We start from the raw sequence: 56,254 nt of genomic DNA on the forward strand, positions 1-56,254 counted from the left end.
GTGTTCTTGCCAATGGCCGACGGCGGGCGAACGAGGTCAACGCGGGGCAACTTCGAGGCGCGGTGGAAGAGCGCGTCGGCGGCGATGCCGATGCCGGGCGCGATGGCGCCGCCGAGATAATCGCCGTCCGCCGAGACGGCGTCAAAGGTGGTGGCCGTGCCAAAATCCACGATGCAGGCCGGGCCGCCGTAGAGTTTGTGGGCGGCGGCCACGTCCACAATCCGGTCGGCGCCCGCTTGCCTGGGTTCGTCAATCAGAATCTTCACCCCGGTTTTCACCCCGGCGCCCACCACCAGCGGTTCACGCTTGAGATACGTCTGGCACATTTGCACCCACGTTCCGGTGAGGGGCGGAACCACAGAGGCCATCGCCACAGCGGTCACATCGTCGAGTTTCAGTCCGGCGTGATCAAACAGGCCGACGAGTTGCAGGCCGTATTCGTCCGGCATCCGTTCATGAACGGTGGACAGCCGCCAGCGCGGGCCGAGCGTGTCGCCTTCATAGAGGCCGAGGGTGATGTTGGTGTTGCCGATGTCAATTGCCAGAAACATATGATTTTGCTCCCGTTACGAACCACACGTCCATCTCGCCCTTGCCCTTCACGTTCACCGTGCCGCGCGGCTCGCAGGCGAAGTCGTCTTTGATGAGATCGTAGGTGGCGCGCGTGATTTGAATCGCGCCGCCGGCCCCGTGCGACTCCATCCGGCTGGCGGTGTTGACGGCGTCGCCCCACAAATCGTAGATGAATTTTTTGCGGCCAATCACCCCGGCCAGCACCGACCCGGAGTTGAGGCCTATGCGAAAGTCCACCGGGCGGCTGGCCTTGAACGTCTGGCTTTTGATGAAGTCGCGCATCTCCAGAGCCAGGCGCGCCAGAGCCTGGGCATGATCCGGGCGCGGGCGGGGCACACCGGCGGCCACCATGTAGCAATCGCCGACGGTCTTGATTTTCTCCAGGTTGTATTTCTCGACCAGGCCATCGAAGTGCGAGAAGATTTCGTTGAGCAGTTCCACCATCTCCACCGGGGTCATCTCGGCTGACATGGGCGTGAAGTTCACCATGTCGGCAAACAGGATACTGGCCCCGTCGTAATGATCGGCGATGGTGCGGTTCTCGTTTTTGAGGATGGCGGCGATTTCTTTGGGCAGGATATTCAACAACAGATTTTCCGACTTTTCCTGTTCGATGCGCAGAAGGCCAAGCGCCATGTTCTTTTGGCCGACGAACAAGTAGAGCAAAACGAAAGCCACGGTGGAGACGGCGGCGATATTGGCGACGAAGAAGAACAGCACCAACAGCGGCGGCAGGTTGTTGACCACGCGCACGTAAGGTTGAAGAAATCCGCTCAGAACGACGAGGCCGAGATAGGCCATAAACCAGCGCGGGGCGCGGCCCGGCTCGTCAAAGATCAGCGCGCCGAACGGGCAAATAAGCGACCATAAAATGACGGCGCTGGAGTTCACAAATCCGCCCAGGGCCGCCATGAGCAAAAACGGGAGCAAGAGGATCAGCAAAAGCTGGCTGAAACGAAAAAAGCGATATCGGCGCGTCAAGCCAAAGATGATCAGACTCAAAAAGGAGACGATGGCATAGCCCAGCGGAATTGAACCGGCGAGCGGCTCTCCAAAAAAGATGTACATCAGCCCCCACAGCGCCCCGGCGGCGATGAACATGATCGAACCGCCGACGAGCAGGGCTTTTTGCAAACGAAGATCGTCGCCGTCGTCCGGGTCTGCGCCGACGCGGCTCAACAACCCAAGAAATTTTCTCAGAACGTTTTGCATTGCTCCATCTGCGCCTCCGAGCCGGTTACCGGCCAATCACCGTGATCGCCCGTAGTATATCCCGAAAAACTGCCGAAGGAATTGCCTGGTGATTACCCACAAGTTCAGGCGCAGTTGGACTGCCGCCTGCTCCCGCAGTCCAACTGCGGGAGAAACAGACTTGTAGGTAATCACCGAAAATTGCCTCTTGACTCTCCCCTTGCAGGAGGTTGTATAACAGGATCAATCCGCGGAGACAAAACACATGCTCAAAATTGGAGACTTTTCTAAACTCAGCCGGGTGACGGTGAAGACGTTGCGCTATTACGACGAAGTGGGCTTGCTCACACCCGTTCAGGTGGACGACTTCACCGGCTACCGCTACTACTCGGCCAGCCAACTGCCACGCCTCAACCGCATTCTGGCGCTCAAAGAGTTGGGCTTCTCGCTGGAGCAGATCGGACAGGTGCTGAACGAGAATCTGTCCATCGAGCAATTACGCGGGATGCTCAGGCTGAAACGGGCCGAGGCCGAACAGAAGTTGGGAGAAGAGCAGGAACGGCTGGCGCGAATAGAAGCGCGGCTGAGACAAATCGAACAGGAGAATACCATGTCCAACTACGAAGTTGTCATCAAGAAAGTTGAAACCATTCAGGTAGCGGCCATTCGGGACATCGTCCCCGCCTATAACCAGCAGGGCGGTCTGTGGAATGAACTATACGGGCAGATCCATCCGCACCAGGCCCAGTACGCCGGGCCATGCCTGAGCCTTTATTACGACGAAGGGTACAAAGAGCGCGACGTGGACATCGAGGTGTGCCAGCCCGTGCGCGGCGCCATCCCCGTTGCCGGGCGCGTCAAGGCGCACGACCTGGCGGGAGCCAATATGGCCTCCGTGATTCACCACGGGCCGTTCACGACTATCGGCGAAGCCTACACCGCGCTCAGCCGGTGGGTCGAGGCCAACGGCTATCGCATCGTCGGCCCGGGCCGGGAGATCAACCTACAGCCGCCCGCTCAGGCCGGCCTTCAGACCGACCCCAACACTGTGACCGAGATTCAGTTCCCGGTGGAGAAGGCGTGACCCCTAACCTCGTCGGCCTTCCCCGTTTGAATTGCGAACGGGGAAGGCCGAAGCGGGAACCGAAGTTCGAACTGGCGGTTCCAGCGCAAAAAGGGCTCTACCAGATTTAACGTGAAAAAAGTTTTGGGACGCAGACGCTCTGCGCGCTGATTTTCGCTGATAAAAAACAAAATCTGCGTTCATCTGCGCGCTTTGCGTCTGCGTCCCAATTCACGCTCAAGCCGGGAGACCCGCAAAAAGTTTAGCGTTCAAACTTTCGACGAGCAGATAAACGTGGAAACGGATGCGGCACACTCGCGTCCGTTTCTACGTTTAAGCATCTGCTAAAAATCAACTGTCTCGTTTTTTAAGAGCGCAATTTTCCGCCAGTGCTATAATCATCGCCGTATTCCCTCACTGAAAATTTTTATTTGCTCAACAACATCATCCGTATAATCCGTTCAATCCGTTGACCCTTTAACGCGCATGTCTTTCGTTCATCTGCACAACCACTCTGAATACTCACTGCTCGACGGCCTGAGCAAAGTCAAAAACATGGTGGCCCAGGCCAAAGCGTTCGGCATGCCGGCCCTGGCCCTCACCGATCACGGCGCCATGTTCGGAGCGATTGAATTCTACAAAGCCTGCCGGGAGGAAGAGATCAAGCCCATCATCGGCCTCGAGGCCTACATGGCCCCGCGCGGCATGAACGACCGCGACTCGCAGAAAGACCGCAAAGCTTTCCATCTCCTCCTGCTGGCCGAGAACGAAACCGGCTATCGTAACCTGCTCCAGATCGCCACCGACTCGCAACTCAAAGGCTTCTACTATTACCCGCGCATTGATCACGATTACCTGGCCGCGCACGCCGAAGGCCTGATCTGCACCACCGGCTGTCTGGCCGCCGAGATTCCGCGCGCCCTGGTCGAAGGCCGCCACGACGAAGCCCGCAAGTGGATTGACTGGCACTACGACGTTTTCGGCAAAGACAATTTCTTCTTTGAACTGCAAGACCACGACATCGGCGAACTGCGGCAGTTGAACAAAACCCTGCTGGAGATCGCGCCGCGCTACAACGCCAACTTCGTCGCCACCAACGACGTTCACTACGTCAAGCCCGAAGATCACACTCTGCAAGACATTCTGCTCTGCATCCAAACCGGCGCGCTGGTGGCCGAAGAAAAACGGATGCGGATGACCGACCCTTCTTATTATTTGCGTTCAGCCGACGAGATGCGCCAACTCTTCGGCCACATCCCCGGCGCGGTGGAAAACACTCTGCTCATCGCCGAGCGGTGCAATGTTGACCTCGGCTTCAAGGGCTACCACCTGCCCAACTTTGAAGTGCCCGAAGGCTTCACTGCCGACAGCTACCTGCGCCACTTGTGTGAAGACGGCCTGCATAAACGCTACGGCTCGCGCGCCGACGATGCCAACATTCGCGAGCGGCTCGAATATGAACTTGGCGTGATTCACAAGATGGGGTTCGACACGTACTTTTTGATCGTGTGGGATCTCTGCCAATTCTCCGCCGCCAGCGGCATCTGGTACAACGCCCGGGGTTCAGCCGCCGGCTCCATCGTCGCCTACTGCCTGGAAATCACCCTCGTCGAACCCATCGCCTTCGACCTGATCTTCGAGCGCTTCCTCAACCCCAGCCGCATCTCCATGCCCGACATTGACCTGGACTTCCAGGACGACCGGCGGCACGAACTACTGCAATACACCGCTCGCAAATACGGCGCGGATAAAGTGGCGCAGATCATCACCTTCGGCACCCTCAAAGCCCGCGCCGCCATCCGCGACGTGGGCCGGGTGTTGAACGTGGACTTGAATCAAAAGGTTGACCCGGTCGCCAAACTCATCCCGGCCATCCCCGGCAAAGACGTGAGCATCGCTCAGGCGCTCGAAGAAGTGCCGGAGTTCAAAGCGCGATACGACGACGACCCCGAAGTCAGGCAAATGGTGGACTTCGCGCAAGGCCTGGAAGGGGTGGCCCGCAACGCGGGAACCCACGCCGCCGGCGTGGTCATCACCGACAAGCCCATCACCGAATATCTGCCCCTGCACCGCCCCACCAAAGGCGCGGGCGAGGACTCGCCCATCAGCGCCGTCACCCAGTTCGAGATGGATATCCTCGACGGCCTGGGCCTGCTCAAGGTGGACTTCCTCGGCCTGCGCACGCTGACGATCATGGCCCGCGCTTGCGAGTTCATCAAAGCGCGGCACGGCAAAGACTACAACATCAACAACATCCCCACCGACGACCCGGCCATCTACGACCTGCTCGGTCGGGGCGACGTGGCCGGCGTGTTTCAGGTGGAAGGCTCGGGCATGAGGCGCTTTTTGGTGGACATGAAACCCACCAACCTGTCGCATATCATCGCCATGGTCTCGCTTTATCGCCCCGGCCCCATTGACTTCATCCCGTCCTTCATCCGGCGCATGCACGGCGAAGAGCCGGTGGACTATCGCCACCCACTGCTCGAACCGATCCTGAACGAGACCTACGGCATCACCGTCTATCAGGAACAGATCATGCGGGCGGTGATGAACCTGGCCGGTTACACCGCCGCCGAAGCCGACAGCTTCCGCAAAGTCGTCGCCAAGAAAAAAGGCGAGGAGATGGTGAAACAGCGCGCCAAGTTTGTGGCCGGCGCGGTGCAGAACGGCATCTCCAAAGAAACGGCGGACCAGATTTTTGACGACTGGGAAACATTTGCCCGCTACGGATTCAACAAAAGCCACGCCGCCGATTACGCCGTCATCTGCGCCCAGACCGCTTTCCTGAAGGCGTACTACCCGGTTGAATACATGACCGCCCTGCTCACAGCAGAAAAGGGCGACACCGACAAGGTGGCGATGTATGCCGCCGACACCCGCCGGATGGGCATTGAAGTGAAACCGCCGGACGTGAACTACAGCGGCCTCGACTTCACGATTCAAGATCAGCCGGGCGGCAAGTCTGCTATTCGTTTTGGGCTGGGCGCGGTGAAGAACGTAGGCGAAGGGCCGGTGGCCGAGATCATGCAAGCCCGAAGCAAAGGCGGTCTGTTCAAGTCGCTGGACGATGTTTGCCGCCGGGTGGATTTGCGGGCGGTGGGCAAGCGGGCGCTGGAATGCCTGATCAAAGTGGGCGCGCTCGACTCGCTGGGCAAGCGCTCACAACTGCTGGCCGGGCTGGACAACATCGTGGCCGTGAGCAGTTCGGCCCACAAGGCCGACGAAGTCGGCCAGTTCGACTTGTTCGGCGGCGCGGGCGGCAGTCCGAGCACGGCTGTCACCCTGCCCAAAAACGTGCCCGACGCTTTGCTCAAGGACATGCGAACCTGGGAAAAGGAGTTGATGGGCGTGTACGTTTCCGACCATCCGCTCACGGCCCACCTGGCCGATATGCAGAATATCGTCACCCACTACAGCGGCGAGTTGGACGAGGCCTTGCAGAATCGTTCGGTGACGCTGGCCGGGCAGATCACCCACATCCGCCCGCACATCTCGGCTAAGAGCAACAAGCCTATGGCCTTTGTCACCATGGAAGATTTGCAAGGCTCGGTTGACCTCGTCATCTTCCCTAACACCTGGAAGGAAGTGGGCGGCTGGCTGGCTGTTGATCAGGTTGTGGTGCTGACCGGCAAAGTGGACGCCAAAGGCAAGGATGCCAAGATTTTAGTGGATTCGATTTCGCGTGAGGTGAAGGTGACGGCGGCAAGGCAGAAGTCGGAAGGCAGAAATCAGAAGGCAGAAGACAATCAAAAATCCCAAATCCCAAGTCCCAAATCCCAAGTAAGCGAGTCGCGGGCGGCTTACAATGTGGCGACGCCATCCTACAGCGACGACGATCCGTTTGCCGGCGAGGCGTTTGACCCGACCGGCGAAATTGACTCTGGCCCCGGGCCGAGGGCGAATTTGGGTGGGAACGGAAACGGAGGCGGGGAGGCGGTGACGGTTTCCCCGGCGATGACGGTGGAGGCCGCCGCCGCCGTCCCCGGAAACGGCCACGGGCCGGTCGCCGGATTTGAAATGATGATGTGGGAAGATCGCCCGTCTCTGCGAAGCAACGGCAAATCCGCGACGCGGCTGTTGGAAAGGGTCGCTCAGCCCAAAAACTCGAACGTCGAATCAGTCAACTTGACCGACGAAAGGCCGAAACGGATCGTGGTAACATTGTTCCCGACGGGCGAAGTTGAGAAGGATAGACTGCGCGTCAAGCGGGTGTACGACACCTTTGTGAGCCACCCCGGGCGCGACCGGTTTGTGCTGGTGGTGTACGAGCCGGACGGACGGCACTTTGAACTGGAGTTCTACGACGTTTCGACTCACTTCTGCGACGAACTGCAAAGGCGGCTCTATCTCTTTGTCACCCCGGACGTGATTGACGTTCAACTGCTCGCCTGAAATTTTCCGGCAGGATTACGATATGAATTGCATTGGGATTCTAACAAGCGGCGGCGATGCGCCGGGCATGAACGCTTGCGTGCGGGCCGTGGTGCGCACGGCCATGGCCCATCATTTGCAGGTCAAGGCGGTAATGCAGGGCTTCGACGGCGTGGTGCACTGTAACTTTCAGGACATGCGCGCCCGCGATGTAGGCGGCATCATCCAGAAGGGCGGCACAATTTTGCAGACGGCGCGGTGCAAGGAGTTTTACACGCCCGAGGGCCAGGACATGGGCCTGAAGAATCTGCGCTACGGCGGCATTGACGGCCTGATCGTGATCGGCGGCGACGGTTCGATGCGCGGGGCGATGGCTCTGCACGAGCGCGGCTTTCCGGTGATGGGCGTCCCGGCCAGCATTGACAACGACATTTGGGGCACGAACATGGCGATTGGCGTGGACACGGCCCTGAACACGATTGTGGAAGCGATTGACAAACTGCGCGATACGGCCTCCAGCCACAAGCGCGCCTTTCTGGTGGAGACGATGGGCCGCCACTGCGGCTACCTGGCCCTGATGAGCGGCGTGATCGGCGGGGCGGAGATGGTGATGATCCCCGAAGTGGATACACCGATGGAAGATGTGGCCGACACCATTACCGAAGCTTACGTGCGCGGCAAGAGCCACGCCATCATCCTGGTGGCCGAGGGCGCGAGCCACAATGCGTCGCAAGTTGCCGCCTACCTGGCCGAACACGCCCCGCTCCTGCAAACGCGGGTGACGATCCTGGGCCACATTCAGCGCGGCGGGCGGCCCACCGCCTTTGATCGTCTATTAGCGGCGCGGTTCGGCGTGCTGGCCGTCGAGTCGCTCATCAAAGGCGAGGGCGGCAACATGGTGGCTCTGGACGGGCGCGAGATTTCGCTCGTGCCGCTGGGCGAAGTGACTTCCCGCAAACGCGGGGCCAATTTGGATTATTATAGGATGGCGAAGATGTTAGCGAAGTAAACAAAGCCGCCTGCTATAATTCCCCCACCTCATTAGCCCCTTCAATGCCAAGAACTGAAAGGCGTGAACATGGCTAAAAGACACTCGTCAGGAACTTCGCCATGCAGATCGCCAAACACAAAGTCGTCACCATCAACTACACCCTGACCGATGATGAAGGCAAGGTCATTGACAGTTCAAAAGGTGGCGAGCCGCTGGCCTACATTCAAGGCATTGGCAATCTCATCCCCGGCCTGGAGGCGGCGCTCGAAGGCAGGTCTTCGGGCGACACGCTGGCTGTCTCGATCTCGCCCGAAGACGGTTATGGCCTGCGCGACGAGGCCATGATGCAAGTCGTCGCCCGCGACACGTTCAACAGCGCAGATGAGTTGGAGATTGGGATGCGGTTCCGGGCGCAGTTGGAAGGCGGGACTCACGTCTTCACCGTCGTCGGTGTTGACGGCGACGAGGTGACGATTGACGGCAACCACCCGCTGGCCGGCATGACGCTCAACTTCGACGTGGCGGTGGTGGACGTTCGTGAAGCCACTGCTGAAGAGTTGAGCCACGGCCACGCGCACGGGCCGGACGGCCACGGGCATTAAAGGTCATCCTCATGCAAGCCAAAACCAAACTCGGCCCTCACCTTCTCCTGCAAGGCAACTCCGACGCCACGTTCTGGATTCAAAACGCCCGGCCCTCGGTCGTCAAGCTGGTGGACACCGGCATCCCTGGCGAGTTCATCAATCAGGCTGATCAAACGATCTGGATCGGGCGAAAAGCGGAAACCGTCTTCGACCCCAACCACCCGGCCGGCGGCGGGTTCTCGAACGATCCCGTCGAGGCGGCGGGGCAATACGTCACCCGCTTTCTTGATCGGGCCATCCGCGCCGAGCCATTGATTCAGTGTTGGGAGTTGAACAACGAGCCGGTCATCACCGACCCGACTCGCATGGCCTGGTTCGCCCGCTTCCTGGCTCGCGGCGCGCAAATCCTGCGCGAGACTTACAACAAAACGGCGGTGCTGGGCTGTTGGTCGGTGGGCAACCCCGACTTTCCGCTGTGGGCGCAATACGGCCCTGCGCTCGAGGCCGCTCGAACTTACGGCGCATTGCTTGGCCGCCACGCTTACGCCGGGCCGGATCAATCCACCTGGAGCTTTTTGCTTCTGCGCCACCGCGAAGACAATGCCCGCTTTGCGGCGCTGGGCTTCCCGAACATGCCGCTGGTCATTACCGAGTGCGGAGCCGACGCCGTGCCGTTCGGCACTCCACAAGGCAAACCGTGGCGGGAATTGTACGGCGACGACGCTCGGCGGTACGCGAACGAAATTCTGATCCCGTTTGAAGCTGAACTCCTGCGCGACTCTTACGTGCTGGGGGCGACGGTCTTCACTTATGGCTTCAACTGGGAACGGCACACCTTGAACGGAGCGGACGCGGGCCGCCAGATCGCAACCCAAGTCGGCGGGCGAGCGCCGTTCACGGTGAACCTGCCGACTCCAGGCGGGACGCCGCCACCGCCTGACGAGCCGCCTCCAACCCCGGCCCCGACTGGCGACATGAAAATTCTCAATCTCAAGCAACTTCAAGCGTTAGTCATCCAGCTCGAGGAAAGCCTTCAAGCCCTGCAAGCCGGCCTCGACGACGTGAAACGCATCGTGCCGCTCTACGAAGCCGAAGCTCTGCGTGACCTGACTCTGCGCGACGAGAACGGGGCCGGCCAGGGAATCGTCAAAGCGGGTCAACGCGTTTTTGTGTATGCCGGGCCGCTCGACATCGGCGGCTTCACCCGCCGGGCCGCCATCGCGCCGCTCCAAAACCGCCCTTTGCTAAATGTGTGGCTGGGCGAGAGCGACGAGCCGGGCCAGGCGACGTTGAAGCGGCTTTGAGACGGTCATGCCCCTCACCCTCCGCCCGGCCACCCAGGACGACGAAAAGAAAATCAAAACCCTCATCCATCAAACCGGCATCAACCCGATGAATTTAGACTGGGAGCGGTTTATTGTGGCTGAAGACAGCGGCGAGTTTGTGGGGTGTGGTCAGCTCAAGCCGCATAAAGATGGGGCGCTAGAGCTGGCGTCACTGGCAGTGACACCAGAGCGACAGGGCGCGGGCATCGGCGCAACGCTGATCAAAGCGCTCATTGAAAGAGCGCCCGGCGAGCTATACCTCACCTGCCGGGATAAGCTTGTGACGTACTATCAACGTTTTGGGTTTGAAAAGATTGGGCTGGAGACCATGCCGCGCAGTTTCAAGGTCATCTACCGGGCAAGCCGGATTCTTTCAAAGATAGCGGGCGAAGGCATTAGTGTGATGCGCCGAGGCGGATAAAAGTTCGCGCCGAAGTTCAACTTCGGCGCGAATGGTATACGCTTAGAACGAAGCTATCGCTTCTGCTCCCCAACCGCATCCTTCGCGAAGCATCCCGGCGGGACGCGGTTGGCCCGAAGGGGCCTGCGAGGACACGGGCGAAGAGCAATTTTCAAACAAGCTCTTAGAACGAAGCCACCGCTTCACTCAGGTTATGGTGCACCTCAAGGAAAGTGTCGAACCCGGCCAGGCGCAGGGCTTCTGCGACTCGTGAGTTGGGGCCATTGAGCTTGAGGTTGGGCGATTTGTAGGAGCCGTCGCGCAGGCCCTGATTCATTTTGGCCGCTTCTTCCGGCGGCAGTTCATCGCGAAGCAGTTTGAAAATCTGGCTGATGGCGCGAAACCCGGCGGAACTGATGTAGGAAACATCGGTCAGGTCAATCAGCACGTTTCGCGCCCCGTCATGAAAAACCTTTTCGCCCGCCGCCTGAAAAGCGTCGTAAGTTGAAGCGTCCACGCTCCCTTTGACCCGAATCACGGTCACCGGCACCCGCCCCGTTTGCTGAAACACTTGAATGTCCATCTGGCCCTCCTGAACCGTCGTCGCCAACCGGCGCCGATTAGGGCTGATTATCGTCCGGAATCAGGAACGCGCAAGCGCCACGCTATTTGTATTCGTAGAATCCGCGCCCGGTCTTGCGGCCCAGGTAACCGGCGTCCACCATGCGGACGAGAAGCGGGCAAGGCCGGTATTTGTCGTCGCCCAAATCGCGGTGAAGGACTTGCATCACGTACAGCACCACGTCCAGGCCGATCAGGTCGCACAGGGTGAGCGGCCCCATCGGATGATTCATGCCCAGCTTCATCACCGCGTCAATCGCCTCGCGCGTGCCCACGCCTTCCATCAACGCATAAATCGCCTCGTTGATCATCGGGCACAAAATACGGTTAGAGATGAAGCCCGGCGAGTCGTTGGCTTCCACCGGCGTCTTGCCCAGCTTCTGGCTCAACTCAACCACCGCCGCCGTCGTCTCGTCCGACGTCCCCAGCCCGCGAATGATCTCGACCAGCGTCATCAGCGGCACCGGGTTCATAAAGTGCATGCCGATCACTTTGTCGGGCCGCCGGGTGGCCCCGCCGATTTTGGTGAGCGAGATGGACGACGTGTTGGAGGCCAGAATCGCTTCCGGGCGGGCCAGTGAATCAAGGTCGCGGAAAATTTTGAGTTTAAGTTCCGGGTTCTCGGTGGCCGCTTCAATGACGATGTCGGCCTCACGGGCCGCCTCCAGTTCCCCGGCAGTGGCGATGTCCCCCAGCGCCGACGCTTTTTGTTCAGCCGTCAACCGCCCCTTTTCCGTCAGCCTGCTCAACGACTTCTCAATCGTCGCCAACCCCTTTTCCAGCGCCGCCGGCAGAACGTCAATCATCGTCACTTTGTAGCCCGACGTGGCGCATACCTGGGTGATGCCGTTGCCCATCGTGCCTGCGCCAATAACGGCAATATGTTGAATGTTCATAATTTTGCTCAGACGATGGACGACAGACGAACGACGAACGCTTCGCACCTTCGTCCATCGTCTATCGTCCGTCGTCTATTCAAGCTCCACTGCCATCGCCACCGCTTCGCCGCCGCCCAGACACAGGCTGGCAATGCCGCGCTTGAGGCCGCGATCCTGCAAAGCGTTGATCAGAGTGATGAGCACCCGCGCCCCGCTCGCGCCGACGGGGTGGCCGAGAGCAATCGCCCCGCCGTTCACGTTCACCTTGCTCCAGTCCCAGCCCTTGTCGGCCAGGGCATAGCCGTCGGCCAGCACCTGCGCCGCAAAGGCTTCGTTGAGTTCGATCAGATCAACATCCTTCAGAGTCCAGCCGATCTTGTCGAGCAGTTTGGGAATGGCGTGAGCGGGCGCGATGAAGAGATACTTCGGGGCGACCGCCGCCTGAGCATAACCGACGATCCTGGCCAGTTGCTTCTTGCCATGCTTCTCGGCATACTCGCGGCTGGACACAATCACCGCCGCGCCGCCGTCATTCAGGCCGGGCGCGTTGCCGGCCGTCACCCGGCCATCCTTTTGAAAGGCCGGCTTGAGCTTCGCCAGCGCCTCGAGCGAGGTCTCGCGGCGCGGCGATTCGTCGGCATCGAAAATCGTCTGGCGGCCTTTGCTGTCGCTCATCGTCACCGGCGCAATCTCGGTTTTGAACTTGCCCGCGTCCTGGGCCGCCGCCGCCTTCTGATGACTCTCCAGAGCAAAACGATCCATCGCTTCGCGAGTGACTTCGTACTCGCCGGCGATGAACTCGGCGGCGTCGCCCATCATCCACTCTTCGAGCGAACACCACAGGCCGTCGTGGATCACGCTGTCGAGCGTTTGCTGGTGACCGTAGCGGAAGCCCTGCCGCGCCCGCAACAAATAAGGCGCGCCGCTCATGCTCTCCATGCCGCCGGCGGCCAGCAGGTGCGCGTCGCCGGCGCGGATGGCCTGGGCCGCCGTCATCACTGCCTTGAGGCCGGAGCCGCAGGCCTTGTTCAACGACGAGGCCCCTACTTCGTCCGGCAAACCGGCGTACTGAGCCGCCCGCCGGGCCGGCGACTGCCCCGACCCGGCGGCAATCACCTGCCCCATCAACACTTCTTCAATGTGAGCCGGATCGATCCCGGCGCGCTCGACGGCGGCCTTGAGGGCTACTGCGCCCAGGTGCGGCGCATCCACGTTGGCCAGCGCCCCGTTAAATTTGCCGATGGGCGTCCGCGCCCCGCTGAGGATCACGACATCTGTTGAATGTTTGTTGTTTCCATTGGTGGGCATAGGTTGATTTCCTTACATGAGTTTACGAACAGCGTGGGGCCAAACGCCCCGTGAGGAGTTGCTTGAAGATTAGCGCATGTAGGTTGCCGGCAGGTTACAAGGCCGCCTGCCACAACCGGCGCAATCGTTGATACGTTTGTGGAAGTTCCTCTGGAATGATTCGGGTGTTGGCCAGCGCCGACATGAAGTTGGTGTCGCCGGCCCAGCGCGGCACAATGTGCAGGTGAACATGCCCCGGCACGCCCGCTCCCGCCGCCGTGCCAATGTTGATGCCGACGTTGAAAGCCTGCGGGCTGTAGGCCTGCCGCAACAAGTTCAGGCACTTCTGGCTCAAGGTCATCATCTCCGTCAGCGCCTCAACCGGCAACTGCTCAATGCTCTCCGAGTGAGCAAAAGGCGCGATCATCAAATGCCCGTTGTTGTACGGATACAAATTCAGGATGATGAAACACTGCTGGCCGCGATGCAAAACGAGATTGCCTTCGTCATCATCCGACGTGGAAACAACGGCGCAAAAAATACAGCCGTCCGGTCTGGGTTGATCACTCTGCAAGTACGTCATGCGCCACGGCGTCCACAAATGTTCCATGTGTTTCGCGGGCATTGTACCAGATTTGATATACTGCTTGCGATGGTGGAACGTCACGTTTATCGCTATGACACGCTTGGCTCGACCAATGACGAAGCCAAACGCCTGGCCGCGCTCGGCGAACCCGACCGGGCGCTGGTGGTGGCCGACTCGCAAACCTCGGGCCGGGGCCGGGCCGGGCGGCGCTGGGCCACGCCGCCGGGCGGCGGCCTTGCCATGAGCCTGATCCTGCGCCCGTCCATCCCGACCTTTCGGCTTACACAAATCGCGCTTCTGGGCGGCCTGGCGGCGCTGGAGGGAATCGAACAAGCCACTGGGCTGGCGGCTCAACTCAAGTGGCCGAATGATGTCTTGATCGGGGACAAGAAAGTGGCCGGGGTTCTGGCCGAGGCGGCCTTCACCGGGGACAAGCTAGAGTCGGTGGTGTTGGGAATCGGGGTAAACGTCAACATCGGCCCACCCCCTGATCTTAAGTTGGACTATCCGGCCACCTGCCTGGCCGATGAAGCCGGCCAGCCGCTGGATCGCGAAGCCGTTCTCAACGCCATCCTCAACGCCTTCGATGCCCGTTACCCGCAACTTGGCACGCCGACTCTCAGGCAAGCCTGGGCTAAACATCTGGCGATGATGGGCAAAGCCGTCAGAGTCATCGGCCCAGGAGAAACCATCGTCGGCAAACTGGAGGGCGTGGACGACGAAGGCGCTATTCTGATCCGGATTGCGACCGGCGAAATACGAACCGTGCTGGCTGGCGACGTTCACTTGCGCGAAAGGTGACTTTCGCGGTTACGCTTGCATCATTTTCCTCACCGCAGTAAACTTACAGGCATCTACTAGCTCGCTGGAGGAACTACACCATGTTTGACGATCTGCGCTCCCGAAGCTCCTCACCTTTCGAGGACGACAACTTAGACGAAGACAACGCGCCCGAGGCGGCCACGGCCAAGCCCAAGCGCAAGAAAGCCGGCAAGCCGGGCGAGACGCCAATTTTAGGCCTCACCGCCGCTCAGCGGCTGGTGCTTTCGATCATGCTGTTTTTGAACATTGCCGTGCTGGGGTGCTTCTTGTTGCTGGCAATGGGCGCTGTCGTGCCAAAATTCTGAGCGGCCCAAAACAAAAAGCGGGGTTGGCTTTCAATCAGGCCAACCCCGCTTTTGATTCTACTGACCGTCAGTTGGATACAACAGGCAACCGCTTTGAGGCAAAGTACAAAATGCGGGCGACGGTCTGGGCGTAATCGAACCCGGCGGTGCGGGCCGAGCGGGCAAAGCCGCCTTCGAGGGTGATGTCCGGGTTAGAGTTCACGTCGAGGACATAGGGGATACCGTCGCGGACACGAATATCAATGCGGCCATAATCGCGCAGGCGCAAGGCCTTGTACGCCTCTTTGGCCGTCTTTTCGATCCTAGCCCTGAGTTCCGGGTCAATCGGGGCCGGGCAAACCACCGGGTTCAGGCGGAAGGCTTCGGTGTTCGGGTCCCATTTGGCGTCGTAAGAGACGATGCGTTCGTGGTAATCGTCGAAAGCCTGAAAGTCGAGCATGGCCAGCGGCAGAACCGAGAGGCGGCCATTGCCCCAGAGCGAGACGTTGAACTCGGGGCCGTCAATGAACTCTTCAACCAGGGCCGGCTGGTTCCAGGTGTCCAACACGTACTGCACCCGCTCTTCAAGTTGCTCCGGCGTGTCCACAATCGCGTCGGGCGTAATGCCGTGCGAGCAATGCTCCAGCGCCGGTTTGACGAGCGCCGGGTAGCAGTTCCAGCCGTCGCGGTCGGCGGCGGTGAACACTTTGGCCAACGGCGTAGAAACGTTATGCTTGAGCAAATAATCTTTAGTCACCGTCTTGTCGGTGGTGGCCATCAATGTCCAGGCGTCGGCCCCGGTGTAGGCAAAGCCCATCGTTTCCAACACCGGCGGGATCGCATCGTAGGCATTGGGTTGCCCATCGAGTCCTTCGCACCAGTTGAAGACGACGTGCTTCTTGGGGTCAAGGCCGACGAGGGGTTCGGCCACATCCGTGCGGACCGGGGCCAGCATTACTTCGTACCCCATTTCCATCAGCCCGCGCCGCATGCGCTTCATGGCCGTGTCCGACACTTCAGTGTCCCGGCTGTTCCAATCCGACATCAAGTTATGCAGAATGACGGCTTTGAAATCGGGCTGGTTAATTTTTATTGAACTTTCATCTTCGTTGTTCATCTCTCTGTTCCCTCAGAGCAACTGGATACGCGCTTCTGGGGGTGTCCTCCTCCTATGACTGCCATATCTTGAGATTGGCTTTTCAATAATCCCTGCACATAGTAGCAATTTTTTGATCGACAGTCAATAACTTAACCTTAAAATTGCCGGGCGGTGTTCTTCCAGACACGAGGCGCTTCGCAAGACATCCCGTGTCTAAATGAAGCTTCAAGAGTCAAAATCTGCGATCCGAAAGCTGAAGATGCACAAGTCATCGCCGGCGCGATAAAAATTTTTGATCTGCGCTTCGAGTTTGCAACCCATGCGCTCATAAAACTTGCGGGCGCGCTCGTAGTCGGGCGTGCTACTCGTCCAGATCATCAACAAACGCCCGTCGCCCTTCTTCACCTCACTCGCCACGCGCTCAAACAACGCCCGCCCCACACCCTGCCCGTGCGCCGAAGCCTCAGCGACGATCCAATACAAATCGAATGTGCCTTCTGTCAGCGCCGTCGGCCCGTAGCAGGCGTAGCCCACTACCTGATCATCACGTTTGGCCGAAAGAAAGTTGTAGCCGGAGACTTTTGGATCGCGAAGATAGCCGTCGAACAATTCCAGCGGCGTGGTCAACTCGTCGGCGTGGAAGTTGCCGGCGGCGTGCGTGATGCGTTCGATGTCGGCGCGTTCAGCGGGGAGGGAGGGGTAGATTTCGAACATATGGCTTGTAGGGGCAATTCATGAATTGCCCCTACATGATGCCGTGACGACGAATGGCCGCATCCAATATTCTGTTGACAAGCTCGGCGTGTTCAATCTTGATGGCGGCGGCTTCGATGACGAGATCGCTGATGCCGGGCGCGAGGCCGGGGAGCGGATTGATTTCGAGGATGTAAGGCTGATAGTTGTCGTTCTCGTCGAGGCGGAAGTCCACTCGCGAAACGTCGTAGCAACCGCACACCCGGAAGACGGCGGCAGTGAGCCAGTTCAGTTCTTCCACCTGCTTTGGCTCCAGCGGGGCCGGGCACATATAGTTGAGTTGATCGGCCAGGTCGGTCTTGAGGCGGTTGCTGTAGACCTCATCGGACTCTTTGAAGGGCGTGAGGTCCACTTCCATGGGCGGCAAAAAGAGCAGGCCGCCGGCGCGGATGTCGTCGAGGTCGCCCGGCGTGCGGCGGCTGGTTCCGTAAAGGCGTTGCGGCAGGCGGCGGGCGGCAAAGCCGGTGACGTTGCCCACCAGGCCGACGGTCACTTCCCGCCCGGCCACGTAGTGTTCCACCAGTGCCGTCTGCCGGTAAATCTCAAAAATAACCCTCAATTGCTCGCGCAGTTCTGCCTCGTTGTGGACAATGGACTGCGGCCCGATGCCAACGCTGGTGCCCTCACGCGACGGCTTCACAAACAGCGGGAAGCTCATGTCGTCGTCGAGCGGCTCGTCCATGCGCTCAAAAGTCTGAAAGGCCGGGGTGGGCAGTTCGTGCCAGTTCAGCAGGCGTTTGGTCATCGGCTTGTCGAGGCAGAGGGCCAGGGTGAGCACTTTGGAGCCAGTGTAAGGAATGCGCAACATCTCCAGCAGAGCCGGGACCTGCGCCTCACGCGAATCGCCAAAATGCGCCTCACAAATATTGAAGCAAATGTCGGGCCGATCCTCGCGCAACTTCTCCGGCAGGTTACTGTCGCCCTCGTAAAACACCGGGTCGTGGCCGCCCACGCGAATGGCGGCCAACAGGGCCTCGACGGTGGTTTCGGCGTCCAGGTCGTCCCAGTAATCGTCGCTCATCCCCGGAAATTTGGGCGCGTTCTTTTTGAGGTTAGCGAGCAGGGCTACTTTCAATCGTCGTGGCATGGCGGCCTCTTGCTACAGAAATGACGGACCGGACGGGTTTGCCATTCGCCCGCCCGGCATGTCCCAGGTGCAGGCGTTCGATGGCGGCGTCCATCACCGCCACAATTAAATCGGCGTGAGTCCAACCCTCGGCGTAAGCGCAAAGCGAAAGATCGGAGATGGGCGTGATACCGGGCAGGGCATTGATCTCCAGAATTTGCGGCTGGCGGGTGCGGCGGTCGAGGCGGAAGTCCACCCGGGCCATGTCCTGCGATTGGGTGAGGCGGAAGACTTCGAGCGTGAGGCGGCGAAGCTCGGCGGCGGTGTCTTCAGGGATCGGGGCCGGGCACAGGCAGTGATAGTCGTCGGCCAGTTCGATTTTGAGCTTGTTGCTGTACACCGGCTCAGTGCCGGGCGGATAGACGGTGTAGTCAACTTCGGAAATTGGGAAGAAGTGAACACCGGCGTAATCCACGCCGGTTTGGCCGTCTTTTGGAACCAGGGCCTTGATCGGAATGGGAGCGTTGAGCGCCCAGGGTTCCAGGTTGCCCACCAGGCCGCAGGTCAGGTCGCGGCCATCCACGTACTGCTCCACCAGCACCGACTGGTGATAGTGTTTGATCAGGTAATCCACATACTCACGCAGTTCGGCTTCGTCGTTAACGATGGACTTGCTGGTGATGCCCTTGCCCGTGCCTTCGCGGTTGGGCTTGAGGAAGAGCGGGAAGCGCAGCGTCGGGTCGAGCGGATCGTCCGGGGTGAGGAATTCCTGAAAGCGCGGCGTGGGCAGGCCGTGATGGGCCAGCACCCGCTTGGTCATGGCCTTGTCGAGCGTCAGGGCCAGGCCGAGCACGCGGGCGGCGGTGTAAGGCACGCCGAGCATTTCCAACAAAGCCGGAACCTGAGCCTCGCGCGAATCGCCGCGATAGCCTTCGCAGGTGTTGAAGCAGACGTCAATCTTGTTGCGCTTGAGTTTGGCCGGGAGCGAAGCATCGCCTTCCATGGGAAAGACGGTGTGGCCGGCGGCGCGAAGGGCGGCGGCGTAGGCCTTCACGTTCTTTTCGCTATCGAGTTCGTCGAGGGAGTCAGGCGGAGCGTTGGGATCGGAGGGAGCGTTTTCGGCGAGGTTGTAGAGGAGGGCGACGCGGAGGCCGCCCCCACCCCGGCCCTCCCCCGTCCCGTCTCGACGGGACAGGGGAGGGAGAATAGAAAGCGGGTCTGAACTGTCAGAAGTATTCACTACGAAGTTTCTCCATCAATGAGAGGCAGGGTGTGTTCGTTTGAGTCGCCTTCGATGAGATCAGGGTGCTGGCCGATGCCGAGCGGCTTCCACTTCTTATCGTCGGCCTTGAGGCGATGGACGCCGCCGCCGCGATCGTGAACGTCATCGAATGTCTTCGGTTTGATGAACATCTCGTGGCCCTCGATGAGGCCCAGCACGCCTTCCTGGCCCGGCTCGGGGCGAGGCAGGACTTTGGCTTCCAGCGGCGAGACGGCGTGCGGGTTGTAATCTTCCGGCTCGGTGTAGGTGGTGATGAAGCCTTCGTAGTTGCGAACGACTATCTTGCCGTGCCCTTGCGAGATCAGATAGTTGGGGCCGACCGGAATCTTGCCGCCGCCGCCGGGAGCGTCCACGATGAACTGCGGCACGGCGTAGCCCGAGGTGTGGCCGCGCAAGCCTTCGATGATCTCGATGCCTTTGGCCACGCTGGTGCGGAAATGTCCCGCCCCTTCAACCAGATCACACTGATACAAGTAGTAAGGCCGGACGCGCATCATCACTAGGTCGTGGACAAGTTTACGCTGGATGTGAACCGAGTCGTTGACTCCGGCCAGGAGAACCGATTGGTTGCCCAGTGGGACTCCGGCCCGGCTGAGGCGGTCGCAGGCGGCGGCCAGTTCCGGCGTGATCTCGTTGGGGTGGTTGACGTGGATGTTCATCCAGAACGGGTGATACTTCTGGATCATGTCACAAAATTCCGGGGTGATACGCATGGGCAGGAAGACCGGAACGCGGGAGCCGATGCGAATGATCTCGACGTGCGGGATGGCGCGGATGCGGCTGATGATCTCTTCCAGCAGTTTGGGGGCCAGCACCAGCGGGTCGCCGCAGGAGAGCAGAACGTCGCGCACCTGTTGCGTGCGTTCGAGATAATCAATCTGGGCCTCGAACTCTTTGCGCGAGAAGGTCTGGCTGGGGTCGCCGACGATGCGCGAGCGGGTGCAGTAGCGGCAGTAGGAGGCGCACTGGGTGGTGACGAGCATCAGCACCCGATCCGGGTAACGATGGACAAGGCCGGGGACGGGCGAGTGCCGGTCTTCGGCCAGCGAATCTTCCATCATTGACGTGAAGGGCACCATCTCGCGGTCGGTGGGGACGATCTGGCGGCGGATGGGATCGTAGGGATCGTTCGGGTCAATGAGCGAGGCAAAGTACGGCGTGACATCCACGCGAAAAAGGTTCTTGGCTTCGAGGGCTTTCTTCTCGCTCTCGTTGAGGTCGAGAACGTTGGCAAGTTCACCGACGGTGTTGAGGCGGTGGGACATCTGCCAGCGCCAGTCATTCCATTTTTCATCTGGCACATCGGCGTAAAACTTGGCGCGGCGGGAGGGGGTGGTCATGGGTCAGTCTCCTTATCAATCAGTAGTAATTAGAAATTAGTTATTGGTTATTAGAGATTGAAAGGAGGGTGGGTCGTGGTCGGTTCTGCTCCGCAAGAAGCCGGCGGTGGGCGCGTCGAGGCGTTCGCGAACACTGAGGCCAACAGAGGCAAGGCTGATTTCAAAACTCACGGCGAAGTTAAGCAACTTCATCGCTGGCGATTGTAACGCTGTTTGAGGGGCGATACAAGCGTTCAGCCTTAATTTTTTCGTTGGGAGGAAGGTCAGGGCTTGAGGATCACTTCGACCGATGACAGGTGAGTGAGGCCGCCGTCGCGGGCGCTGACGGCGAAGACAGAGATGCGGCCCGGCCCTTCAGCCGCCACTGTGAAAGAAACGTCCACCACAAACGGCCCGCGATGTCCGAGGTCGGCGGCGATCTGGGCCGGAGCGGTGGCAATGACTGCGCCGCTTTCGTCGGCGATTTGCACGACCAGAGATTGCTCAAAAGTTGGGTCGGCTTCCCCGGCGACGCGGACGGGTGAAGTGACAATCGCGCCGGAGCCGGGTTCAATGATGAAGATGGCTTCATCCTCGAAGATCGTGGCCGACGGTTCAGGGGTGAAGGCTGGAGTTGAAGTAGCCGGCGAGGCCTGGGCAGTTTCGGTTAGCCCCGCGCTGAGAAGCAGGGACAAGGCGGCTATATTGGTTTGCTCCATCGCCACTGTGGCCGGGTTGGGGGTTGGCGGAGGGACGCTGGCGCGGGTGCAGGCGAGGATCGGGAAGAGAAGCAGAGCAAGGAGGGCGGAGAGTTTGCGAGTCATGACAACGCTCCCCACACCTCCAGCTTCGTTCGCACCCGGCGAATGACTTCGTCAGTGAACTCTGCCGTGGTGGCGTGGCCGCTCAAGTCGGCGGTGCCGTGGCCTTCGTAGACGGCCTCGAAGACCGACTCGTAGATGGCCCGCGAGGCGTTGTCGGCGTCGGGCGACTTGAAGTAGGTGAGGAGCGCCGCCCCGGCCAGAATCATGGCCATGGGATTGGCGACGTTTTTGCCTTGCAGGCTGGGCGCGGTTCCGTGCGGCGCTTCAGCCATCACCGTCTTCACGGTTGTGGCGCTCTCGTCGAAGCCCAGCACCAGCGACTCGGAACCGGCAATCGAGCCAAACATTTGCAGAACCATGTCCGAGATGCAGTCGCCGTCGCGGTTGAGAGTCGGGATGACAAGCGCTTCGCCGTCGTTCCTTAGCAGGAGGGCGTAAGTGGCGTCAATCAACTGCGGGTCGTAGCGCACCGCCGGGTGACGCTTGGCGGCGGCGTCCATCTCTTCCTTGAACATGCCTTCGTACACCGGGCTGACGGTGTACTTGGGGCCACCGAACACTTTGGCGCCGTTCCTCCCGGCGTATTGAAACGCAAATTCGGCTACGGCCCGGCAGGTGGCGCGGCTGATGTGCTCGGTGCGGTAGGCCACCTCGTCGCCATTGATCGTCTCGCGCCACTCTTTCGCGCCGTAAGCGTCGTCTACGGCCATGCGAACGATGGCAATGGGCGAGTGGACGCCGCCGATGGGGCGCACGCGCGGAATGCGCCGCCCGGTGCGCAGGATCACCTTGCCGTCAATCTCTTCGCGCAAAATGGCGTTGGGGCTTCCTACGTCGCCCTTAACTTCCGGGGTGATGGTGGCGGCCTTGAGGCCCAACCCGCTCTGGCGCATAGCGGCCGCGGCCTCACGAACGATGGCGTTATGGGTCTCGCGGCGCTTTTCGAGCGAGAGATTAAATCGCTCAAACCGGGTGGGCAGGCCGGTCACAACCGGATCAAGCACCCGCAAGGATTCTTCGAGCAGTTCCTGCCCGGTCTGATCGCCCTCAAGGACGATGATGGTTTTTTCAGTCATGGAATAACTCCTCATAATCAGCACGAACCCGCTTCCCGCCAAAGGCGTGAAAACGGGTTCGTGTTGGGAAGGGTGAATTGGAAATTAGAGTAGCTTGGCGATGATGTCGCTGAGTTCTTGAAGGCTCACCGGCTTGTGCATAAAGAAGTTGGCCCCGGCCCGTTTGCACCGCTCCTCGGCGCCGGGCTGGGCGGTGGCCGAGACGATGACAATGGGCAAAGCCGCCGTGGCCGGGTTGGCCTTCATACGGCGCATCACTTCGTAGCCGTCGGCGTCGGGCATCATCAGGTCGAGCACCACTGCATTCGGGGCGCTCTCGCCAAACTTCTTGAAGGCCTGCAGGGCCGAGAGGGCGTAGTCGGTTTCAAAACCAAGAAGCTTGAGGCCGGTGGCCAGCATTTTACAAGTATCAATTTCGTCGTCAATCACTAACACTTTTTTAGGCATACGTTTGCTCCGAAGTGCGCCTATTTTACTCTGAGTTGGGAAGAGCGGCGTGGGACTCTAAGGCCAGTGACTCGAGGATGGTTTGAAAAACAACGGCAAATTGTGTTTGCAATTCGTTGCGAACGGTAAAGATTTGCCTATATGTGACTCCGTCGCGCAACTGAACGATGACTAGCCCGGTCATGGGCAGGGCCGGGTGATCAGGCGTGGCCGGCTGATCGTAACCAAACCCGACCGACCAGTAGTTGGAAAGAGAGACCGAGTCTGGTTGCAGAGTGAAGCCGGGCAGGTCGGCCCAGGCCGCCCGAAACTCCGAAGCGGCCCCGGCGGCGAAACCGCCGCCCACTTGAGAGTCGGCGGCCCCGAAGTTCACGCCGAAGGAGGCCGAGTCGTCGGGCGCGGTGAACAGGGTTGCGTCTTCCGTCTCGTCAATCTGCCAGCCTTCGGGATAGCGAACGCTGAATGCGCCGGACGGATGTTGATAGGGTTGAGGGGCGAGGGTGACGGGCGTGAGCGAGAAAGGGGAAGCCGCCTCGGCGGTGGCCGACAGCCAACCGGCAAAAGGCCGGAGTTGGCCGGGCGGCGCGTCTGCCGAAGGCCGTGTTCTGATGAAGGCAAAGAGGAGCAGGGCCGTCGCCAGCAGAGCAACGCTAAAGAGAATCGCAACGAGGCGTTTTCGGTTCACAGCCCGGCGGTGGTGGCGGCGCGAATGGCAACGCCCGCCAGGAAGAGGCACAGCGCGCCGTAGATCAAGGCTTCGCGGCGCGTGCCCCGGCCCCGGGTGAAGGCAAAAGCCGAAGGGATGGTGATGATAGCTACGATTCCGTACAGAATGTGAATGAGGCGGCCAGGCCGCAGGCCCTGCGCCCACATCGTCACGCCCAGAACCGCTTCGACGATAAAGATGATCTCATTGATGGCCAGTGCCCCCCAGAAGTTGGCGTCGAGGTCGCGCTTGCGAAAGGCCAGGTAGAGCGCCCACAGGCCAACAGCGGCGGAGTACAACATGCCGGTGGTAGCCAGGCGGCTGTGAATTAGCAAAAGACTCATACAACTCCAGATCAAAAAACCAGCAGGGAGTCCCTGCCGGTTTATAAGTGCGCCCTCGCGGCGACTCGAACGCCGGGCCCTTTGCTCCGCAAGCAAATGCTCTATCCACTGAGCTACGAGGGCACTGGCCGCATTTTATCACGCCGGGCGCGAAGTATCAAGGCGAGGCCTCGGCGCTGATGATGGCCAGCACGTCGCTGTACTCGGCCAGCGAGCGGCCCTCGGCGGCCGGCTGGGCCGCCGGGATCGTGCCGCTGAGTTGGTACGACTCGCCGTCGTTGATGGCCGCATGATTGCCAAGATTGGCGACAAACAACAGCACGCCATCATTGGAAAAGAAGGAGATGTTTTGATAAGGAATGGCGACGCGCCCGCCGGTGTTGTTGACGATCGTCACCTGATACGAATACCCGGAGGAACTGGCCGTCACCTGAGCCAACTCGGTATCCAGCACCATCGGATACCCCGCCTGCCCCGATTGGGCCGTCACCGGCGTGCCCAGGGCATGAACCTGCACCGCGCTCCAGTTGGTGAAGATCGGATCGTTGGCGGCGATTACGCCGGTCGCGCCGGGCCGGGCGTCGTTGGCCGGGATGTGCAGAGCCAGAGGCCTGGGGCCGCCAATCCGCGCCCCCGAGGCGTTGGTGAAGACGAGCACCACATCCTTGAGCGGCTGTTCGGTGAGGTTGCCCACGTCCACCATCACCACATAGCCGCCCGAAACCTGCATGCGCTGAACCTGGGCTACCGAGAGTTCCACCGAGCCGCCGGGGTCTTTAAGCGGTTCGGGCGTGGCGGTTTCGGTGGCTGAGTCTTGTGTCGCGAAGAGCAACGTGGGGTTGTCGTCAAACGTCGGCGAAGCGCCAGGCACGGGCGTGTCGGTCGGCGCAGAAGGTGTGATCGTTGGCTGATCCACTGTGCCTTGTGTTGGCGGTTGAGTGGCAGCAGGTTGGATGGCCTCCGGCGTGGCGGTGGCAACGACGGGCTGGGTTAGGCCGCCACCCACGACATCCCCGGTGGGCGACGGTTGACCTTCCGCCGACGGCGGCAGGGTCAACGTGGGCGATTCAGGCGCTAACGCTACAGAAGTCGCCGTTACGATGGCCGGGTTGGAATTGATTGGCCCGGCGGGCTGGGTGGGGGCAACCGCCACCGAAGTGGCCGGGAGTAGCGTGCTGTAGAAGGCGCTGAACAGCAAAGCGCCCATGCCGCCGACGATGAACAATACCGCCATGCCGACGAGAATAGCAACTTGTCGATCAGATGAACGCATAAGTAAACCACAGAGACACGGAGAGCACAGAGTCTTTCGACTCCATGAACCCCGTGTCTCTATGAAAGGCTAAAGTGTGTTCGCGGTTACGGCTTGCCCACCTTGTAGAAGGTGTTGTTGCGGCTGGGTAAGTAAACCGCCGCCGTGCCGTTCGTGCCATTGCCGATGATGGGGCCGCCGGCCAGCGTGCCCTGCGTGGCCACCTTCTTGGCAAAGACGGTGTAGAACGCGTAACGGTAGAACGCCCGCAGGTAGCCCAGGCTGTCAAGAGTGTACGTCCAGCCGTTGGCGTCAATCACCGGCGAGGCGTTGCCTACCGTTCCGGCAAAACTCAGATACCCGGCGGTCACAACAGCGTTGCCCGTGTTGTTCCAAATTACCCGGTAGAGGCGGGTTCCGGCGGTGAAGGCGATGATGTCGTAACCGGCAGTGTACGGGTCGGACTGGATGGCCGGGGCTACACTGTCGCCCACGAGGCCCACACCGGCTACCATCGGTTGGATGCCTAAGGCCGCGCCGCCATCATACACCGAGCCGGTGGCCGGATTCACTCGATACAAACCGGCGACGTTGTTCAACGCCCACAGGTCGTCGCCATTGACTACCAGCGAAGTGTTGAATAAGCCGGCAGGCATTGTCGTCGGTGTTGCCCAGGCCAGGGCGTTCGTGATTGTGTCGAAGGCAAAGAGCTTGTTGGCCGAGCCGACGATCACATTCGTGTTAGCCACGTCTAGCACTGGCGACGACGCGCCCGTGCCAGCCGCCAGATCGCGCGTCCACTTGCGCGTGCCGTTGAAGTAAACGGCGTGCAGGCGGTCGAGGGCGGCAGTGTCTTCGACGACGTAGATCGTGCCGTCGCCGTCAATGACCGGCGAGGCCTTCGAGATGTCCAGGCCCAGGTCAATGCGCCAGGCCATGACGCCGGTGTTGGCGTTGAGGGCATAGAGGAAGCCGTCCTTTGCGCCGACGATGACGTTGACCACATCATCATCCACGCCGCCAGCGTTGGCAGCCACCAGCAACAAGGCTGGAGAAGCGCCGCCGCTCGGGTTGCCCAACAGGCCCAGGTCGAATCGCCACAACTCATTGCCGTTGGCGGCGTCGCGGGCCAGGACGAACTGGCCGGAGGTGAAGTACAGGACACCGTTGGCAAAGCCAGCCTTGACGGGGCCAAGTACGGGCGTGCGCGGCGGGGCTGAAGTGGTCGTCGTAGACTTCGACCAGAAAGCGATGGGCGCGCGATGACCGGCGCCGTTGCCGTTGCGGCCCGTGTGTGCGACGTCATGCTGGAACATCGGCCACTGAGCGGCGGTGTACAGGTCGCAGTCAACGCAGGCGGCAGGCGCCGGGCCGAAGCGGCGCAGGTTGTCGTCGAGCGATGGCACGTACAACTGGCTGTTTACCAGCGCCAGCGAACCGGCAGCGCTACTGGCCGCCGTGCCCACGCCGATCTTCTTGGGCCAGCCGCTTCCGTCCACCGGGTTGTACGGCCCGGCAAAGGCCGTCATGGTGTTGCCATCAACACCGTAGAGGAAACCATCCGCGCCGCCGATGAAGACGTTGCCAGCACTGTCCACCAGCGGGGTAGAGTTGGTGAAGTTGGTGGCCAGCGCGCCGAGGGTGAGCGGGGCTGAGAGCGCCGGGCCGTTAAAGTTGTAGCGATACAGCTTGTTTGCTGTAGCGATGAAGAGATAGTCATCAGCGCCAGCAGCGTCAAACCGTGCCATCGAAGATGCGCCAATGGTGGTTAGGATGGCGGGATCGCCAATCAAGTCTGGCGTCACTACATTACCAGCAGTAGCAACACGGAACAGCCGGGCCGTCGCCGTCAACACATACACGTCAGTGCCAATGATGAGCGGCGCGGAGTTGATCATGCCGGGCGCGGGTGTTGCCAGGGTGATCGGCGAGCCGGTTTCAGGCACGCCGGTCATGGCGTCAATGGCATACAACTTATCCGAACCAACATAGACAACGCCGTTGCCGCCATCGTCGTAGAAGGCCGGTGACGAACTGCCAGCGCCCGCGCCGAGGTTGGCGCTCCACAACAGTGAGCCGTTCACGCGGTTAATGGCGTGCAGTCTGTCCACTCCCAGGGTGTCTTCCACCACGTACACCAGGTCATTGTGTCCGGCCAGCACCGAGGCTTTCGAGGCGTCTAGGCCCACGTCCACCGACCAGCTTGGGTTGGTCACCCACTCGTAAGCCGCGCCATTCCAGCGGAAACCATAGGCCCGAACCACGCCCAGCTTGTCGGCTACGAACACCCACTCTTCGTCGTTCGCGCCGTTGTCAACTGTGATGACGGCCGGCGATGAGTAACCACTTACGCCGCTCGTCGCGCCCAAATCCCATTGCTTGGCGATGAGGTGAGTCGCCACGTCGAGGGCATAAAGCTTCGTCCCGGCCACGAAGTAGGCCAGGCCTTGAGGATAAGCAACGGGTTGGAGAGTAGCATTCCCGATGACCACGCCGCGCACATCGCCCGCCGTCAGCACCGCCCATTGCTCAATGGCGCTGGACGACAAGGCAGAAGCCGCCGTGCCAGTATGAGCATCGTTTCTTTGGAAGAGCGGCCACTGGCCGTTAGCAGTGTTCAACGAACCCGGGTCGCCAACGCCATTGGTGAAGACCAACTGCTTGCCATCCTGCGCCGGCCAGACTACATGATCGGCGTCCATGAACGCGCCGGAACCGGCCAGGCTGGCGGTGTGAGTGTAAACCGCTGTTGCCGTCAGAGGCGGTGCGGCTTGTTGGATAGAGTAGAACTTTAGATCGGTGGAGCCGATGTAGACATGACCATCGCCCGCCAGCGGCGTCGAGTCGCCCAGCACGCCGCCCAACGTTGTCGCGGTGGGCGCGGCTGGCGCGCTCACGCCATCGTAAGTCACTTTATAGAGCTTGTTGCCTAAGCCAAAGAAGATGTTGGCTGACCCGGCACTTTCCAGGATGAGCGGGGCCGCCGACTTGCCGCCTTTGAGCAATGCGCCGTCGGCGTCGCCCAGGTTGGTGACCGTGAGGCCGTTGAAGGATACCCGCCACAGCACGCCATCGCCGCTCACCACGTAGTAACCGTCGAGGTCAGGATCAACGGCATTAAAGACTACTGGTGAACCATTGGTCAGCGGGCTGGCCGGGGCGATGACGCCGTAGTTAGAGGTGAACACTGGCGCGCCATCTTCGACATCAAAGGCATACAAGCCGCCGCCGCCGCCCACCAGCACCACATCGTCCGTGATCCCGGCGCTCTTCGCATCAATCGCCGGCGACGAAGTGCCGTTAGAGAGACCAATCAACTGCGACCAAATGATCGTGCCAGTAGAGTCGAGCGCAATCAGCCGGTCAGGGGTGGCATTGTCCTCGACGACAAAGATGAGGCCGAGGTCTGAGACGATGGGCGAAGCTTTGGAGATGTTGTTGCCCACGTCCGTCTTCCAGATCAAGTCGCCGGTGGCCGCGTTCACGGCGTGCAGGTTGCCGTCCGAGCCGCCGACGTAGATGATGGTGTTCGCGCCGTCGGTAGCCAGGGCAGGCATGGCATAGAATCCAGCCGTCACCGCCAGGCCGAGGTTGTACTTCTTCTCAACGCCGCCCACAGTTCCCCAGGCGAAGGCGTCCGTGTTCTTGTTGCGGGCGTAGAGATACTGCCCGGCCACAAAGTAGATGTTGCTGGCGTCGGCCACCGCCGGGCGAGTTGCGCCAACAGCCGTGAACTGCCGAGTCTTGCGGATGGTTGCGCCGCCGCCGCCTTGTTCGACGGGCGCGTGAGCCGCATTGCTTTGGAAAGCGGGCCATTCTACTGAAGCCAGCGCGCAACCCGGGCAAGTGCTTGTTCCTTCAGGCGTGCCAAAGGCATACAGCTTATCATCCAGTGACGGCCAGAGGAGGACGCCATTCGTATTGGGATCAACTGTAATTGCGCCCGCGCTGGCCATCGAGCCAAGAGCGGTGAACATGACCGTCGCCGTCGAACCTCCGCTTGGCACTTTCCACAGCTTGTTATCGCTCGTGCCAACAAAGACATTGCCCGCTGAATCGATCACCGGCGTGCTGTTGGTAGTTGCGCCGCTCAACGTAATTGCTCCCGGAGTCGCGCCATCCCACTTATACAGCTTGCCGCCCAGAGTCCAGTAGACAAGGGCGTTAGTTGTGTCATAAGCCAGTGAGCCGGAGCCAACACCTGCAGGCGTGTCATACTCGACCACCAGTGGCGGCACAGGCAGGGAGGCCAGATTAATATGGTAGAGATCGCCCAGGTTGTTAAGCGCGTACAAATCATCGGTGCCAACAATTATGGGCGCACTTGGAACCGTAGTCGTGACAACGCCAAGCTGGTAGCCGCCAGCGGGCCAGCCCGTACAAGTTGTGCCGTCAGTCGCATTGAAGCCATATAGATTCTTGCCGCCGACGTAAACGCACGTCCCATCGTAAGCTGGGGAGGAGGTACCAAGTGCCGCGCCGATGCTGGCCGCCCACTTCACCGCCCCTTCGTGGGTGACGGCGATGAGGCGATCTACTGCCCCGTCTTCGACGACGTAGACGACGCCGTTGTTGTCAATGAGCGGCGAGGCTTTGGAAATGTCGAGACCCACATCGGTGGCCCACAGGCGCTGACCGGCGTTCGGGCCGTCGGCATAAACAGCGTGCAGGAAACCATCTTTGCCGCCAACATAGACAATGCCGTCGGCGAAGCCCGTCGCCGCGCCCGTTTGATTTGCCAGGGCAGGAGCGGCAAAGCCGGTGGCTGTGCCAGTCAGGCCCAGGTCGTATGACCAGATCACATTGCGGGTGTCAATGTCGAAGGCGCGCAGGTAGCGCCCGGTGACAAAGTAGGCGATGCCCCGAGGGTGAGCGCCAGAGGTTGGACCGACGATGGGCGGGAAGACATCACCGCCGGGGGCGCGGTTCCACAACTGAAGCGGCGAAGTGCCCACTGTGTAAATGCCGTCGCCATTGCGGTTTACGCCGCGCTGGAACGTGGGCCAATCAGATACTTCGGTATTACAAGTCGCGCACGTGCCTGGCAGAGTGCCATATACTCGAACCCGGTCGTCCGTTGAAGGAACGTAGAGATCGGTGTTGAGAATGGCCAGGCCGCCGGCGGTGCTGATTGCCGCAATCTTGGGCCAGACGGTGCCCGGGCCATCCAAGTCGGCCATCGTGCCGCCGTTGATGCCATACACTTTGCCGTCGGTGGAGCCGATGAAGACGTTGTTGGCGCTGTCCACCACCGGCGAGGCGTCGGTGAGACTGCCGCCAATGGTCAATGGAGGCGTTGGGGTTGTTGTCGAGGTAAAGGTGTCGTGTTTGTAGAGAACGGCCAGATGACCCCAGTAAAGGAAGAAGTGAGCGCCGTTGTCGAAGGCGGCGATTGAGCCGGAAGCGTGCGCGCCGGCGGGAGCATCGTGGGCGCGGACGAGCGACGTGCCATCAATAGCATTGGCCGAGTACAGATCGCCGAGGCTGTTGACGACGTAAACTTTCCACGCGCCGCCGGGATCGATCACCGTCGGCGTGGTTGGCACGGTTGCCACTTCAACGCCCGTCTTGATCGGGGCCGACCATTTCGGCCCGCCCCAAATCGTGAAGGCATACAACTTGTCCGCGCCGACGAAGATCAAGTCATCGGTGGTGTTGGGATCAGCCGGGTTGGCCCAGTAAGCGGGTGACGAGGTGCCGGCGCCGGTAGCGCCGGTTCCAAGGTTGACGGCCCACCGCTGTGAACAGTCCGCCGGGTTGACGGCGATCAGGCGATCGATAGTGAGCGTGTCATCCACAAAGTACACCGTGCCATCCGCGCCGATCAGCGGCGAGGCTTTGCTCAGGTCTGTGCCGAGTTTGGCCGACTTGCAAACTTGCACGCCGTTAGGAGTAGCGGACGTAGCCTCAATCTTGTAAACATAGCCGTCACCGCTGCCCACAAACACGGCCGGCGAACCGCCATCGGTGAGGGCGGGCGCGCCGGGGCCTTTGGCCACTCCCGCCGCGCCGAGGTCAAACGTCCAGGCAATAGTGCCAAACTGTTTATTGAGAGCGTAGACGTAACGCCCGGCTTTCACGTAAGCCAACGCCCCAGAGCCGACGACGACCGAGCGCACGTCCGCGGTGAGCAGAGGCGAAGTCCACAACAGGCTGGCCGTCGTGCTGATAGCACTTGTACCTGCGCCTGCGCGAGTTACGCCGTTTTGGAAGAGCGGCCAGCCAGCCGAGTTGATGCAAGTTGGGCAGGCCGCCGGGCCGGCCGGAGCCGCGCCCAGGATGAGCTTGCCCCAGCCCCACTGATTATCTTTGCCAGCGGTTGGGTCTCCGGCATCTGCCTCAGCCGCAGTTTCAAGGAAACTACGAAGCTGAGCATTGGTGCGTGTCGGGTCGGCTTGCAAAACCAGCGCCGCCGCGCCCGCCACGTGCGGGGCCGCGCCTGAGGTGCCGCAGAAACCTTCGCCGGTAGAACCGTCGCTCAGGCTGGTGGTCGTGCAATCGGGGCCGGTGATGTCCGGCTTGACGGCTTCATCACCGCTCGGAGCCGCGCCGCCTGCTTCATTCACCGGGCCGCGCGAGCTATAAGTTTCGTGCGAACCAGAGAGGTGGTTGTACGCGCCAACAGTGAAAGCGTTAGCCGCGTCCGCCGGGCTGAGAATGGTGCTGGTGTTGCTATCTACCTGCAAGTCCCAGCCGTTCACAAACATTTCAAGATATTCACTGGTGGAAGAATTGAATCGTTGAACAACAATCGCTACCTGGCCGCCGGAGGGCACAAAAGCGCCTACACGCTCGGTGGGCCACGGGTAACCCGCCAACTGATCATTGAAGCTTGAGGCAACTGTCACCCAACCTGCTCCGGTATTCTGCATAATGAACAGGTCGTAGTCTTTGCCCGGAATCGCGTCGCCCCAATCATTCCAGGCCAGGTTTGCTTCGACGTAACATGAAAAGCCAGGTGGGCAGTCGGTCCAGTTGTTAATCTCGTTATAAATATCAGCGTCCCACAAATGGAAACCGCCACTGTTGACATAGGTCACTGCGGCATGCCCCACAGCCGAATTCCCGGCGGCGGCCACGTACAAAATTCCGGCGGTGTTCACGCGGTTAACCGAGTCCACCAGAGCATTGTTGACTCCGGTGCTACTGTCGCCGTCGCCGTCGTCGTAATTCGTCCAGCCGATGGAAGCGTTGATAATGTCAACGTTCTGGGTGATCAACCAGTCCATCGCTTCACTAAATTCAAGGTCGGTGCTGATGCTGACCAGCCACAGTTCAGCGTCGGGAGCCATGTCGTATACAATCTCGGCCACCTCGCGCCCGTGGCTGCTGGTTTGCAAGTTGAGGTCAGCGCGGAAGGAGCGGGTGTGAATCCGGGTCACAGGCGGCAGTTCGGTGCCATACAGAGTCGTATAGCCGGTGAAGCCCGTGTCCAGGATGGCAACTTTCACACCTTTGCCCGTCAGGCCCACCGCTTGCCAGGCGCTCGCGTTCGACGTGGTCTTGCCCTCAGACGTCACCGCCACCTCTTCCGCATAAGCCGGCAGGCGCACGCCCAAAAACAGATCGCTCGTCGCCAATGCCTGCAAACCGCCAATCGGCAAACTGATCTGAACGAGCGCGTCAATGTCCACTTCCACCAGGCCGCCCAGGCTGGCCACCAGGTCACGGGCTTCGTTCGACGACTTGCCCGGCGCGAGCATGGCCACCACCTGCACGTTCTCGCCCGCCGCCTGAAGCGACAAGCCCTGAGCCTCGGCCACGCTCATGGCCGCCGTCGGGCCGCCGCTGGCATAGGCCTCCGCCAGATCATTCAAGACACTGCTCAAACGCGGATCGCCGCCGCCGCGTGACGAAGTTGCCGCCGGCGCCGGGGCCGCCGCCTCTGTTGGAATTTCCGTTGGCGTTTCGGTCGGCGTTTCTGTAACCGTCGCTTCGGGCGTTGCCGTCTCGGCCGGCGCTGGTGTGTCGGTCGGCGCGGGCGTTTCCGTGCCGCCCTCTTGCGCCGACGCCAGTCCGGCCGGAATCAGCAGGCTGAGGATGACGAGCAGGCTCAGGAGTTGATGAAGGCGAGTAGCGAGATTTTTAGACATGAGTGATGTGGCTCCTCGACGGCAAGGCCGTCTCAAGAATTCGCGAGTGTGATAAGGGTCTTCTTGAACACTGACAAGGATACCCCTATTTTTGAGGATTGTTACAACGAATTTTATGGAGAGATTGTAAAGAAGAAGTCAAAAAAGAAGCAAGGAGCAAAGTGCCGTCTGCCAGTAGTAAATAAGCACCATGTGACAATGTACTGTTTGAAACCGTGACATTGTCGTGAATGAGGCCCTTCGGGTGAACCTGCCCGAAGGGCCTCTGGCTGTTTTACGGACTGCCGATGGCGTAGAAGGTGTTGTTGCGGCTGGGCGCAAACACCATGCCATCGTTGCCGATGATCACGCCGCCCACCGACGTGCCTTGTGTGGCAATCTTCTTGCTGAAGACCATGAAAGGCGGCGGCGCAAAACGATAGAAAGCCCGCAGGTAGCCGCCGCTGTCCAGCACGTAACTCCAGCCGTTGTCGTCAATCACCGGCGAACTTGTGCCAAGCGTCTGAGCGAATGTCCAGAACGTTGTCACCGAAGATCCCGGATCGCCCGTCCACAGGACGCGATAGAATCGCGTGCCGGCGGTGAAGACGACGATGTCGTTGCCGGAGAAGGGATCATTTTGAATGGCCGGGGCTACGCCGTCGCCGATCGCGCCGACGCCAGTCGCGACCAGAACCGCGGCTGGAGACGGCACCAGCAGATTGACATTGTACAGCTTGCCGGTGTTGTTCAACACCCACAGGTCGTCGCCGATGACCGCCGGGGTGGTGTTGACCGTGCCGGTCGTTCCAATCGTCACCGGCCAACCCGCCGTCTGCGCGCCGGTGGCGGCGTTGAAGGAGTACATCTTGTTGGCCGAGCCGACGATTACGGCGTCTGTCGCCGTATCGAAGTAAACCGGCGACGACGCGCCCGTGCCTGCGCCCAGCGTTTGCACCCAGCGGCGGGCGCCGTTCCAGTACACAGCGTGCAAGCGATCAACCGCCGCATCTTCGACGATGTAGATCGTGCCGTCCGGGCCGATGAGGGGTGACGACTTGGAAATGTCCAGGCCCAGGTCAACGCGCCACCTCACTTCACCTGCCGGGTTGGTGGCGTAGGCGTTCAGAGCAGTCAGGAAGCCGTCCTTCGCGCCGACGATAACGTAGACCGTGTCATCGGCGCACTCGCCTGGCGTAGCCGGGCAATTCGTGGAGTTGTTGTCGTTCACCAGCAACAGGGCCGGCGAAGCGCCGCCGAGCGGAATGCCCAACGTTCCCAGATTGTAAGCCCACGCCTGCGTGCCGTTCACTGCGTCGCGAGCAATGACGTTTTGACCGCTGGTGTAGAACAACAGACCGCCAGGGAAGATCACTGTGGGCGGGCCGAGCACCGGCGTGCGCGGCGGGGCCAGAGTGGTCGTCGTGGCCTTCGTCCAGTGGACGATGGGCGTGCGATGGCCTGCGCCCAAAGTGTTCAGGCCGGTGTGAATTGCATCGTGCTGGAACATGGGCCAGGGCGCTTCGGTGTAAAGGTCACAGTCGGGGCAGGCGGCCGCGCCCCCGGCAAAGCGCCGCAAGTTGTCGTCAATGGAAGGCACGTAAAGGTTGGCCAGGGCGTCCATTGCCAGCGCGCCGGCGGCGCTGGCCGCAGTCGTGCCAACGCCGATTCGTTTGGGCCAGCCGGTGAAGTTCACCGGATTCCAGACGAGAGGATCGGGAACCAGGGCGCTGTCAACCCGGTACAGCAATCCGTCCGCGCCGCCGATGTGAACAAAGCCGCCGCTGTCTACCAACGGGGTGGAGTTGGTGAAGTTTGTCGCCAGCGTACTAAGCGTCGGCGTCACACTGCTCAGTGAACCCAAAGAGGTGTTGGCGCGATACAACGTCTTGCCAATCGCAAAGTAGATGAAACTGTTAGCGCCATTCGTCGCCAGCGAGGAGGAGCCGACCGCGCCAGTGAGGGTCGTGTTGCTCACAAACGCGGCGACATTGACGCCAGTGAATGTAGCGCCGCCCAGGAAGCCATATAGCTTGGCCGAGGTCGTCATCACGTAAATCGTGTTGCTGATCCGCAGGGGGGCCGAAGCCACCTGGCCGGTGAGGACGATACTGCTTCCGGCAATTGCGCCGGTGTTGGCGTTTACTTTATACAGCTTATCGGAGCCGACAAAGATGAAATCGGGGTCAACCGCCTCGTCCCAGTACATTGGCGACGAGGTGCCGGGGCCGACGCCCAGGTTCGTTGACCACAGCAGGCCGCCGGTTGCCAGGCTGATAGCATGCAAGCGATCCACAGCGCCGTCTTCCAGAACGTAAACCAAAGAGTTGCGCCCGATCAATGGTGAAGCTTTGGATGTGTTCAGGCCAACATCCACCGACCAGACCGGCCCGGCGCTGGAACTGCCCGGATCGTAAGCCCGAACCACGCCGTTGTTGTCGGCCACAATCACCCGCGTGCCAATGCCGGGGGCGCTTGTGACCACTGCCGGAGAAGCGTAACCGGTGATGGAACTGGTCGCGCCCATATCGTAGCTCTTGGTGATCAGGCCGGTGCTGACGTTAAAGACGTTCAGGTAACGCCCGGCGGTGAAGTAACCCTGGCCGGCGTTGTCAATGACCGGCGCGCGCACGTCGCCCAGGCCGGGTATCGTGGCCTGTTCAACGGCCAGCGACGATACTGGCAGGCCGGATGATCCGGTGTGTAGATCCGTCTTCTGGAAGAGGGGCCACGCGCCGTCTATGGTGATGCCACTGCCAGATGCGCCACTGCCATCGAAGACAAGCAGTTTGCCGCTTTGGATCGGCCAGATGAGGGTGTCACTATCAATGAACGCGCCCGAGCCGGCCATGCTACCGCCGAAAGCGCCGCTGGCGTAAGCCACGCTGGTCATGTCTTCCCGGACGACGTACATCTTTCCATCCGTTGAGGCAATATAGATGAAGTCGCCAACGCCCAGGCCGCCCAGCGGAGACGAGTCGCCCAAGTCGCCGCCCAGGAGGAGCGAGTCTGTATCGGTGAGGCTGGCGCCGTCGGTGACTTTGCGATACAACCTTGTGCCCAGGCCAAAGAAGACTTCGGCGCTCCCGCCGTTGATCAAGACAAACGGGGCCGCCGACTTGCCGCCGGCTGCCGCGCCGTCAGCGTCGCCCAGATCATGAGTCGTGCCGTTAGTATCCACCTTCCACAGCTTGCCACTCTTGTTCACCACGTAGTAGCCGTCGAGTCCGCCAGAGCCGCTGATCACGACCGGCGAGCCATTGGTTGCGCCGATGGCCGCCGGGAAACCGGCAACGGCGTTGCCGGTCGCGTCAATGTTGAAGGCGTAGAGTCCGCCGCCCCCGGCCACGACGACTGTGCCGCCGTTGATGGCCGGCGACGAGGTTCCGGTCGAGTCGCCGATAGCTTTCTTCCAAACAACCGAGCCTTTGTAGTCCACCGCCACCAGGTTATCGGCGGCGGGGCTGACGTTATCCTCGACGACGAAGATCAGGCCGTTGGCGCCGCTCGAGACCGCAACCGAAGCTTTGGAGATGTTGTTGCCAACGTCGGTCTTCCACATCAGCACGCCACTGGCCTCTACCGTGCCATCATCTTGAACCACTCGAAGCGCATGCAGGTTGCCGTCCGCGCCGGCCAGGTACAGAATGCGATTTGTGCCGTTGGTGGTGCCAATGGCCGGCATGCCATAAGCGCCCGCCGTCACCGCCACGCCAAGATCGTACGACCACTTCGCCGTGTCGCTGGCCGGCGAACGAGCATAGAGAGTCTTGCCAGAGATGAAGTAAATGCGATCTTTTAGGGGCGTGGTGTCAATCACCGGCGGGCGGATGGGGGCAACCGCCGTGTAGAGCCGCGACTGCCTCATACTGGCCCCGCCGGGGTTGCCCGTGCCGGGGTTGCGATTGCTGGCTTTCTGGAAAGTGGGCCACTGCACTCCGGCCAGGTTACACCCGCCGCAGGCGGCTTCCACTGCGCCAAAAGCGTAAAGCTTGTCGTCTGCCGAGGGCCAGAGCAAGATGCCATCGCCCCCTCCGGCGGTCGGGTTATTGATGATCGCGCCGGCATTAGCCATGGAACCGGCGGCAGTGTAAACGAGAGTCGCTGTGACACCGGCGCGGGTGACCCACCACAACTTGAAGTCGCTCGTGCCAAAGAAGACGTTGCCGGCGGCGTCAACCACAGGCGTGCTGTTGGTCGTCAAGCCGGTGCTGCCGGTGATGGTAACCACCGCCCCGCCGCCAATATCCCAACGCTGGAGCTTGCCGCCCAGCGTCCAATAAATACAACCGTCGCCGCCACAACCGCCGGAGTCGAATGCCAGCGAGCCTGAGCCAGTGCCGGTGGGCGCATCGCCCACCCGAGTCGCCGCCCCGCCAGCAACCGGCACCCGGTAAAGATCGCCCAGGCTGTTGAGAGCGTACAAATTCGAGCCGACGAGCAGAGGCGCGCCGGACACGGTTCCTGTGTCCGGCGCAATGCCATCGGTCCAACCCGGACATGGGATGGGCAGAGGCGGTGGATTATTGGGATCAGGATCAGCCACGAGAAAACCGTAAAGTTTCGCCCCGCCTACAAACACGCAGTCACCCGTGATCGTGCCGGGTGCGCCGCCGTCAAAATAGACTGGAGAAGATGTGTTGACGCTGGCGCCGATGCTCGCCGACCAGCGCACCGAGCCTAAATGTGAGACGGCGATCAAGCGGTCAGTCACGCCGTCTTCTACAACATAAACCGTGCCATCATCGCCGATGACGGGTGAGGCTTTGGAGATGTCGAAGCCAAGATCATTGGCCCACACCCGAATCCCACCGGGAGGCCCACCTGGAGTTGGATCGTTATCGGCCCGAACGGCATGCAGAACACCATCTTTACCGCCCACATATACGACGCCTTCATCAAAGCCCGGCTCGGTAACATCCGGAGCCGAGACCGCCGGAGCGGCAAAGCCGGTGGCAGTTCCGGCCAGGCCGAGGTCGTAAGACCACAAAATGTTGCGCGTTGTGAGATCGAGGGCGCGCAAATAACGACCGGTGACAAAGTACGTGATTCCATCCGGGTTGTCGTTCAACCCGATCTTCCCGGCCACCGGCGGGAAAACGTCGCCGCCGGGGGCGCGAGTCCAAAGCGGCGACCACAAACCCGCCGGGGTGGCCACTGTCAACGTAGTTGAAGCACCAGTGCGAGTCGTCCCGCGCTGGAAGAGCGGCCAGGCCGAAGCTTGTTCCGATTTGCAAGTGAAGCACGAGGCCGGCAGAGTGCCAAAGAGTCGCAGGTTGTCGTCGTTGGAGGGGACGAATAGCCAGCCGGCGTTATTTGAATCGGCGGCAATGGCTAAACCACCGGCGGTGCTGCCGGCCGCTGTTCTCGGCCAGCCGGACAGGTGAACCATCGTTCCAAGGTCAGCATCCAGAGCATACACCTTGCCATTGCTCGCGCCGAAGAACACCACGCCCTGATCAGTCGCCGGGTTGGCCGTCACCGGAGTCGAATCGGTGAGGCTGGCCCCGGGTATGTCCAAGAAATCGGTGCGGTCTGGATTCGTTGCGTCGAGCGTGTCGGTGGTTGAGCGGTAGCGATACAACTTGCTTCCCTGGCCCCAGAACAAAAGATACTCGCTGGTGCCTGTGTCGAGATAAGCGCCGAGCGAGCCGCTGGCATGCGCCCCGGGGACCGCATCGGAGACGCGAATGGCCGTGGCCGCGGCATTGGCCGGGTCGGGAACGTAATACAGGTCGCCCAAACTGTTGACGGCGTAAACGAAGTCGTTGACCACCAGCGGCGCGGTCGGCACGGTAGCCGCCTCAGCGCCGGTCTTCAACGGCAACGCCCAGTCAATGCCGCCCCAAACGGTGATGGAATACAACTTGTCGGCGCCGACGAAGATGCGGTCATTGCTGATCGTGCCGCCGCCGCCGTCCCAATAGACAGGCGACGAAGTGCCCGCGCCCGGGCCTAGATTGACGACCCACCTTTGTTTACACCCTACCGGGTCAACCGAAATCAGGCGGTCTATCGCGGCATCGTCCACCAGATAAACCGAGCCATCAGCGCCGATGAGAGGCGAAGCCTTGCTCAGGTTCGTGCCGAGCTTGGCCGACTTGCAGGCCGCATTGGTGTCCACCCGGCCATCAATGGCATTGATTCTATAGAAGTAGCCGTCGCCGCTGCCGACATAGACGTATATTTCATCGTCGCTAGAAACGCCGAGCGTGCCATTATTTTTGTAGTCGGTGACGGCTGGCGCGCCGGGGCCGGTGGTCGCGCCCGCCACACCTAAGTCGAATGACCAGGCAACGTTGCCCGAATCCGGATTGAGGGCGTAAAGGTAGCGGCCAGCCTTGACGTACACCAGGCCGCGCGGCCAGGGGAAGTCGGAGTCGGTGGGGCCGACGGTAACGGAGCGAACGTCGGCGGCCAGTTTCGCCGTCCATAACAAAGCCGCGTTTGCGTCCACCACAGAGGCGCTGGCGCCCTTGCGCCCGGCGTCGGCTTGAAACAGCGGCCAGGGGCCAAGCGGCACGCAAGCCGCAGGCAAACAATCGAGAGGCGCCGTGATATTGATAGCATCCATGAAGAGCGTGCCTGCGCCCCACAAGCTATCTTTGCCGGGCGCGCCGGGGTCGTTGTCAAGATCGACAAGATTGTTTTCAAAGAAGTTTCGGATCTGAAGAGGCGAAAAGCCCGGGTTGTTTTGTATGAAGAGCGCCACTGCGCCCGACACGTGAGCCGCCGCCGCCGAGGTGCCGCAGAAGCCAGCGCCGCCGCTTCCATTAAAGAGGTTGGTGGTAGTGCAAGCCGGGGCGGCGATGTCGGGTTTGATGGCTCCGGTGGGGTTGCCGCCAGGCGGCTCCGCGCCGCCCGGTTCATTCACCGGGCCTTGCGAACTATCGGGCGAGAGCGAGGCCGTGTTCAGCCAGTTGAACGCGCCCACAGTGAAAGCCGCATCAGCATCCGCCGGGCTGACCAGACTGCTGGCCGAGGTGAAGTATTCCAGCGGCCAATTGGTGTACAACTCAAGGTAATCGCTGGCCGCGTCCGTGTTGACCCGTTGAACGACGATAGACACCTTGCCGCCGGTTGGCACACAGGCCGACACGGATTCAATCGGCCAGGGGTAGCCGTTCTGTTGATCGTTGCTGCTCACGCCAACGTCAGTCCACACGCCGTTGGCAAATCGCTTTACGCTCAAAGTGAAGTCGCGGCCCGGCGACGCATTGTCCCAATCGTTCCACGACAGGGCGGCTATTACCGTGCGGCACGCGCCACTGCTGGGCCAGCCAATGATTTCATTGTAAATGTCAGGCGTTCCAATCGGAACCCAGTTGTGGGCGTGAGTCAAAACAGGGTCAAACGAGTCGGCAAAGGCCTGTTCCTGGTGGCCGAAAGCCTGGTTGCCAGCGCCCATCACAAACAAAATCCCGGCGCTATCCACCCGGTTGACCGAGTCCACCAGCGGGTTGGGGCCGCCGACCGCGTCATTGCCATCGCCATCGTCGTAGTTCAGGAAACCGATTGACGAGTTAATGACGTCCACGTTCTGAGTGATCAACCAGTCCATCGCTTCGGCAAATTCAAGGTCGGTGCTGATCGTCACCAGCCACATCTCAACACCGGGCGCCATGTCGTAAAGCGTTTGGGCCACCTGCGTGCCGTGCGTGCTTGTGCCCAGGCTGTTATTTGAAAGGAAAGATTTGGTGTGGATCAAACTGGCCGGCGGCAGATCGTTATTGAGCAAACCTGTGTAACCGGCAAAGCCAACGTCAATCACCGCCACCTTGACTCCCTTGCCGGTGATGCCGAGAGCATGCCAGTCATCGGCGTTCGACCGGCCCACGCCTTCGGAGCTATAAGTGCCGGCCAGCGGCTCGGCCAGCACCGGCAGGCGCACACCGCTAAACACCGGCCCCTCGGCCAGCGCGTAAACATTGGCGAGCGGCAAACTGATCTGAAGCCAGCCATCTGTGTCGGCTTCAATCAAGCCGCCCAAAGCGGCCACCAGTTGGCGGGCGTCATGCAAGGTTTGGCCGTCGGCCAACACTGCCGTTACTTGCACATTCTCATCAGAATTTTGTAAAGCCACACTCATAGATTGCGCCAGCGCGCTTGCATTGGCCGCGCCGCCCTGAGTGTAAGCATCGGCAAGCTGCCTGAGGCTACTGCTCAGCCGAGGGTGCGTGGCGGTGGAGGTGGTGGAGGTTGAAGCAGAGGAGGCCGTGGCTGTTGCTTCCGGGGTCGCCGTCTCAGTCACCGCTTCAGTCGGGGTCGCCGTCTCGGTTGGGGCAACTGTTTCGGTCGGGGTCGCCATCTCAGTCGGAGCAGGAGTATCCGCCGGAGTGGTGGTTTCGGTTGGGGTGGCATCGCCGCCCTCCTGAGCGACGGTGATCCCGTTAGGAACGATCAGGGTAACAAGAAGTAAAAGGGTCAATAAGTTTTGTAATGAGCGGGCAAGCTTCCGGGACATGAGTCAGCACTCCTGAGAAAAGAGTTGAAGGTAGCCAAGGGGAACAATCATCCTTGCCTAGAGCAAATTCCGAGTTGATTTACGGGTTCCAGACTTCCGAAGTCTTGAAGACTTCGGAAGTCTGGGCGGACGATGCCGTAAACCAACCTGGAAACCGCTCTAAACCGGCTAAAGTGCCAAGATAGTAGCAAAAAATTGTAAAATGCACACGCCGAAACCGTTTCAAATCTGTTTCACTCAAATCAGTTCTGCATTTGTTTGACAGCCAAGAATCGGTATGGTATTATCTGCCCCGCGCTGTTACTGGACCCGTGGTGTAGCGGTTAACATGCGGCCCTGTCAAGGCCGAGATCGCGGGTTCGAATCCCGTCGGGTCCGCCGAGTTCGCCATCGGCCACGGCGCCTGGTCGCGCGGCGAGCCACTCACCTCGATGGACTACGGTGCCCTTGCCAGCACCGAACGCCTCGCCCTGTTCTACGGCGCAGTGACCCCCCTGCTCCAACCCGGCCAATACGACAACATCACCCTCGTCGTCGGTTTGCCCGTTCCGCTTTTGCAGGATGCCGAGCAAGCCAAAGTGGTGCTCGAGGGCCTCAAGCGCTTCAAGCGTTGTCACGCCTTCACCATTGACGGCCACGAGTATACGCTCACCATCACCCACATCAAAATCCTGGCCCAACCGGTCGGCTCGTATGTTCAATGGCTCTACCCCGAAACCGACGCCGCGCCGCGTCCGGGCGGCTCCAAAGCCGAAGTCGCCGTGGTGGACATAGGCTTCAACACACTCGACCTGTTCGTCATTCAGAATGGGCAAGTGGTGGAGCGGCATGTGGGCGGCGCTGAGGTCGGCGTCCGGCGGCTATTGGAACTCTCGGCCACCAACGGTTACGACCTGACCGAGATGGACGCCAAACTGCGCGATGGCTCTTTCAAGCCGGACAACGACCAGATGGCGATGTGGCTCGGCGAGATTCTGGCCGCCATCAAGCGCACGTTCCCGTCGCTCAGGCGATTCAGCGCCGTCATCCCCAGCGGCGGCGGCGCGCTAGTGTTAGGGGAGCGTCTGCGGTATGCGCTGGCCACGAAGGGTGCAGCTGTACACTGGCCCGACGACCCGGTCACTGCCAATGTGGTGGGCCTGTGGGTGTGGGCCAAGCGAGGGAGTCATGGAAGCTGAACAAGGGCCGAGCCTGGTCATCACGGTCCGCATCTCCCTGCGGCACGGGCGCGACGACGATTTGATCGCGCTCTGCACCAACGCGCCCCGGCGCGGGCTGGCCAGCGCGATCCGTGAAGCGATGCGCAACGGCGTCAACCGGAAACCATCGAGCCAGGCGGGCGGCGAGGCAACGCCCGCCTTAGACCTGCAACAACTGGGCTTTGAACTGTGATGGGAGATGGCTTGTTACATGGCGCGACCATGTAACAACGAGGTTTGCAATCATGGACTTCGACCTTGAAGCAGAAACAAAACGCCAACATCACTTACTGGCAACCCACTACGGCGATCCGGCCAGCGCCGGTTTGCTCTGCTACTTCAAACCGGGCGCAGACTGTGCAGGCCGGTTTCCAGAGTTGGCGCGCCTGACTTCGCAGGGCATGTCGGCGCTGTATCAACTGGGCGAGTCGCCTTATCCGGCCAGTGAGGATATTGCTCACTGTTATACCGGACTGATTGCCACCGGTCATGAATTCACGGAGCGCTATCAGGCGCAGACCCATTTGCGGCAAGCTTGGCTCGATTTGCTTCAGAGCCGCCACGAAGAATCGGCGGCTGGCGCGATGCCTTTGTGCGACCGGGCCTTGCTCGTCATTGGCCGGGAGCGATTTTGCCTGCACCCGGCGCTCAAGTTCTTCCTGGGCGTTTCGGCGATGCAAGCCAGTCATGCCAAAGAAGAACTTTTGCAGGCTGGCTTGATTCGTGAACACGAGGTCGCCGTGACGCGCCGTCAATCGGCGCGGGTCTATACGCTTTCCGCCAACGGATTCAACGAGACGCAGGCGCTGGGGCAGTGCTTCAAGCCCGCGCCCTCCCCGCGTTCGGTGGCCATGCAGGAACGGCTGTTACACCAGCAAACCGTGATGCTGTATCTGATGGAAAGCCGTACAGCCGAAACGCGGCGGGTATTCACCGAGCCGGGGCCATCGCCAATCCCCAGCCCGCTCGGCGTCATCATGCCAGATATTGAGATTGTCTACCCGGATGGGCAACAACATTTTGTCGAAGTCGAAGCAGATGCTCACGACTACGGCCTGCCCTTGGCCAAGTTGGATAAATATCTGGCGAGCGCCGTCGACGAAGTCTGGCTGGTCATTAGCGGCAACATCCAGCGGGCACTGCTGGATGTGGAACGCTGGGGCGATGAAAGGCGGAGGAAGCGCCCGCCACGAATGCCGGCCGACCCGCGCCTGTGTATCCATGTCGCCTCACTGTCGCATTTGCAACGGTTCGGGCCCGGCCAGGCGAACTGGCAAACGTATCTGCTTTGGCTTGAGGCATGAGTGAAAACGACGCAACGCGTGCCAAGCGATGGCGGTTGGCCGATGAAATTCTGGCGATTACGCAGATTCTCACCCCAGGCATTTTCAGCGTGGTGTCCCAGAAGATTGGGCTGGCTGACATGAGCGAAAGTTGCGCCCGAGAGGCGCTTGAAGAGATGCACAGCCACAATCACTTGCACCGTCTCGCCGTCGCGATGGATCTGGCAATGTTCGACGCCGGGCCGCTGTACTTCAGAAGTGAGTCAGCATGGCGAATGTATCCGGTGGCCACTCGCCTTCGCTTTCTCCGGCTGCTCATCGGTGCCACGGTCGGGGTGCGGTTGAACTACGCCTCTCTCGACGAACTGGGTCAGCGGTTCAAGGTGGCGCAGGCGCAACGGGGCTCGCGACCGGATTTCACGATTCGACTCAGCCACGCGCCGGAAATGCTGTTCTGCCTGGTCGAACACCGCGGCTGGTCGGAGCTGCGCTGCTTGAGTTTCCTGCGAACTCTCTGGAAGTCTCAGGCGGCACCAAAGGAAAGTGTGGTAAGCGGCATTTACCAGGAGCATGTTCTCAACTGTCACGTGGTCGTCGTCGAAACCCGCGCCCGTTACTGGACAGACGGCCACTGCCGCTCCATTCCGTTGAACTGGATGAAGGCGGCTCTGCAGTTTGAGAGCAAGTTTGGCCTGTTGCCCACTATCTCGGTGGCGCACTGGAAGGGCTTGTCCCAAATGACGGGCGAGGACGATTTCGTCAGGCAGTTGCAGAACTTGTACGGTCTGTGCTGAAGGAGGATGCTCGTATGCGAAAAATGGCCTGGGTCATGGTAGGCGGCCTGTTGGTCGCCATGGTGCTGATGGCGCTGACAGTCGCGGCCATGAGCGCGTTGGCCGCCGCCCTGCAGGCCGCGGCATTTCTGGCCAGCCAGATACTCACCGGTGTCATGGTCGGCCTAGCCTTCGTCGCCGGCGGCGCGGTGGGTTATGCGATTGCTATCGCCCGATTCAATGCACTGACGCTCTCGCGTAAATCTGTGACTCGCCCATTGGCTACCGTCGTTCCGCCAACCGCACAACTTTCTTCACCGACACAATTGCAGATCGTGGAAGTCGCTGACGAACTTGACGTCTCGCTCTTCGCCGACTGGGGTTGGAAATGAAGCCGCTGTTCATCAGTTCAGTTGCCGCAATGCTGGCGCTACTCACCGCCTGTGCTGGCAACGGTGTTGCGCCTTTGCCAACGGCGACGCTGGACCTGTTCGCCCAGAACGCCTACGCCCAAGCCACGCTCGACACTGCCAACACCCAGATTGCCGTCGTCAACGCCGAGGCGGCCGGCATCGCCGCCCGGTTGACGGCCACCGCCGAAGCGCCGACCGTGTCCGCCCAGCAGACCGAGCACGCCCTGCGCGTCGCTCAAACCGAGCAGGCGATGGCGCTGGCTAAAGATAACGCCACCAGCACTGCCTCTGCCGCCCAGACTGGCACGATAGTCGCCTTTGCGGGTCTGACGGCCACAGTTGCGGCCAACCAGACCGAGACGAGGGTGGCCAACATGAACGCGACCGGAACGGCCATTCCTTTGCAGACGGCGCAGGCTCGCCAGGAGCAACGAGCCGAGATGGCTTTGCAGGCGGACACTGCCACCAACGTTCTCAAGACCTGGGCGCCGTGGGTCATCGGCCTGGCGGTGCTGGTGGTGATCGGCATCGCGATCTGGAAGTTGCTGCCGGTGCTTGAACTGCGCCTGCGAACGATTCGGCGCGGGCCGTACGATGCGCCCCTCATCCTGCTCGACCCCGGCCACCGGACGACGGTGATTGACCCCGACCGCAGTTTCGGACCGGCCCTGCTCTCCGGGCCGAACGGGGTGCAGGTGTCGGGCCTCGCCGCCGACCCAGGGTTGCAAGACCGGGTCACGGCGCGCGACCAGGCGGTGGATCTGGCCCGTGCCCTGCCACCAGGCCAGCGGCGAACTTTTCAGCAATTGGCGGCAACCACCCACCAGCCGCCGGCGCAACCCGTCGAGGGTGAGGTGCTGGAGGCCGACATCGTCGTCCTGCCGCCCGATCATCCGAACGTGCAACCGATTGTGCAAGAAGCCGAAGCGAAACTCTTGACCCAGGGAGGCCAATGATGACAGCCACGATCACCTTACCCGCCAGCAAATATCTGCCCGCCGCCCGCATTGCCGCCGCCGCGGTGCGGACGGTCTTCGGCCAGCGCGATCTTGAACTGGCCGCCATCCGCCAGTACATCCTCACCGAGAACGGCGCACGGGCCTGGCTCATCGTCGCCCTCGACCCGCACCACATTGGCCGTATCGAGCGCTACACCGACGGCGAGGTTCTGCACCACATCAGCACAACGCTGAGGGGCAAGCCCGTTCTGCTCTCCAACTCCACTGGACTGCGCTACGTGGTTTTGCTCTCGGATGCGCCAACTCTGCCGAGTGAAGTCGAATATCCCGGCCACGATTGCTCTTCCTCGCAATCGCGCGGCCTTCTGCAGTTGGGCGTCAACATCGCCGGGCCGGTCACGATGTCGTGGAAGGAGTTGGGCCATGTGCTGGTAGCCGGCATGACAGGCTTCGGCAAGTCCAACTTCCTGCGCCTGCTCGTCGAGCAAGGGGCGGCGGAAGGATTCAAGTTGGCCCTGGCCGATCCCGATGGCCGCACGTTCCCGTACTTTGCCGGTCACCCGACACTGCTTGCGCCGCTCGGCGCGACTCTGGATGGGTGCGTGACGGTGCTGAAGAAGGCTGAAGAAGAAATCACACGGCGGGCGGCTTTGTTTCGCAACTCGTCGCACAATCCCGACGACATCAACGCTTACAACGCAACGATGCCTGAGAGCGAACGACTCGTGCGGTTGCTGGTCGTGGTGGACGAGTTCAACGGGTTGGTGCAGGCGACGGGAGGCCTCAAAGGGTCGGTGGCCCAGGCCGCCACCCAGATTGCCTGGCGCGGACGCAAGTTCGGGGTGACGCTGGTGCTGGCTGGGCAGACATTTGAGAAAGACATCGTCGGGCCCGTGCGCGATCAACTGGCGACCCGGATCTGCTTTCGGGTGGCCACGCCGTCAGTGTCGCGCATCGTTATCGGCCAGCATGGCGCAGAGCGATTGAGCCTGTCGGGCCGGGCGCTGTCTACCTTTGGCGCAATGCAGGTCTACCGCGCAAGCAAGCCCCAAGCTGCGCCGCCCAACGACGGCCTGACGGTTCAGGAGCGAAGACTGGCGGCGCAGTTGATCGCCGAACACAAGGGGCGGGTGACGTTTGAGGCGCTGTCCAAACTTGGCATCCCCCGCCGGCCCGCCGAACGCCTGCGCGCCGACTGGGAGAGTCGCGGCCTGGCCGTGCGTCGCGCCGAGCAGGACAACGCCCTATGCGTGGCTCCCAGCGTCGTCCGGGCCGTGCAAGCCGGTCAGACCGGGCAAGCCGCGCAAACCGCCGAATAAGTGATCAGGCCGACGAGAGTGAGTGTACAAACCGCGAGCAAACCGAAGGAAGGTTGAAGATGAACAGTTACTGCATTGCCTACACCACAGAAGGCCAGGTGTGCCGCCAGCCAGCCGACTATCTCGACGTACGCCGGGGTGGGATGGTGTGCGATGAGCATCGCCCGGCCGACTTGATTCTCAAGAACAAGTATGGCCGCTACGAGTTCGACGGGCATGAATTGACCAGCGGCACGCCGCTTGAAGTTCTGCGCGGCGACCGCTGGGAACAGGGTTGCGTTGAATTCGACTGGGATCGCGAAGACTATGTCATTCTGCTGGCGTTAGGCGGAACGATGACGATGCGGCCCGACCTGTCCGTGCGGTTGCAATGCGAGGAAGTGCTGGAGAGGAGGTAAGCCGCCGAAGATTTCTATTCGACAAACTCAATCCATTTATCCATGAGGCAATGATGAAAGGGTTCTGGAACCGTCACATGTAATCGTTCGGAGATATGCCTATGACAACTGAAAACAAAACCGCCGGTTGCAGCCCGGCGGTCAAAGGGGAAGACTTCCTGGGAAGGGCGTCTTCTGTTGGTCATTATACTACCACAAAACAAAGGTCGAGTCCGCAGAAACTTTTCAAGGACTTTCGTCCGGTCGACGGGCCGCGCTACCTCCTCGGGAGGCGGGCATGACTGACCCATTCACCGCAGGCGATCTCGACGCCCCTATCCAAATCCATGCCGGCAACCCCGTCATCGACGGCGGTATTGCCGCCATCCCCAAAATGCTGTTGCGCTTCGCCCGTTTCATTGACTGCGGCGAAGGCCAACTCTTGAATGACCGACAGGTGCTGCTGATCACCATGGTGATCGGCCTGCATGAAGATCACAACTTGCGCCTGAGCAATCTGCCGATGACGGCGACTCTGCGAACACTCGAAGACGATCTCGGATTCTTTCGCAAAGTCGGGCTGGTGTTCACCACCCGCGACTATTACCCGCCCGTCAATAGCCGCCCGCCACGAATGCGGTCACAGATTTGGGACATCCGCTCGTTGATGCTCAATCTGGATGCGATCCAACGGCTGTGGCTCAACCGGCAAACCCAAAAGGTGGCCGAGTGGCATTCCGGCGGCGAGCGCGGCCTGAGACCCGTCTACGAGTTCCCAGCCGGCTTTAGGCATAAAGTGGTAGTGCCACTGCCGGTGTTGGAAGACATCGCCGCCGATCCTCGGAGTTTTTATCCAGTGCCCGATAAGTGGTTGAGATTGATCCGGGCAACGTTTACACCGGAACAAATCGCGACATTCAAGCGCACTCACCACTCCCTGCCTACCTACGCTAAAACTGCCAGTAGGCCTACCAGCGGTGGAACCGCCAGTTGGGGAACACCTACCACCGCTAAAACTGCCGGTAGGGATAGGCCTACCAACTCTAAAACCGCCAGTAGGGTTGTGCCTACCGACGCTCAAACCGTTGGTAGGAGAGTGCCTACCAACGCTCAAACCGCCAGTCATCTAGTTAAAGACTCTGAGGAGGAGGAAGGGCTCGTCCCCGAAGAATTTCCAGATGACCCTGTTGTCGCACGCTTCGTCGCCCTGAAAGGCAACGGCTACCAGTTCACCGAGCGCGACCGCGAGCAATTGGCCGCTCTGCGCGCCGACGGCTACGCCGACGACGAAATCCAACACGGCATTGATGCCGCCTTTGCCCTGCCCGGCAAACCGCAACGCTTCGCGCAATGCGCCCGCGTCACCCGTAATCAACCACCTGCAACCGGAAAACCCGAGCCTCAACCACCCGCCAAGCGGAATGTTGAGAACCAGAAACCCGAACTGCTACCTGAACTTACGGATGCCGCCGCCTTGCTTGAGTCCATCGCCGGCAACTCGCCATCGCCTCTTGCCAAACTCAAGGCGCTGGCCGATGGCTGTGATGCCACCGCTCGCAAACACAACTCGACCGGCCCGGCCTGGACTCTGCGGGCCATCCGGCTGTCGGTGCAGGCCAAAGACCCGCTAGCTTACGCCAAAGCGGTGCTCGACGACTGGATCGAGAATGGCCCGGAGCTACGCTCGCGCGAGCGGCGACAGAAAGCGCCCGTCGCCGCCCGCAAAACGGATTGGAACAAATCCATCGACGCCTGAGGAGCTGAGACCATGAGACCCAATCAACCCTTCGACTCCGCTCAGGGCAAGCTCTGGCTCGCCGCCCTCGGTGAGCTCCAACTGCAACTCACCAAGACGACGTTCGACACCTGGTTGCGTGACACGTTGTTACTCTCTCACGATGCGGAAGTCAATGAGTTCACCATCGGAGTTGAAACGCCGTATGCCAAAGACTGGCTGGAGAACCGCTTGCTCTCGACACTCAAGCGCACTTTGAGTGCAGTGTGTGGCCGGCCGGCGCAGTTGAAGATTGTGTTATCACCACTTGCGCCGCCGGCGGAGACCACGGACGAGGAGGAGGACGAACCGCACCTCAGCCTCGACGACTACGACTGGGCACGACTCGGCGTGCCAGACATCTTCAAACACGAGACTCTGTCTACACTCGACTGGTCACAACCCGCACTGCAAAAGCCCGAACTACGCGACTACGTGGAACACGCCGCCGATTACTTCGAGGCCGGCATCGGCCTGACGCTGATTGGCACGCCCGGCACCGGCAAGACCCATCTGACCGCTGGATTGCTCAAGCAGGCCGTGGCCGGTGGGTATTCGGCCCGGTTCGCCGGCGTGGTTCCCTTGCTGGATCGTCTCAGGGCCACTTTCGACGGCCACCGTGCCGGTGAAAGCGAACAACGAATCATCTACAGCTTGATCGAGCCTGACGTACTGGTGCTCGACGACTTGCGGGTGGACAACCTGACGGTGTGGGCGCGCGACCGGTTGTATGCCGTCGTCGGCGGGCGCTGGGAGCGTGGCCTGCCGACCCTCACCACCAGCAACTACACGCCCGAAGAGTTGTTCCATCCGGCGGGCCGCGACCGCCTCGGCCTCGACGAAGGCACACTCTCACGCTTGATTCGTTCGGCGCTGACCCTCACCATCGTGGGCGAAGATTACCGTCTCGAGCGCAAGCGCAAGAAAATTGCCGCCATTCAATCCGCCCGCGCCATACTTACACTTTGCAGGAATAAGCCATGACTGACTCTCGAAACAGCGTTAACCTGATCGGCCAGATCCGGCTGATCAACGTGACCGATTACCAGATGCAAGACAACACCGCCCTCGTCGTCAACGCCACCATCGACACCGGGCCGGTGGCCTTGGGTGGCCGCCACAAAGTAATTCTCTCCGGCTTCCCCGCGCGCAAGATTCTGGCGTTCTTCCGCGCCGCCAGCCAGGATGAACTGGAGGGCTTCATCCGCGGTGAACTGTTCACCGTCTCCGGCGCAACCAGCGTCAAGGGCGACGTCGTAGATTTCTTCGTACCAAAGGAGATTGCCAGGAAAGCGCAAACCATCCTGGAGGCCATTGAGCCGCCTGAAAGCCGCAAGAGCCGGAGGCGCAACACGGAAGGGTAGGGCTGGCCCGGCACGGCCACGCGCCCCACGCTCCCGCTCTGGCCTCACGGCCTGACGCGGGTCGGCCTGAGGGCCTTCGTAGGGCGCGGGCCTTGGCGGGCCTCGCCTCCAATCGGCCTGACGGCCTCCGAGGAGAGGGCAGACATCGCCATGAGAAACCGCCATCGCTATCCCCGTGACTGGGAAGGCATCAGCCGCCGCATCCGCCGGCGGGATGGCTATTGTTGCCAGCTCTGCGGCCTGCCGAATGGCGCAACGGGCTGGCGCGATGGCAAAGGCAAGTTTCATCTCACCCGGCGCGCACCGCGAGGCCAGCACCTGATCCGGATCGTCGTCACCGCCGCTCATCTTGGCGTGGACAAACCCGATGGCACGCCGGGAGACAAGCGCGACAAACTGGACTGCCGCGACGAAAACCTGACGACGCTGTGCCGCCGCTGTCATTTGCGCTACGACACGGACGAGCGGCTCGCCAGCCGGGCGATTAACCGTCTTCGGCGACAGACGGAGGCTGGCCAGTTAGAACTCGTCCATGTGCAAAGCCGCTTCAAGTAACGGCCCGTGCCACTCACCGGCTTTCCGGTTACGCGCCCTCATGTGCTTACCGATGAAAGATAGTTTGCCTCTGGGTAATCGCCTTACTGGCAAGAGTCCTTCCGGCAATTTTCGGGAGTCCTCCCCCGGCCAGCGCCTCTTCATCCGATAGGCCGGGAAAGGAGCGCCTGAGTTTGCCGTGAAGGGCAGTTCATGGGCCGGGGCCAGCCTCTGGAGAAATCGTCACGGAAATCCTGAAGGGCAGTTTGGAAAACCGGGCGTTGCGCCCTATCCAAAGCAACCATCTCTCGTATGGGGAACGGTAGAGGGCAGAAGCCGAATCATTCATGCAGGCGAAATATCTGGTTAACTCCAGCGGTCGGCTGGAATTTGTGTTGACGCCGCCGGAGACGTACCCGCTGGGGTTGTTGTTCGTCGGCAGGCACGTCCCCGCCGAATACCGGCAAGACCGCCGCGACATTCTCGACCCTCTGGGGCTGACTCGTCGGGGCAACGGCGCGGTGATGCTGTCCATCATTGCCGCCATCGCCGGAGGTATTTCCAGCCAGTTTGAGATTGAGCAACTGCTAGGACAGGCTGAACTGTTGAAAGCCAATCCAGAGAGCGACATCACACGGCGTTCCAGCGCCTACTTGCAAAGGGATGGCTTCTTAGCGGCGAAGAAACTCAACGTGCCGCTGGGCCGCACTGCCCACCGGGCTGAGGTCACAGCGTTGTCGCTGACCGAAAAAGGAGTAGTGCTGGCTCGTAAGTTGAGCATCGAACCGGTCGTAACTGACTACGAGCAGTTGGCCCGCAACCACCGCGCCGACGACTGGCCGGAACACACGGCGGCCTGCCTGCATACCATCAGCCATGCCCGTTTGAGAGGCATTCCGGTTGAAGTCGCGCCCGTGCCGGTGGGCGTCAATTCGACCAGCCCGGATTTGATTTTTCGTGAGTCTGGTAGTGTCTACGGGGTAGAAGTGCAGAGACGGGTGGAGAAGAGCCTGGTGGATAAGTTGCGGAGCAATGCCCGGTACAATGAGGTCGATAACGCAGAAACGGGACGTTGGGGCGGTTCTGTTTCGTCAGGCTTTGCCGCCGTCGTCGTTCTCAACGAGGAACAACGGCGAAAGTTGATTGAGTTGATTTACAGCGACACCCGGCTTGGCATGGCTTGTGTCGTCACTGACTTGATGTACTTGCGAAGCGGTTATGCAAAGGGCCTACCATTCTGGGTGGAGCGAGGGAAGCGGAGGGGGTGGTGGGGTTAGGGGCTAGAATGGCCCAGAGCAGGCTTGCAGTGAAGTGTATAATCTCTGCGTTAGGTATTATGCGTCGCATTCATTGGGGTTGGGTTATCATTGCATTGATCTTGGCTATGCTGGCTTACATTGCCAGTCGAGCCATATTTCAATGGGACAACTCCTTGGCAGCATTGTTTACCCTGGCCGTGGTGGTGGCCGTCGGGGTTGTCAACTTCATCGCGAATTTTCGACAGGCTTTCGAGAATGCCGAACCAGATGAGAGGTCTCCCCTTCACCCACAACCGCCAGACCCCAATGTCACTATCGCGACACCAGTCGATCGCGAGCCAGCATCACAACTTCCCGAGTTGTTCTCCGCCATCACCTTCTCTGTCTTAGGGCTGGTTGCCGAAAGCTTGGACATAGGTGACATTTCGGGCGATGCAGCTTCCCTTGCATACCAATCAGTATTAGCGCGCACCTACTGCGCTTTTGCGCGGAATTACCCCAGGCTCACTGCCAAGTGGTTCGATCCATCTTTCATCGTAGACCGTGCTACGCCTGAACTTGCGAAATTATTGACTCGGGTTTCACGACCTGATCCGATCTGGCTGGCAGAGCTATCCATTGATCCGAGCAGGACTTCAGCATACGTAGACGCGCCGTTACCGGAATCTCTCGACGATCTCCATCTTCGAGCATCAGTTGATTTTCTCCGCTGGCTGGACGCTGAGCTTAGAACTCACCCGGTTTTCCAATCGTTGTTCCATTCCCCGGAAAACTCGCCAAAGAATGGCCGCAATATCGATGAACTGGTTGCGGAGTTTGCCGGAGTAGCAGAAATTGCGCACGGGTATGAGAATGCACTGAGTCAGAAACAAGGCTTCTTTGTCGGGTCCTATACTGCGTTGAAGCTATACTGGCGACAACCCGACTCGGTCTTACAGCGTGTGCAGACCCGAAGCTTCATGGGACGCGACTGGCTGAAGGAGCAGGTTGACTCATTTGTGAACGGCTCACGACGTCAATCGGGAGCGCTTGTGATTACAGGCGATGCAGGCACTGGAAAAACCGCATTCGCAGCCCATCTCGTGGAAACACGTGGCTACCCCTGTCTCTTTGCTGATCAAGTTGGCGGCGAACTTCGGGTACGCGAGGCCATCCATTCATTATCTGTTCAGCTTATTGTACGTTATCGCCTTGAGCTATATACCGACCCCGAAGCGCTTCCAAATGACCCCATGCAATATGCCGATTTTCTTGAGAATCTTCTTCGGCATGCTGCCGCGCGTCTTACACGCGACGAGAAGATAGTCATTGTATGTGACGGCCTAGATGAAGCCGGAACCGCTCCGGACGGCAACGTGTTCGGCCTGCCTCGCCAACTGCCGGATGGCGTCTACTTCATTCTGACCCGCCGACCGGCGCCAGCGATCAAGCTGAATATGGAACCTCCGCCGGTACTGATGGAACTTCGAGCTTTGGGCGAAGAGAATCTGGCAGATGTGCGCGCCTATCTGGCAAACCAAGTGCGCACGTTACAGGGGATCGCTGACCAACTCGTAGTCCAAGGTTACAGTGAAAATGAGTTTGTCGAAATCCTTACCGAGAAGAGTGGCGGACTGTGGATCTATTTGAAATACGTGCTGGTCGAGATTGTGTCCAGACAGCGCTACCCTCTGATGCTTGAGAAACTTCCTTTTGGTTTGACTGAATATTACGCCCAATATTGGGCAGACTGGCGATGGGGACTCAATGGGCGCGGCGAGGGACGAATCAAGTGGAAGGCCGTCTACGCGCCACTGCTGTGCATGTTGGCAGTAGCCCAGGAGCCGATGCCAGCCAAGCGTCTGGCTGAGTGGAACAGCCTAGAAGTTGATGAGTGTAAGTACTTGCTGTCAGAGAGCTGGCGACCGTTCCTGCGCGAGCAAGAAGGGCCCGATAACACCTATGTTTATGCACTCTACCACGCCAGCATGAGAGACTTCGTCCTCGGAAAGGCAGACCGATCCCGACTACAGAAAGAACATGATTGGATCGTTCGGGATCTTGTCGAGGGCACAGCACAGGCGCACGAGCGGATTGTTGAATGGTATCGGGCACAGTGCGATGGCAACTGGCCGAGCTTGGTTGGCGATGACTATGCGCGCCAGTATTTGTCACTGCATCTTGTGGGTGCTGGCAACACCGACGACCTTTTCCGGTTGGTTGCGCTGGACTCGGGCTGGGCGAAGGCCCGATATAGAATTGAAGGCAGTTACGCCGGCTTCCTTAACGACCTGACATATGTCTGGCAATGGGCCGAGGAGGATAACCGCTTTGACCGCCAAATCCGGTGCGCTCTGATTGAAAGTAGCCTTCGCTCACTGGCAGAGACAATCCCATATTGGTGGTTGGACGATCTCGTCAAGCACAAAGCCTGGAGCTCAGCCCGGGCTCTAGGGCATGTGTCGCTTTTGGCTGACCTCACGCACAAACGCGATGCGCTAAGTGGTCTGATCCCTGTTCTACCGGTGGAACATTTGGACGAAGCCTGGACCTTGTTCGAAAGCTTGAAATTGACTGATCTCTTGCATATAAGGTTTGCCTTAGAAAATCTCATTGATCGCGCGCCTGAGGAGTTGCAGAAGCGCATCTTAACCTGGTTACGTAACCAGCCGGACTACAACTACGATGCGTTGGGGCTACTGCGAAGGCTGGCTGGGAAAGCAACCTCCAGCCTTGAGCCAGCGTTTCTGGCAACAATCAATGAATTGGAGGCCAAGAAGAAAATAGTAGACGGCATGGTGATCGAGCTAGCCAAGCATGCCTCAGAGCTCACTCAACGCCGTATTATCGCGCTAGTGTGTGAGTGGTGCGATACTCGCGATAGTGTCGGGCCGGCACATCTCTTGGGTAAACTGGTGGAGCATCTCTCTAATGGGTTGAAAGTCGAGGCGCTGCGAGCGGCACAGCGCTTGCGTTACGTGTTCGACCAGGCAGTTTCTATAAGCCTAATGGCCCCTCACCTCCCGGCACAGTTGCAGGAGCTGGCCTTAGAAGAAGCGCTCGACGCGGCCCAGCAGATGCAACCTGGACGCTACCGGGCTGAGGTATTTGGGCGACTCGCAAAGTTGTGGTCCGATCAGCAACGCGATAGGTTGCTATTCATAGCGCTCACCGACGCGTGGGCTGAGTCGCGACTCGAGATCCGAATCGATCTGCTACGAAAACTTGCTAAGGAGGTGCCAGGGCTACTCCTAGAAGCACTGGAGTCGGCCCGAAAGCTTCCCGATCCGGAAGCCCGCTTGCAGGAATTACGAAATCTTTCTAAAGAACTGTCACCT

Annotated in this window: 41 protein-coding genes and 2 tRNA genes (1 of these 43 only partly in view); 23 read left to right on the forward strand and 20 right to left on the reverse strand. The window is 60.5% G+C overall.

Translation table 11 applies throughout. The features are described from left to right. Both HYZ49_18885 and HYZ49_18890 read right to left on the reverse strand, forming a co-directional pair. Positions 1–551: the 5' portion of a type III pantothenate kinase gene (locus HYZ49_18885; GenBank protein ID MBI3244350.1), read on the reverse strand. The gene continues 214 nt to the left of window position 1, outside the view; the window shows 551 of its 765 coding nt (coding positions 1–551); it begins with the start codon at positions 549–551; its stop codon lies off the left edge, out of view. After that, positions 535–1,785, reverse strand: coding sequence for an adenylate/guanylate cyclase domain-containing protein (locus tag HYZ49_18890; GenBank protein MBI3244351.1), 1,251 nt, complete (start codon positions 1,783–1,785; stop codon positions 535–537). The genes HYZ49_18885 and HYZ49_18890 overlap by 17 nt, the downstream gene beginning before the upstream one ends. Before the next feature lie 244 nt (positions 1,786–2,029). On the opposite strand from HYZ49_18890, the gene HYZ49_18895 reads away from it, so the two are divergent. The 6 genes from HYZ49_18895 (at position 2,030) to HYZ49_18920 (ending at position 10,522) form a co-directional block, all read left to right on the forward strand. Beyond that, positions 2,030–2,848, forward strand: coding sequence for a MerR family transcriptional regulator (locus HYZ49_18895; GenBank protein MBI3244352.1), 819 nt, complete (start codon positions 2,030–2,032; stop codon positions 2,846–2,848). Positions 2,849–3,313: 465 nt separating this feature from the next. After that, positions 3,314–7,222: a DNA polymerase III subunit alpha gene (locus HYZ49_18900; GenBank protein MBI3244353.1), complete on the forward strand. Its 3,909-nt coding sequence runs from the start codon at positions 3,314–3,316 to the stop codon at positions 7,220–7,222. Between the two features lie 22 nt (positions 7,223–7,244). After that, complete coding sequence (gene pfkA / locus HYZ49_18905; protein MBI3244354.1) at positions 7,245–8,210, forward strand: 6-phosphofructokinase; 966 nt, start codon at positions 7,245–7,247, stop codon at positions 8,208–8,210. 101 nt (positions 8,211–8,311) lie between these two features. Continuing rightward, positions 8,312–8,794 (forward strand): peptidylprolyl isomerase, encoded by a 483-nt coding sequence (locus tag HYZ49_18910; GenBank protein MBI3244355.1) that lies wholly within the window; start codon positions 8,312–8,314, stop codon positions 8,792–8,794. A gap of 11 nt (positions 8,795–8,805) precedes the next feature. Further along, positions 8,806–10,080: a hypothetical protein gene (locus tag HYZ49_18915; protein MBI3244356.1), complete on the forward strand. Its 1,275-nt coding sequence runs from the start codon at positions 8,806–8,808 to the stop codon at positions 10,078–10,080. A 7-nt stretch (positions 10,081–10,087) separates the two neighbouring features. Next, the gene (locus HYZ49_18920) at positions 10,088–10,522 is read left to right on the forward strand and encodes a GNAT family N-acetyltransferase (protein MBI3244357.1); all 435 of its coding nucleotides are present in this window, start codon (positions 10,088–10,090) and stop codon (positions 10,520–10,522) included. 163 nt (positions 10,523–10,685) lie between these two features. On the opposite strand, the gene HYZ49_18925 is transcribed toward HYZ49_18920, so the two are convergent. From HYZ49_18925 to HYZ49_18940, 4 genes are all read right to left on the reverse strand, one after another. After that, a complete protein-coding gene (locus HYZ49_18925; protein ID MBI3244358.1) occupies positions 10,686–11,084 on the reverse strand; it encodes an STAS domain-containing protein in 399 nt (132 codons plus the stop codon). An 82-nt stretch (positions 11,085–11,166) separates the two neighbouring features. After that, positions 11,167–12,018, reverse strand: a complete 852-nt coding sequence (locus tag HYZ49_18930) for a 3-hydroxybutyryl-CoA dehydrogenase (GenBank protein MBI3244359.1) — start codon at positions 12,016–12,018, stop codon at positions 11,167–11,169. A 75-nt stretch (positions 12,019–12,093) separates the two neighbouring features. Further along, on the reverse strand, positions 12,094–13,308 hold the full coding sequence (locus HYZ49_18935) for an acetyl-CoA C-acetyltransferase (GenBank protein MBI3244360.1): 1,215 nt from the start codon (positions 13,306–13,308) through the stop codon (positions 12,094–12,096). A 94-nt stretch (positions 13,309–13,402) separates the two neighbouring features. Continuing rightward, on the reverse strand, positions 13,403–13,897 hold the full coding sequence (locus HYZ49_18940) for an HIT domain-containing protein (GenBank protein MBI3244361.1): 495 nt from the start codon (positions 13,895–13,897) through the stop codon (positions 13,403–13,405). Between the two features lie 42 nt (positions 13,898–13,939). Between HYZ49_18940 and HYZ49_18945 the strand changes: the two genes are divergently transcribed. Beyond that, the gene (locus HYZ49_18945; protein MBI3244362.1) at positions 13,940–14,674 is read left to right on the forward strand and encodes a biotin--[acetyl-CoA-carboxylase] ligase; all 735 of its coding nucleotides are present in this window, start codon (positions 13,940–13,942) and stop codon (positions 14,672–14,674) included. Positions 14,675–14,754: 80 nt separating this feature from the next. Next, positions 14,755–15,000, forward strand: a complete 246-nt coding sequence (locus tag HYZ49_18950) for a hypothetical protein (GenBank protein MBI3244363.1) — start codon at positions 14,755–14,757, stop codon at positions 14,998–15,000. A 67-nt stretch (positions 15,001–15,067) separates the two neighbouring features. Here HYZ49_18950 and HYZ49_18955 read toward each other — a convergent pair whose 3' ends face one another. The 14 genes from HYZ49_18955 to HYZ49_19020 form a co-directional block, all read right to left on the reverse strand. Continuing rightward, positions 15,068–16,096, reverse strand: a complete 1,029-nt coding sequence (locus HYZ49_18955; GenBank protein ID MBI3244364.1) for an ATP-grasp domain-containing protein — start codon at positions 16,094–16,096, stop codon at positions 15,068–15,070. 207 nt (positions 16,097–16,303) lie between these two features. Further along, on the reverse strand, positions 16,304–16,792 hold the full coding sequence (locus tag HYZ49_18960; protein ID MBI3244365.1) for a GNAT family N-acetyltransferase: 489 nt from the start codon (positions 16,790–16,792) through the stop codon (positions 16,304–16,306). Between the two features lie 31 nt (positions 16,793–16,823). After that, positions 16,824–17,918, reverse strand: a complete 1,095-nt coding sequence (locus HYZ49_18965) for a hypothetical protein (protein ID MBI3244366.1) — start codon at positions 17,916–17,918, stop codon at positions 16,824–16,826. After that, complete coding sequence (locus tag HYZ49_18970) at positions 17,884–19,137, reverse strand: hypothetical protein (GenBank protein MBI3244367.1); 1,254 nt, start codon at positions 19,135–19,137, stop codon at positions 17,884–17,886. Before HYZ49_18970 ends, HYZ49_18965 begins: the two co-directional genes overlap by 35 nt. Next, positions 19,137–20,519: a lysine 2,3-aminomutase gene (gene ablA / locus HYZ49_18975; protein MBI3244368.1), complete on the reverse strand. Its 1,383-nt coding sequence runs from the start codon at positions 20,517–20,519 to the stop codon at positions 19,137–19,139. Before ablA ends, HYZ49_18970 begins: the two co-directional genes overlap by 1 nt. A 263-nt stretch (positions 20,520–20,782) precedes the next feature. Then, positions 20,783–21,322, reverse strand: coding sequence for a Gmad2 immunoglobulin-like domain-containing protein (locus tag HYZ49_18980; GenBank protein MBI3244369.1), 540 nt, complete (start codon positions 21,320–21,322; stop codon positions 20,783–20,785). Then, a complete protein-coding gene (locus HYZ49_18985; protein ID MBI3244370.1) occupies positions 21,319–22,398 on the reverse strand; it encodes an isocitrate dehydrogenase in 1,080 nt (359 codons plus the stop codon). Before HYZ49_18985 ends, HYZ49_18980 begins: the two co-directional genes overlap by 4 nt. Positions 22,399–22,482: 84 nt before the next feature. After that, positions 22,483–22,845, reverse strand: a complete 363-nt coding sequence (locus tag HYZ49_18990) for a response regulator (GenBank protein MBI3244371.1) — start codon at positions 22,843–22,845, stop codon at positions 22,483–22,485. 25 nt (positions 22,846–22,870) lie between these two features. Continuing rightward, entirely contained in the window at positions 22,871–23,530 is a 660-nt protein-coding gene (locus HYZ49_18995; protein ID MBI3244372.1) for a hypothetical protein, read from the reverse strand. Continuing rightward, the gene (locus HYZ49_19000; GenBank protein ID MBI3244373.1) at positions 23,527–23,895 is read right to left on the reverse strand and encodes a hypothetical protein; all 369 of its coding nucleotides are present in this window, start codon (positions 23,893–23,895) and stop codon (positions 23,527–23,529) included. Before HYZ49_19000 ends, HYZ49_18995 begins: the two co-directional genes overlap by 4 nt. A gap of 50 nt (positions 23,896–23,945) precedes the next feature. Further along, positions 23,946–24,018: transfer RNA gene (locus HYZ49_19005), tRNA-Arg, on the reverse strand. A 34-nt stretch (positions 24,019–24,052) separates the two neighbouring features. Beyond that, on the reverse strand, positions 24,053–25,168 hold the full coding sequence (locus HYZ49_19010) for a hypothetical protein (GenBank protein MBI3244374.1): 1,116 nt from the start codon (positions 25,166–25,168) through the stop codon (positions 24,053–24,055). An 86-nt stretch (positions 25,169–25,254) separates the two neighbouring features. Beyond that, a complete protein-coding gene (locus HYZ49_19015) occupies positions 25,255–33,240 on the reverse strand; it encodes a PQQ-binding-like beta-propeller repeat protein (protein MBI3244375.1) in 7,986 nt (2,661 codons plus the stop codon). 274 nt (positions 33,241–33,514) lie between these two features. Then, positions 33,515–41,683: a PQQ-binding-like beta-propeller repeat protein gene (locus HYZ49_19020; protein ID MBI3244376.1), complete on the reverse strand. Its 8,169-nt coding sequence runs from the start codon at positions 41,681–41,683 to the stop codon at positions 33,515–33,517. A gap of 305 nt (positions 41,684–41,988) precedes the next feature. Here HYZ49_19020 and HYZ49_19025 point away from each other — a divergent pair. From HYZ49_19025 to HYZ49_19095, 15 genes are all read left to right on the forward strand, one after another. Continuing rightward, positions 41,989–42,061, forward strand: a tRNA-Asp gene (locus tag HYZ49_19025). Continuing rightward, positions 42,034–42,861, forward strand: coding sequence for a ParM/StbA family protein (locus HYZ49_19030; protein MBI3244377.1), 828 nt, complete (start codon positions 42,034–42,036; stop codon positions 42,859–42,861). Before HYZ49_19025 ends, HYZ49_19030 begins: the two co-directional genes overlap by 28 nt. Next, positions 42,851–43,075: a hypothetical protein gene (locus HYZ49_19035; protein ID MBI3244378.1), complete on the forward strand. Its 225-nt coding sequence runs from the start codon at positions 42,851–42,853 to the stop codon at positions 43,073–43,075. The genes HYZ49_19030 and HYZ49_19035 overlap by 11 nt, the downstream gene beginning before the upstream one ends. A 52-nt stretch (positions 43,076–43,127) precedes the next feature. Further along, positions 43,128–44,186: a hypothetical protein gene (locus HYZ49_19040; GenBank protein MBI3244379.1), complete on the forward strand. Its 1,059-nt coding sequence runs from the start codon at positions 43,128–43,130 to the stop codon at positions 44,184–44,186. Beyond that, positions 44,183–44,959, forward strand: a complete 777-nt coding sequence (locus tag HYZ49_19045; GenBank protein MBI3244380.1) for a hypothetical protein — start codon at positions 44,183–44,185, stop codon at positions 44,957–44,959. Before HYZ49_19040 ends, HYZ49_19045 begins: the two co-directional genes overlap by 4 nt. 14 nt (positions 44,960–44,973) lie before the next feature. After that, positions 44,974–45,330 (forward strand): hypothetical protein, encoded by a 357-nt coding sequence (locus HYZ49_19050; protein MBI3244381.1) that lies wholly within the window; start codon positions 44,974–44,976, stop codon positions 45,328–45,330. Further along, positions 45,327–46,307: a hypothetical protein gene (locus HYZ49_19055; GenBank protein MBI3244382.1), complete on the forward strand. Its 981-nt coding sequence runs from the start codon at positions 45,327–45,329 to the stop codon at positions 46,305–46,307. The genes HYZ49_19050 and HYZ49_19055 overlap by 4 nt, the downstream gene beginning before the upstream one ends. After that, on the forward strand, positions 46,307–47,629 hold the full coding sequence (locus HYZ49_19060; protein ID MBI3244383.1) for a hypothetical protein: 1,323 nt from the start codon (positions 46,307–46,309) through the stop codon (positions 47,627–47,629). Before HYZ49_19055 ends, HYZ49_19060 begins: the two co-directional genes overlap by 1 nt. Positions 47,630–47,688: 59 nt before the next feature. Next, positions 47,689–48,027: a DUF5348 domain-containing protein gene (locus tag HYZ49_19065; GenBank protein ID MBI3244384.1), complete on the forward strand. Its 339-nt coding sequence runs from the start codon at positions 47,689–47,691 to the stop codon at positions 48,025–48,027. 277 nt (positions 48,028–48,304) lie between these two features. After that, positions 48,305–49,762, forward strand: coding sequence for a hypothetical protein (locus HYZ49_19070; GenBank protein MBI3244385.1), 1,458 nt, complete (start codon positions 48,305–48,307; stop codon positions 49,760–49,762). Between the two features lie 12 nt (positions 49,763–49,774). Beyond that, complete coding sequence (locus HYZ49_19075) at positions 49,775–50,764, forward strand: ATP-binding protein (GenBank protein ID MBI3244386.1); 990 nt, start codon at positions 49,775–49,777, stop codon at positions 50,762–50,764. Beyond that, positions 50,761–51,144, forward strand: coding sequence for a hypothetical protein (locus HYZ49_19080; GenBank protein ID MBI3244387.1), 384 nt, complete (start codon positions 50,761–50,763; stop codon positions 51,142–51,144). The genes HYZ49_19075 and HYZ49_19080 overlap by 4 nt, the downstream gene beginning before the upstream one ends. Positions 51,145–51,294: 150 nt before the next feature. Continuing rightward, a complete protein-coding gene (locus HYZ49_19085) occupies positions 51,295–51,699 on the forward strand; it encodes a hypothetical protein (GenBank protein MBI3244388.1) in 405 nt (134 codons plus the stop codon). Positions 51,700–52,025: 326 nt separating this feature from the next. Further along, positions 52,026–52,955, forward strand: coding sequence for a hypothetical protein (locus tag HYZ49_19090; GenBank protein MBI3244389.1), 930 nt, complete (start codon positions 52,026–52,028; stop codon positions 52,953–52,955). A gap of 59 nt (positions 52,956–53,014) precedes the next feature. Then, positions 53,015–56,254, forward strand: a 3,240-nt coding sequence (locus HYZ49_19095; protein ID MBI3244390.1) for an AAA family ATPase, incomplete at its 3' end; no start/stop codon positions are given.

This window comes from Chloroflexota bacterium (assembly GCA_016197225.1).
In the GTDB taxonomy this organism is placed as follows: domain Bacteria; phylum Chloroflexota; class Anaerolineae; order Anaerolineales; family VGOW01; genus VGOW01.

What these genes read in the sequence shown, in the direction of transcription:
- HYZ49_19035 (MBI3244378.1), top strand. Translation starts at nt 42,851, where the DNA reads ATGGAAGCTGAACAAGGGCCGAGCCTGGTCATCACGGTCCGCATCTCC.
- HYZ49_18960 (MBI3244365.1), bottom strand. Translation starts at nt 16,792, where the DNA reads ATGTTCGAAATCTACCCCTCCCTCCCCGCTGAACGCGCCGACATCGAA.
- HYZ49_18965 (MBI3244366.1), bottom strand. Translation starts at nt 17,918, where the DNA reads ATGCCACGACGATTGAAAGTAGCCCTGCTCGCTAACCTCAAAAAGAAC.
- HYZ49_18945 (MBI3244362.1), top strand. Translation starts at nt 13,940, where the DNA reads ATGGTGGAACGTCACGTTTATCGCTATGACACGCTTGGCTCGACCAAT.
- HYZ49_18955 (MBI3244364.1), bottom strand. Translation starts at nt 16,096, where the DNA reads ATGAACAACGAAGATGAAAGTTCAATAAAAATTAACCAGCCCGATTTC.
- HYZ49_19090 (MBI3244389.1), top strand. Translation starts at nt 52,026, where the DNA reads ATGCAGGCGAAATATCTGGTTAACTCCAGCGGTCGGCTGGAATTTGTG.
- HYZ49_18895 (MBI3244352.1), top strand. Translation starts at nt 2,030, where the DNA reads ATGCTCAAAATTGGAGACTTTTCTAAACTCAGCCGGGTGACGGTGAAG.
- HYZ49_18890 (MBI3244351.1), bottom strand. Translation starts at nt 1,785, where the DNA reads ATGCAAAACGTTCTGAGAAAATTTCTTGGGTTGTTGAGCCGCGTCGGC.
- HYZ49_19060 (MBI3244383.1), top strand. Translation starts at nt 46,307, where the DNA reads ATGACAGCCACGATCACCTTACCCGCCAGCAAATATCTGCCCGCCGCC.
- HYZ49_18900 (MBI3244353.1), top strand. Translation starts at nt 3,314, where the DNA reads ATGTCTTTCGTTCATCTGCACAACCACTCTGAATACTCACTGCTCGAC.
- ablA (MBI3244368.1), bottom strand. Translation starts at nt 20,519, where the DNA reads ATGACCACCCCCTCCCGCCGCGCCAAGTTTTACGCCGATGTGCCAGAT.
- HYZ49_19055 (MBI3244382.1), top strand. Translation starts at nt 45,327, where the DNA reads ATGAAGCCGCTGTTCATCAGTTCAGTTGCCGCAATGCTGGCGCTACTC.
- HYZ49_19040 (MBI3244379.1), top strand. Translation starts at nt 43,128, where the DNA reads ATGGACTTCGACCTTGAAGCAGAAACAAAACGCCAACATCACTTACTG.
- HYZ49_18925 (MBI3244358.1), bottom strand. Translation starts at nt 11,084, where the DNA reads ATGGACATTCAAGTGTTTCAGCAAACGGGGCGGGTGCCGGTGACCGTG.
- HYZ49_19015 (MBI3244375.1), bottom strand. Translation starts at nt 33,240, where the DNA reads ATGTCTAAAAATCTCGCTACTCGCCTTCATCAACTCCTGAGCCTGCTC.
- HYZ49_18910 (MBI3244355.1), top strand. Translation starts at nt 8,312, where the DNA reads ATGCAGATCGCCAAACACAAAGTCGTCACCATCAACTACACCCTGACC.
- HYZ49_19075 (MBI3244386.1), top strand. Translation starts at nt 49,775, where the DNA reads ATGAGACCCAATCAACCCTTCGACTCCGCTCAGGGCAAGCTCTGGCTC.
- HYZ49_19045 (MBI3244380.1), top strand. Translation starts at nt 44,183, where the DNA reads ATGAGTGAAAACGACGCAACGCGTGCCAAGCGATGGCGGTTGGCCGAT.
- HYZ49_18950 (MBI3244363.1), top strand. Translation starts at nt 14,755, where the DNA reads ATGTTTGACGATCTGCGCTCCCGAAGCTCCTCACCTTTCGAGGACGAC.
- HYZ49_19000 (MBI3244373.1), bottom strand. Translation starts at nt 23,895, where the DNA reads ATGAGTCTTTTGCTAATTCACAGCCGCCTGGCTACCACCGGCATGTTG.
- HYZ49_18990 (MBI3244371.1), bottom strand. Translation starts at nt 22,845, where the DNA reads ATGCCTAAAAAAGTGTTAGTGATTGACGACGAAATTGATACTTGTAAA.
- HYZ49_18940 (MBI3244361.1), bottom strand. Translation starts at nt 13,897, where the DNA reads ATGGAACATTTGTGGACGCCGTGGCGCATGACGTACTTGCAGAGTGAT.
- HYZ49_18920 (MBI3244357.1), top strand. Translation starts at nt 10,088, where the DNA reads ATGCCCCTCACCCTCCGCCCGGCCACCCAGGACGACGAAAAGAAAATC.
- HYZ49_18935 (MBI3244360.1), bottom strand. Translation starts at nt 13,308, where the DNA reads ATGCCCACCAATGGAAACAACAAACATTCAACAGATGTCGTGATCCTC.
- HYZ49_19065 (MBI3244384.1), top strand. Translation starts at nt 47,689, where the DNA reads ATGAACAGTTACTGCATTGCCTACACCACAGAAGGCCAGGTGTGCCGC.
- HYZ49_18980 (MBI3244369.1), bottom strand. Translation starts at nt 21,322, where the DNA reads ATGACTCGCAAACTCTCCGCCCTCCTTGCTCTGCTTCTCTTCCCGATC.
- HYZ49_19010 (MBI3244374.1), bottom strand. Translation starts at nt 25,168, where the DNA reads ATGCGTTCATCTGATCGACAAGTTGCTATTCTCGTCGGCATGGCGGTA.
- pfkA (MBI3244354.1), top strand. Translation starts at nt 7,245, where the DNA reads ATGAATTGCATTGGGATTCTAACAAGCGGCGGCGATGCGCCGGGCATG.
- HYZ49_18985 (MBI3244370.1), bottom strand. Translation starts at nt 22,398, where the DNA reads ATGACTGAAAAAACCATCATCGTCCTTGAGGGCGATCAGACCGGGCAG.
- HYZ49_19020 (MBI3244376.1), bottom strand. Translation starts at nt 41,683, where the DNA reads ATGTCCCGGAAGCTTGCCCGCTCATTACAAAACTTATTGACCCTTTTA.
- HYZ49_19085 (MBI3244388.1), top strand. Translation starts at nt 51,295, where the DNA reads ATGAGAAACCGCCATCGCTATCCCCGTGACTGGGAAGGCATCAGCCGC.
- HYZ49_19080 (MBI3244387.1), top strand. Translation starts at nt 50,761, where the DNA reads ATGACTGACTCTCGAAACAGCGTTAACCTGATCGGCCAGATCCGGCTG.
- HYZ49_18930 (MBI3244359.1), bottom strand. Translation starts at nt 12,018, where the DNA reads ATGAACATTCAACATATTGCCGTTATTGGCGCAGGCACGATGGGCAAC.
- HYZ49_19050 (MBI3244381.1), top strand. Translation starts at nt 44,974, where the DNA reads ATGCGAAAAATGGCCTGGGTCATGGTAGGCGGCCTGTTGGTCGCCATG.
- HYZ49_18915 (MBI3244356.1), top strand. Translation starts at nt 8,806, where the DNA reads ATGCAAGCCAAAACCAAACTCGGCCCTCACCTTCTCCTGCAAGGCAAC.
- HYZ49_19070 (MBI3244385.1), top strand. Translation starts at nt 48,305, where the DNA reads ATGACTGACCCATTCACCGCAGGCGATCTCGACGCCCCTATCCAAATC.